The organism is Actinoplanes missouriensis 431 (assembly GCF_000284295.1).
GTDB classification, from domain to species: Bacteria; Actinomycetota; Actinomycetes; order Mycobacteriales; family Micromonosporaceae; genus Actinoplanes; species Actinoplanes missouriensis.
In genome coordinates, this window is record NC_017093.1 from 7512043 (window position 1) to 7569070 (window position 57028).

General features: G+C 70.9%; 55 protein-coding genes (2 of these 55 running past the window's edge). 12 read left to right on the plus strand and 43 right to left on the minus strand.

All coding sequences use genetic code 11. The features are described from left to right. Positions 1-1343, minus strand: the 5' portion of a protein-coding gene (locus AMIS_RS34175; RefSeq protein ID WP_014447037.1) for an FtsK/SpoIIIE family DNA translocase. 1189 nt of this gene lie to the left of the window's left edge; 1343 of the gene's 2532 nt are visible here — the first part of the coding sequence; its start codon is at positions 1341-1343; its stop codon lies beyond the left edge, outside the window. Positions 1344-1429: 86 nt separating this feature from the next. Between AMIS_RS34175 and AMIS_RS34180 the strand changes: the two genes are divergently transcribed. Next, complete coding sequence (locus AMIS_RS34180) at positions 1430-1846, plus strand: YbjN domain-containing protein (protein WP_014447038.1); 417 nt, start codon at positions 1430-1432, stop codon at positions 1844-1846. Positions 1847-1872: 26 nt separating this feature from the next. On the opposite strand, the gene AMIS_RS34185 is transcribed toward AMIS_RS34180, so the two are convergent. The 5 genes from AMIS_RS34185 to AMIS_RS34205 all read right to left on the minus strand — a co-directional run bounded on the left by AMIS_RS34185 (position 1873) and on the right by AMIS_RS34205 (position 7897). After that, positions 1873-3408, minus strand: a complete 1536-nt coding sequence (locus AMIS_RS34185; RefSeq protein ID WP_014447039.1) for a S1 family peptidase — start codon at positions 3406-3408, stop codon at positions 1873-1875. Between the two features lie 88 nt (positions 3409-3496). After that, positions 3497-5185, minus strand: coding sequence for a ribonuclease J (locus AMIS_RS34190; protein WP_014447040.1), 1689 nt, complete (start codon positions 5183-5185; stop codon positions 3497-3499). 14 nt (positions 5186-5199) lie between these two features. Then, entirely contained in the window at positions 5200-6093 is an 894-nt protein-coding gene (gene dapA / locus AMIS_RS34195) for a 4-hydroxy-tetrahydrodipicolinate synthase (protein ID WP_014447041.1), read from the minus strand. Between the two features lie 26 nt (positions 6094-6119). Next, positions 6120-6668: a DUF2752 domain-containing protein gene (locus AMIS_RS34200; protein ID WP_041830240.1), complete on the minus strand. Its 549-nt coding sequence runs from the start codon at positions 6666-6668 to the stop codon at positions 6120-6122. Between the two features lie 5 nt (positions 6669-6673). Then, positions 6674-7897 (minus strand): winged helix-turn-helix domain-containing protein, encoded by a 1224-nt coding sequence (locus tag AMIS_RS34205; protein WP_014447043.1) that lies wholly within the window; start codon positions 7895-7897, stop codon positions 6674-6676. A gap of 40 nt (positions 7898-7937) precedes the next feature. Between AMIS_RS34205 and AMIS_RS34210 the strand changes: the two genes are divergently transcribed. Then, positions 7938-8501, plus strand: coding sequence for a GNAT family N-acetyltransferase (locus tag AMIS_RS34210; protein ID WP_014447044.1), 564 nt, complete (start codon positions 7938-7940; stop codon positions 8499-8501). Here AMIS_RS34210 and AMIS_RS34215 read toward each other — a convergent pair. From AMIS_RS34215 to AMIS_RS34250, 8 genes are all read right to left on the minus strand, one after another. Beyond that, positions 8488-9834: a hypothetical protein gene (locus AMIS_RS34215; protein ID WP_014447045.1), complete on the minus strand. Its 1347-nt coding sequence runs from the start codon at positions 9832-9834 to the stop codon at positions 8488-8490. The two genes, AMIS_RS34210 and AMIS_RS34215, sit on opposite strands and share 14 nt — an antisense overlap. Before the next feature lie 3 nt (positions 9835-9837). Then, positions 9838-11043: an OmpA family protein gene (locus tag AMIS_RS34220; protein ID WP_014447046.1), complete on the minus strand. Its 1206-nt coding sequence runs from the start codon at positions 11041-11043 to the stop codon at positions 9838-9840. Further along, positions 11043-11852 (minus strand): hypothetical protein, encoded by an 810-nt coding sequence (locus AMIS_RS41040; RefSeq protein WP_014447047.1) that lies wholly within the window; start codon positions 11850-11852, stop codon positions 11043-11045. Before AMIS_RS41040 ends, AMIS_RS34220 begins: the two co-directional genes overlap by 1 nt. Before the next feature lie 37 nt (positions 11853-11889). Then, positions 11890-14106 (minus strand): hypothetical protein, encoded by a 2217-nt coding sequence (locus tag AMIS_RS44770; RefSeq protein WP_014447048.1) that lies wholly within the window; start codon positions 14104-14106, stop codon positions 11890-11892. Next, positions 14103-14897 (minus strand): nucleotidyl cyclase domain-containing protein, encoded by a 795-nt coding sequence (locus tag AMIS_RS34235; RefSeq protein WP_014447049.1) that lies wholly within the window; start codon positions 14895-14897, stop codon positions 14103-14105. Before AMIS_RS34235 ends, AMIS_RS44770 begins: the two co-directional genes overlap by 4 nt. A 90-nt stretch (positions 14898-14987) precedes the next feature. Then, a complete protein-coding gene (locus AMIS_RS34240; protein ID WP_014447050.1) occupies positions 14988-15665 on the minus strand; it encodes a Crp/Fnr family transcriptional regulator in 678 nt (225 codons plus the stop codon). Between the two features lie 57 nt (positions 15666-15722). Then, positions 15723-16256, minus strand: coding sequence for a Pycsar system effector family protein (locus tag AMIS_RS41045; protein WP_157435173.1), 534 nt, complete (start codon positions 16254-16256; stop codon positions 15723-15725). A gap of 44 nt (positions 16257-16300) precedes the next feature. After that, positions 16301-17020 carry a Crp/Fnr family transcriptional regulator gene (locus AMIS_RS34250; protein ID WP_014447052.1) on the minus strand — a complete coding sequence of 240 codons (720 nt, stop codon included), beginning with the start codon at positions 17018-17020 and terminating at the stop codon, positions 16301-16303. Positions 17021-17226: 206 nt separating this feature from the next. Here AMIS_RS34250 and AMIS_RS34255 point away from each other — a divergent pair, with 206 nt between their 5' ends. Further along, positions 17227-17616 carry a thiol-disulfide oxidoreductase DCC family protein gene (locus tag AMIS_RS34255; RefSeq protein WP_014447053.1) on the plus strand — a complete coding sequence of 130 codons (390 nt, stop codon included), beginning with the start codon at positions 17227-17229 and terminating at the stop codon, positions 17614-17616. 953 nt (positions 17617-18569) lie between these two features. Here the strand turns inward: AMIS_RS34255 and AMIS_RS34260 are convergent. The 18 genes from AMIS_RS34260 to rimP form a co-directional block, all read right to left on the minus strand. Continuing rightward, positions 18570-19454 carry a hypothetical protein gene (locus AMIS_RS34260; protein WP_014447054.1) on the minus strand — a complete coding sequence of 295 codons (885 nt, stop codon included), beginning with the start codon at positions 19452-19454 and terminating at the stop codon, positions 18570-18572. Further along, positions 19451-19888, minus strand: coding sequence for a hypothetical protein (locus AMIS_RS34265; protein ID WP_041830242.1), 438 nt, complete (start codon positions 19886-19888; stop codon positions 19451-19453). The genes AMIS_RS34260 and AMIS_RS34265 overlap by 4 nt, the downstream gene beginning before the upstream one ends. Positions 19889-19966: 78 nt before the next feature. Beyond that, a complete protein-coding gene (dapB, locus tag AMIS_RS34270; protein ID WP_014447056.1) occupies positions 19967-20725 on the minus strand; it encodes a 4-hydroxy-tetrahydrodipicolinate reductase in 759 nt (252 codons plus the stop codon). A gap of 4 nt (positions 20726-20729) precedes the next feature. Then, complete coding sequence (locus AMIS_RS34275) at positions 20730-21617, minus strand: phosphatase PAP2 family protein (RefSeq protein WP_051042613.1); 888 nt, start codon at positions 21615-21617, stop codon at positions 20730-20732. 93 nt (positions 21618-21710) lie between these two features. Further along, positions 21711-23048: a M16 family metallopeptidase gene (locus AMIS_RS34280; protein WP_014447058.1), complete on the minus strand. Its 1338-nt coding sequence runs from the start codon at positions 23046-23048 to the stop codon at positions 21711-21713. Further along, positions 23049-25388 carry a polyribonucleotide nucleotidyltransferase gene (locus AMIS_RS34285; protein ID WP_014447059.1) on the minus strand — a complete coding sequence of 780 codons (2340 nt, stop codon included), beginning with the start codon at positions 25386-25388 and terminating at the stop codon, positions 23049-23051. Between the two features lie 188 nt (positions 25389-25576). Beyond that, positions 25577-25846, minus strand: coding sequence for a 30S ribosomal protein S15 (gene rpsO / locus AMIS_RS34290; protein ID WP_014447060.1), 270 nt, complete (start codon positions 25844-25846; stop codon positions 25577-25579). A 114-nt stretch (positions 25847-25960) separates the two neighbouring features. Next, positions 25961-26893, minus strand: a complete 933-nt coding sequence (locus AMIS_RS34295; protein WP_014447061.1) for a bifunctional riboflavin kinase/FAD synthetase — start codon at positions 26891-26893, stop codon at positions 25961-25963. Between the two features lie 33 nt (positions 26894-26926). Further along, on the minus strand, positions 26927-27808 hold the full coding sequence (gene truB, locus AMIS_RS34300) for a tRNA pseudouridine(55) synthase TruB (RefSeq protein ID WP_014447062.1): 882 nt from the start codon (positions 27806-27808) through the stop codon (positions 26927-26929). A gap of 62 nt (positions 27809-27870) precedes the next feature. Next, positions 27871-29178 carry an MATE family efflux transporter gene (locus AMIS_RS34305; protein WP_014447063.1) on the minus strand — a complete coding sequence of 436 codons (1308 nt, stop codon included), beginning with the start codon at positions 29176-29178 and terminating at the stop codon, positions 27871-27873. A gap of 445 nt (positions 29179-29623) precedes the next feature. Beyond that, the gene (locus tag AMIS_RS34310; protein ID WP_014447065.1) at positions 29624-30625 is read right to left on the minus strand and encodes a DHH family phosphoesterase; all 1002 of its coding nucleotides are present in this window, start codon (positions 30623-30625) and stop codon (positions 29624-29626) included. Beyond that, a complete protein-coding gene (rbfA, locus tag AMIS_RS34315; protein ID WP_014447066.1) occupies positions 30622-31077 on the minus strand; it encodes a 30S ribosome-binding factor RbfA in 456 nt (151 codons plus the stop codon). Before rbfA ends, AMIS_RS34310 begins: the two co-directional genes overlap by 4 nt. A gap of 71 nt (positions 31078-31148) precedes the next feature. Beyond that, positions 31149-31442, minus strand: coding sequence for a DUF503 domain-containing protein (locus AMIS_RS34320; RefSeq protein WP_014447067.1), 294 nt, complete (start codon positions 31440-31442; stop codon positions 31149-31151). Between the two features lie 33 nt (positions 31443-31475). Further along, positions 31476-32498 carry a TRM11 family SAM-dependent methyltransferase gene (locus AMIS_RS34325; protein WP_041830243.1) on the minus strand — a complete coding sequence of 341 codons (1023 nt, stop codon included), beginning with the start codon at positions 32496-32498 and terminating at the stop codon, positions 31476-31478. 68 nt (positions 32499-32566) lie between these two features. Then, positions 32567-35662, minus strand: coding sequence for a translation initiation factor IF-2 (infB, locus tag AMIS_RS42065; RefSeq protein WP_083888756.1), 3096 nt, complete (start codon positions 35660-35662; stop codon positions 32567-32569). Between the two features lie 107 nt (positions 35663-35769). Further along, positions 35770-36156 carry a YlxR family protein gene (locus AMIS_RS42070; RefSeq protein ID WP_083888852.1) on the minus strand — a complete coding sequence of 129 codons (387 nt, stop codon included), beginning with the start codon at positions 36154-36156 and terminating at the stop codon, positions 35770-35772. Continuing rightward, on the minus strand, positions 36134-37153 hold the full coding sequence (gene nusA / locus AMIS_RS34340) for a transcription termination factor NusA (RefSeq protein WP_014447070.1): 1020 nt from the start codon (positions 37151-37153) through the stop codon (positions 36134-36136). The genes AMIS_RS42070 and nusA overlap by 23 nt, the downstream gene beginning before the upstream one ends. After that, positions 37150-37776: a ribosome maturation factor RimP gene (gene rimP, locus AMIS_RS34345; RefSeq protein ID WP_041830245.1), complete on the minus strand. Its 627-nt coding sequence runs from the start codon at positions 37774-37776 to the stop codon at positions 37150-37152. The genes nusA and rimP overlap by 4 nt, the downstream gene beginning before the upstream one ends. A gap of 194 nt (positions 37777-37970) precedes the next feature. On the opposite strand from rimP, the gene AMIS_RS34350 reads away from it, so the two are divergent. Genes AMIS_RS34350 through AMIS_RS34360 form a run of 3 tightly spaced genes read left to right on the plus strand, consistent with a single transcriptional unit; the run spans position 37971 to position 39595 of the window. Continuing rightward, entirely contained in the window at positions 37971-38438 is a 468-nt protein-coding gene (locus AMIS_RS34350) for a hypothetical protein (RefSeq protein WP_231859153.1), read from the plus strand. 11 nt (positions 38439-38449) lie between these two features. After that, positions 38450-38875 (plus strand): ferritin-like domain-containing protein, encoded by a 426-nt coding sequence (locus AMIS_RS34355; RefSeq protein WP_014447073.1) that lies wholly within the window; start codon positions 38450-38452, stop codon positions 38873-38875. 12 nt (positions 38876-38887) lie between these two features. Next, positions 38888-39595, plus strand: a complete 708-nt coding sequence (locus AMIS_RS34360; protein ID WP_014447074.1) for a hypothetical protein — start codon at positions 38888-38890, stop codon at positions 39593-39595. Positions 39596-39720: 125 nt separating this feature from the next. Here AMIS_RS34360 and AMIS_RS34365 read toward each other — a convergent pair whose 3' ends face one another. Both AMIS_RS34365 and map read right to left on the minus strand, forming a co-directional pair. Continuing rightward, positions 39721-40410 carry a VIT1/CCC1 transporter family protein gene (locus tag AMIS_RS34365; protein WP_014447075.1) on the minus strand — a complete coding sequence of 230 codons (690 nt, stop codon included), beginning with the start codon at positions 40408-40410 and terminating at the stop codon, positions 39721-39723. Next, positions 40407-41264, minus strand: coding sequence for a type I methionyl aminopeptidase (gene map / locus AMIS_RS34370; RefSeq protein WP_014447076.1), 858 nt, complete (start codon positions 41262-41264; stop codon positions 40407-40409). Before map ends, AMIS_RS34365 begins: the two co-directional genes overlap by 4 nt. 68 nt (positions 41265-41332) lie before the next feature. Between map and AMIS_RS34375 the strand changes: the two genes are divergently transcribed. Beyond that, positions 41333-41647, plus strand: a complete 315-nt coding sequence (locus tag AMIS_RS34375) for an STAS domain-containing protein (protein WP_014447077.1) — start codon at positions 41333-41335, stop codon at positions 41645-41647. Here AMIS_RS34375 and AMIS_RS34380 read toward each other — a convergent pair. The 7 genes from AMIS_RS34380 to AMIS_RS34410 form a co-directional block, all read right to left on the minus strand. Beyond that, positions 41616-43895, minus strand: a complete 2280-nt coding sequence (locus tag AMIS_RS34380) for an ATP-binding SpoIIE family protein phosphatase (protein WP_014447078.1) — start codon at positions 43893-43895, stop codon at positions 41616-41618. The genes AMIS_RS34375 and AMIS_RS34380 overlap by 32 nt on opposite strands. Before the next feature lie 69 nt (positions 43896-43964). Continuing rightward, a complete protein-coding gene (locus tag AMIS_RS34385) occupies positions 43965-44699 on the minus strand; it encodes a gamma-glutamyl-gamma-aminobutyrate hydrolase family protein (RefSeq protein WP_014447079.1) in 735 nt (244 codons plus the stop codon). Then, positions 44684-45406, minus strand: a complete 723-nt coding sequence (locus AMIS_RS34390) for a gamma-glutamyl-gamma-aminobutyrate hydrolase family protein (protein ID WP_014447080.1) — start codon at positions 45404-45406, stop codon at positions 44684-44686. Before AMIS_RS34390 ends, AMIS_RS34385 begins: the two co-directional genes overlap by 16 nt. Before the next feature lie 171 nt (positions 45407-45577). Beyond that, positions 45578-46342 (minus strand): 3-oxoacyl-ACP reductase, encoded by a 765-nt coding sequence (locus tag AMIS_RS34395; protein ID WP_041830247.1) that lies wholly within the window; start codon positions 46340-46342, stop codon positions 45578-45580. 2 nt (positions 46343-46344) lie between these two features. Further along, on the minus strand, positions 46345-47700 hold the full coding sequence (locus tag AMIS_RS34400; protein WP_014447082.1) for an aldehyde dehydrogenase family protein: 1356 nt from the start codon (positions 47698-47700) through the stop codon (positions 46345-46347). A 15-nt stretch (positions 47701-47715) separates the two neighbouring features. Beyond that, on the minus strand, positions 47716-49062 hold the full coding sequence (locus tag AMIS_RS34405; RefSeq protein ID WP_041831574.1) for a glutamine synthetase family protein: 1347 nt from the start codon (positions 49060-49062) through the stop codon (positions 47716-47718). Positions 49063-49075: 13 nt separating this feature from the next. Then, positions 49076-50599: an amino acid permease gene (locus tag AMIS_RS34410; RefSeq protein ID WP_014447084.1), complete on the minus strand. Its 1524-nt coding sequence runs from the start codon at positions 50597-50599 to the stop codon at positions 49076-49078. Positions 50600-51357: 758 nt separating this feature from the next. Here AMIS_RS34410 and AMIS_RS34415 point away from each other — a divergent pair. From AMIS_RS34415 to AMIS_RS34435, 5 genes are read left to right on the plus strand one after another with little or no spacing between them, the layout of a single operon-like run. Beyond that, the gene (locus AMIS_RS34415; protein ID WP_014447085.1) at positions 51358-51711 is read left to right on the plus strand and encodes a helix-turn-helix domain-containing protein; all 354 of its coding nucleotides are present in this window, start codon (positions 51358-51360) and stop codon (positions 51709-51711) included. Positions 51712-51738: 27 nt separating this feature from the next. Further along, positions 51739-53025, plus strand: a complete 1287-nt coding sequence (locus AMIS_RS34420) for a sensor histidine kinase (RefSeq protein WP_014447086.1) — start codon at positions 51739-51741, stop codon at positions 53023-53025. Beyond that, positions 53022-53681 carry a response regulator gene (locus AMIS_RS34425; RefSeq protein ID WP_014447087.1) on the plus strand — a complete coding sequence of 220 codons (660 nt, stop codon included), beginning with the start codon at positions 53022-53024 and terminating at the stop codon, positions 53679-53681. Before AMIS_RS34420 ends, AMIS_RS34425 begins: the two co-directional genes overlap by 4 nt. Positions 53682-53731: 50 nt before the next feature. Then, entirely contained in the window at positions 53732-54625 is an 894-nt protein-coding gene (locus tag AMIS_RS34430; protein WP_041830248.1) for an ABC transporter ATP-binding protein, read from the plus strand. Continuing rightward, on the plus strand, positions 54622-55677 hold the full coding sequence (locus AMIS_RS34435; protein ID WP_014447089.1) for an ABC transporter permease: 1056 nt from the start codon (positions 54622-54624) through the stop codon (positions 55675-55677). The genes AMIS_RS34430 and AMIS_RS34435 overlap by 4 nt, the downstream gene beginning before the upstream one ends. A 10-nt stretch (positions 55678-55687) precedes the next feature. Here the strand turns inward: AMIS_RS34435 and AMIS_RS34440 are convergent, their stop codons facing one another. Next, the gene (locus tag AMIS_RS34440) at positions 55688-56284 is read right to left on the minus strand and encodes a TetR/AcrR family transcriptional regulator (protein WP_014447090.1); all 597 of its coding nucleotides are present in this window, start codon (positions 56282-56284) and stop codon (positions 55688-55690) included. Positions 56285-56288: 4 nt separating this feature from the next. After that, positions 56289-57028, minus strand: partial view of a YhgE/Pip family protein gene (locus AMIS_RS34445; protein ID WP_014447091.1) — the 3' end only. 1393 nt of this gene lie beyond the right edge of the window; 740 of the gene's 2133 nt are visible here — the last part of the coding sequence; its start codon lies off the right edge, out of view; the stop codon is at positions 56289-56291.

Below are 57028 nucleotides of genomic sequence, written 5' to 3' on the forward strand. Positions count from 1 at the left end.
CCCGGGATCGGGCTGAGGATCCGCACGTCCGGGGACTTCACCGCGTACGCGATGTTCCGGGACAACTGGGTGATCCGCTCGACCTTGGTGCCCGGACCGATCTCCACTTCGTACCGTGTGACGGTCGGGCCGCGGGTGAAGCCGGTGACCAACGCGTCCACATTGAACTGCTCGAAGACGCCGGTGAGTGCTGCCATGATCTCGTCGTTGGCGCGGCTGCGCGCTTTCGCCGGCGGACCGGCGGCCAGGATGTTCGCCGGCGGCAGGCGGTAGTCGCCGTTGAGCGCGGAGATCTCCAGCTGCTCGGCCCGGGTCGGCGGCATCGGCGAGTGCTCCGGCGGCGGCTTCTTCCGGCCGGCGGCCGGCTGCTTCGGCAGCGGCACCGTGTCGTGCAGGATGATCTCTTCGTCGAAGTCGTCCGGCGGGTCCACCGGGATCGGGACGGCCTCGACCGGATCGGCGAGCGCGGCCTGGCGGCGACGAGGCGACGGGCGGCGCGGCTTGGGGGCGGGCGCCTCGTCCTCCTCCTCGTCGATCACCGCGGCCGGCTGGCGGGGCGCGGCACGGCCGGACACCAGATCGATGACCTGCACGATCCGGTCCGGAATCCGCGCGATCGGCGTCGCGGTGATCACCAGGAAACCGAAGACGAAGAGCAGGACCAGCAACGGTACGGCCACCCAGGCGGTCACCGCGCGTTCCAGCAGGCCACCGATGCCGTAGCCGAGCAGCCCACCGGCCTGGTCCATGGCCAGGTCGTCGGCCGGCCGGCCGGAGACGTGCATGAGCGACGCGGTGGCGATGATGATCGCCGTCCAGCCGACCAGGGTGCGCCCCCGGTGGTCGGGATCGGCGGGCTCGCGCATCAGCCGGATCGCGCCGTAGAAGAGCAGCAGCGGGAAGAGCGCCGACAGGCTGCCCAGGAAGAGCCGGATGGTGTCGGCCAGCCAGGTGCCGACCGGTCCGCCGCTGTTCGCCCAGACCGCCACCGACACCAGGATCGCGAAGCCGAGCAGGAGCAGGCCGGCGCCGTCGCGGCGGTGCTCCGGGTCGATGTTGCGCGCGGTCGCGGCCTGCCGGCCCACCCCGCGGAAGACCCAGCCGACGCTGTGCGCCATCCCCATCCAGAGCGCACCGACGCCGCGGCCGAGGCCGGTCGCCAGGGTGGCGCCCGCCGTGGAGCGCCGGGCGACCGGGCGTTTGCGGGGCGCGGTGGCCTTGCGGGTGGCACCGGTGCGCGCGGCCGGCTTACGAGCCGCCGGTTGACGGGCACGGTTGGTAGCGGCGCCGCGCGGCGTGGACGCGGCGCGACCCCGGCTCGCCGGAGGAGTACGGCCCGCCATGGATGTCACGGTAGCCCGCGCGGGCCATTCCGCCGAGAAGGCGCACCGTGACAGCTTCTCGCTTTCTGGGCGAATAGTCTTATGCCGTGCAGTCTCTCGATAACGACATGATCAAGGCCGCCCTCGACGCGCGCGGCTTCGCGTACTTCGTCGATGCCGACGGCGACATCGCCGGCAACTTCCAGGGCAACCTCATCTACTTCTTCCGCCTCGGGCAGAACAAGGAGATGCTGCAGATCCGGGCGATGATGCAGCACGTCTTCTCGGTCGACGACGTGCCGAAGCTGTACGAGTTCTGCAACGCCTGGAACCGCGACCAGCTGTGGCCCAAGGCGTACGTGCAGGTGACCGACGACGGCCAGGCGATCGTGGTGGGCGAGGTCTCGTCCGACTGGGAACGCGGCGTGACCCCCGAGCAGCTGGACCAGGTGCTGCTCTGCGGCATCGCCACCGGCTGCCGGCTGGGCGAGTCGCTGGGCGAACTGAAAGGGCCCGCCGCGTAAGCGACGGGCCCCCTCACGCACGTACGTCAGGAGACGTTGAAGCCGAGCTGGTAGGCGCCGGTGCCACTGGCCGACACGACCACGTACCGGTAGGTGCCGGAACGGCCTTCGAAGGTGAGTGTCTTGTCCCCGTCACCGTCGGCCCGGGCCACCGTGCGGAACTGCCCGCGGCTGTTCTGCCGCTGCAGCACCAGGTCGAAATCGGCGCCGTCCGGGGCGGCCAGGCAGGCGGTGTGCGTGCCGGCCCGGGCCCGGTAGGCTCCGCCGTCCGGCTGCACCTGGGCAGCCCCGGTACGGGCGATCGAACCCTCGCGCTGGACCGGAAGGGCATCGCAGGCGTTCGTCCCGGCAGCGGGAGGCTCGGCGGCGGGAGGCTCCGCGGCGCCGCCACCACCTCCACCCGAGGTGACAAGCGTCAGGTTGTTCGTCGCCAGGATCTCGTTCAGCGGCTGGAAGAACGTCTCGCCACCCGCCGTGCAGTCACCGGATCCACCCGAGGTCACACCCTGGGCCTGGTCACCGGAGAGCCACGGGCCGCCGGAGTCGCCACCCTCGGCACACACATCGGTACGGGTGAGCCCGGTCACCGCGCCCTCCGGGTACCGGACGGTCTGGTTCTTCGCGAGGATCGTGCCGCAGAACGTGCCGGTGGTGGAACCGGACCGGCAGACGGCCGCGCCGACCGGGGCCTCGGTGTTGCCCGCGACCGGCAGCTCGTTGCCCCGGAAGTCGTTGACCACCGCGCGCGGGGTCCAGTCGCCGTTCACCGCGACGAAGCCCATGTCCGCCTCGCCCGGGAAGACCGACGCCTCCACGGTGCCCTGCGCCTCGTTGTTGAAGCCGGTGGTCCGCGTGCCCTCGGCGCCGCAGTGCCCGGCGGTCACGAAGCCGCCCTTCACCGAGAAACCGATCGAGCAGCGGGCCTGCCCGCCGCCGATGTCGATGAAGTACGGGTCGGCGCCCCGCACGTCGAAGAGCGGCTTCGGCTGCGCCTTGCTGATCTTCACGGTCACCGCGGAGGCCGGCACACCGGCGTCCTCGGCGAGATCCAGCGCCTCCGACTTCGCGCCCGGCTTCGCCACCACGACGACCCTGTTGGTGGCGACGTCGACGTACCAGCCGGTCACGTCGTCCGCGTCACCGACCGCGGCGTCGAGCTTGGTCTTCGCCGCGTCCAGTTCGGCCTCGCTGCGCTTGACCAGCACCGGCACCGCGCCGGCGGCCTTGACCGCGGCGGTCGCCCGAGAGTCGGTGACCGCCACCTTCAGCGTGGTGCCGTCGTCGGCGAGCCAGGCGCCGCCGAAGTCCTCACCGGTCTGCGCCGCGAGCGTCGCCGAGACACCACCGGCCCACTCGGACCGGGCGAGCCGGGTACGCGCCTGGTCCCCGTCGAGGCCCATGTCGCGTTTCATCGCCGCGAGCAGATCCGGGGACACTCCCCCGGCGGTCACGGACGACGCGTCCGGCTCGTTGGTGCCGGCCAGCGACGGCAGTGTGAAGGCCACGGCCGCCCCGGCCGCCACCACTACCGCCGCCGCCACGGCGATCGGTCTGCGCTGCATCTGGAGAACTCCCTCCGCCACGGGTGCCGTGGGGGCGGCACCGGTGACTGGAGGTACGCAACTCAGCCGAGAATGGTTGAAAAACCGGTCAGACTTCCACCACGGTGGGGACGATCATCGGCCGGCGGCGGTACGCGTCGTTCACCCAGCGGCCCACCGTCCGGCGCACCACCTGCTGCAACTGGTGCGGGTCGGTGATGCCGTCCTCGGCGGACCGGTGCAGCGCCGCGGTCAGCAACGGGATCACCGGGCTGAACGCGTCCGGGTCCTCGCTGAAGCCCTTCGCCGAGACGCTCGGCTCGCCGACCACCTTGCCGGTCACCGAGTCGATCACCACGGTGGCCGCGATGAAGCCGCCGTCGCCGAGGATCCGCCGCTCGGTCAGCAGCGACTCGCTGACGTCGCCGACCGCGAGGCCGTCGACGTAGACATACCGGCTCTTCACCCGGCCGACCACGCGGGCGTGGCCCTCGACCAGGTCCACCACGTCGCCGTCCTCGCAGAGCACCACCCGGTCCGGCGCGACGCCGGTCTCGATGCCGAGCTGGGCGTGGGCGCGCAGGTGCCGCCACTCGCCGTGCACCGGCATCAGGTTGCTCGGCCGGACCACGTTGAGCAGGAAGCGCAGCTCGCCGGCGGGCGCGTGCCCGGAGACGTGCACCTTCGCGGTCTCCTTGTGGACCACCGTGGCGCCGGCCCGGGCCAGCTGGTTGATCACCCGGTAGACCGAGGTCTCGTTGCCCGGCACCAGCGAACTGGCGAGCACCACGGTGTCGCCGGACTCGATGGTGATGTGCCGGTGGTCGCCGGTGGACATCCGGCCCAGGGCGCTCATCGGCTCACCCTGCGAACCCGTCGACATGAAGACGATCTCGTCGGGTGGGAGCCGGGTCGCCTCGTCCAGGCCGACCAGCAGGCCGTCCGGGATGCGCAGCAGACCCAGGTCACGGGCGATGCCCATGTTGCGGACCATGGAACGGCCGATCAGGGCGACCTTGCGGTCGTACTCCCAGGCGGCGTCCATCACCTGCTGGACCCGGTGCACGTGCGAGGCGAAGCTGGCCACGATGATCCGGCCGCGGGCCTTGCCGAAGATCGAGGTGAGCACCGCGCCGATCTCGCGCTCCGGGGTCACGAAGCCCGGGACCTCGGCGTTCGTCGAGTCGGAGAGCAGCAGGTCGACACCCTCGGCGCCGAGCCGCGCAAAACCGGCCAGGTCGGTGATCCGGCCGTCCAGCGGGACCTGGTCCATCTTGAAGTCGCCGGTGTGCAGCACCAGGCCGGCCGGGGTGCGGATCGCGACGGCCAGCGCGTCCGGGATCGAGTGGTTCACCGCGAAGAACTCGCACTCGAACGGGCCGAGCCGCTCCCGCTGCCCCTCCCGGACGGTCAGCGTGTACGGATCCAGCCGCCGCTCCGCGAGTTTCGCCTCGATCAGCGCCAGCGTGAACTCGGAGCCGACCAGCGGGATGTCCGGCTTGTGTGCCAGCAGGTACGGCACCGCGCCGATGTGGTCCTCGTGCCCGTGGGTCAGCACGATCGCCTGAATGTCCTCGAGCCGATCGAGGACGGGTGCGAAGTCGGGCAGGATCAAGTCGACGCCCGGCTGCTCGACGTCGGGGAAGAGCACCCCGCAGTCGACGACCAGCAGCTTGCCGTCGTACTCGAAGACCGTCATGTTGCGGCCGATGGCGCCGAGTCCGCCGAGCGGGACGACGCGCAGGGCGCCCTCCGGCAGCGGCGGTGGCGGACCCAGCTCCACGTGAGCTTGACTCATTCGCCTTCTTCCTGTCAGAGCTCGATGCCGGCTGCGGCGGCGTCCTTGCGCAGTTGGATCAGTTCGTCCTCGCCCGCGTCGACCAGCGGCGAGCGGACCGGGCCGGCGGGCAGCCCGGAAGCATTCAGACCGGCCTTGACCAGCATGGTCCCCGGCGAGCGGAAGATTCCGGTGAACAGCGGCAGAGCCTGCCGGTGCCGGGCCAGCGCGGTGGCGTTGTCGCCCCGCTCGAAGGCCTCGATCATCTCCTTGGCGAGCACACCGGTGAAGTGCGTCGACGTGCCGACCAGGCCGACCCCGCCGATGGAGAGCAGCGGCAGCGTGGCCGCGTCGTCGCCGGAGTAGTACGCCAGGTCGGTCCGGGAGAGCACCCAGGACGTGGCGATCAGGTCGCCCTTGGCGTCCTTCACCGCGACGACCCGCTCGTGCTCGGCGATCCGGACCATGGTCTCGGTGGCGATCGCCGTGCCGGCCCGGTGCGGAATGTCATAGACCATGATCGGCAGTCCGGTGGCGTCGGCGACCGCGCGGAAGTGCCGCTCGACGCCGGCCTGCGGCGGCTTGTTGTAGTACGGCGTGACGACCAGCAGGCCGTGAGCGCCCGCTTTCTCCGCGGCGTGGGCCAGCTCGATGGTGTGCGCGGTGTTGTTGGTGCCCACCCCGGCGACCACCGTGGCACGGTCACCGACGGCGTCGATCACGGCCCGCAGCAGCGTCTCTTTCTCCGCGTCGGTCGTGGTCGGCGACTCCCCGGTGGTCCCGCTGATCACGAGAGCGTCGTTGCGCTGCTCGTCGACGAGGTGCGCGGCCAATCGTGCCGCTCCCTCGATGTCCAGGGATCCGTCCGGGGTGAACGGGGTCACCATGGCGGTCAGCAGCCGTCCGAAGGGCCGCGGGTCGTGCGTCATACCTGACAACCTATCGGACGCTGGTGTCACACGTAGAAAGCGGTGAACGGGGCCCAGGGAAGGTTACGCAGGATGCTCCAGACACCCCAGACCGCCATGAATGTGATCATCGCGGCCGGACTGATCGTCAACTGCGGCAACCGGAGATTGAAAAGCCGGCGCCCGGCCCAGGCCACGTAGAGATAGAGCAGGAACGGCACCGCGAAGACGAACATCGCGTGGTGCCGGGCCGCCGCGGGCAGGTCGCCGTGCAACAGGTACCAGGCGGCGCGGGTGCCGCCGCAGCCCGGACAGACGAAGCCGGTCAGGTATTTCAGGATGCAGGTCGGCTCGGCGCCGGCCTCCGACGAGATCGGGTCGCTGACCAGCGTGTAACCCGCCGCGGCACCCATGCAGGCGAGCAGCGCCACCGGGGCGAGCCAGATCGGCGAGCGGACCGCGACCCGCTCCACGAACCGGGTGATCCGGTCCTGCTGGGGCGGCGGATATCGATAGGACACCCACTCCGGCGGGATCGGCGGCCCCTGCACCGGCTCGTCAGCCAGCCACGGCGGCAGGCCGGTCGTACTGCTCATGGCCGTCACGGTACACCCGGCTCGCGTTTCAGAGCCTCGGCGAGCGGCCCGGCCAGATCACCCCGCTCGGGCACACCGATGCTCGTCAGCCCCAGCCAGCCGGCCAGCCGGGCCAGCTCCGCCGCGAGGGCGTCAGCCGTCTCCTCCGGGTCGGCGCCGGGCTCCCGCCAGACCGCCGGGATCTGCAACTCACCGGTCCGCCGCTCGGCCTTCAGATCGACCCGGGCGGCGAACCTGTCGCCGAGGAGGAACGGGAGCACGTAATATCCGTACACCCTCTGGGGTTTGGGAACGTAGATCTCGATGCGGTAGGTCATGTCGAACAGCCGCTCGGTCCGGCCCCGCTCCCAGATCAGCGGATCGAAAGGGCTGACCAGCGTCCGCGCCCGGACCCAGCGCGGCAGGCGGGCGTCGCGATGCAGGTAGGCCTGCGGTTTCCACCCGGCGACCGTGACCGGCAGCAGCGTCCCCTCCGCCACCAGCTCGGCGATCGCCGGCTTGACCACCTTGGCCGGCAGGCGGAAATAGTCCCGCAGCTCCGGCTCGGCGGCGACACCGAGCGTCCTCGCGGAGAGCTCCACCAGGTGCCGGAACGGGTCAGCCGGGGCCGGCGCCTCCAGCACCTCGCGGGGTAGCACCCGCTCGGTCAGGTCGTAACGCCTGGCGAACGAGCTGGTCCGCTCGGCGGCGGTCACCTGGCCGGTGAAGAAGAGCCACTCCAGCGCCTGTTTCACCACCGACCAGTTCCACCCCCAGTGGTCCTTGCTGCGGGGCGCGTCGTGCTCGATCTCGGCGGCCGTGATCGGACCGCGCTCGCGCACCTCGTCGAGCACCCAGGCCACCAGCTCAGGCTGCTCCGCGACGATCCGCCGCATGTTGCCCCAGGCGAACTCGCCGGCCCGCGCCATCCGCCAGCGGAAATAGGGCTGGAGATCGGTGCGGATCAGCGACGCCTCGTGCCCCCAGAACTCGAACAGCTCCCGCGGCCTGCGATAGGCCGCCCGGTCCAGCAGGGCCGCCGGGTAGGGCCCGAGGCGACTGTAGAGCGGCATGAAGTGGGCGCGCTGCAACACGTTCACCGAGTCCATCTGGATCAGGTGCAGGCGCGACAGCACCCGCCGCAGATGACGCATGCCGGCCGCGGCGCCCGGCTGCGGATCGGTGAAACCCTGCGCGGCCAGGGTGATCCGGCGGGCCTGGGCGACGGTGAGCGAATCGGGGACAGCCACGTGAAGCAACTTAGGACAGGGGTGTGACAAAGTTGCGGCCATGGCTCTCGGCTTCGTCCGCCCCGCGCGTCCCGAGGACGCCCCGGAGATCGCCCGCATCCAACTCTCCACCTGGCGTACCGCGTACCGCCGGATGTTCCCGCCGCATGTGCTGGCGAACCTCGACGAGGCGTACCTCGCGCGCGGCTGGACCGAGGCGATCACCGCGCCGCCCTCCGCCCGGCACCGCGTCCTGATCGCCGTCGAGCAGAGCGAGACGTCCAAGACCGTGGTCGGTTTCGCCGCGTCCGGCCCGGCCGACGAGCAGGCCCTCGCGCCCACCGAGAAACCACTGCCGGACGACGTCGCCGCGGTCACCGACCTGCTGATCGAACCCCGCTGGGGCCGGCGCGGTCACGGCAGCCGCCTGCTCGCCGCCATGGTCGACCACTGGCGTTCTGATCAGTTCCGGTCGGCGGTGGCCTGGGCGTACGAGGCCGACGAGGTGATGCGCAAGTTCCTCGGCTCGACCGGCTGGGAACCCGACGGAGCGGCCCGCGCGCTCGACGTGGACGACATGCTCGTACCCCAGGTTCGCCTGCACGTCGCGGTCACGGACGACTAGTCCCGGGCCCTCCTCCTTCCCGCAGCGCCGCGTCGAGTTGCTGGTTCAGCTCGCCGAGCAGGCCGTCCAGCCGCTTCTCGAGCACGATGACCTGGTGCTCGTCGAGCACCCGGCGGCCCTGTTCCAGCACGTAGACGCGCAGGCGGGGGTTGGCGAGCCCGGCGTAGAACTGGGCACCGGCCAGCATGTCGGCGTCCGGTGCTCCGGTGGCGAAGTCCGGCGCGATCGCGCCGGCGCGCTGGTGCCGCTCCCGTTCCTCGGCGATCTGCGCCCATGCCTCGGTGAGGCACCGGCGGGCCGCCGCGGCCGCCTCCTCGGTCGTCGCCTCCAGGTGGTACCAGGCCGCGCTGCACCGGGCGACCTCGGTACGTGCGGCGGCCTCGAGTGTGCCCCGCCGGGCCGTGGCCGACTCCAGACCCCGCCGGGACGCGCGCTCCCGGTCCGCGAACGGATTGTGCGACATCGCCTTCAGCGCGATCGCCGACATCGTCAGGAGCAGCAGCAACGCGACGAGCGGCCACTGCAGGCTGTCGTCGCGGATGCCCTGGCCGCGCAGCCATGCCCAGTATCCGAGGACGCCGGACACCATCAGCACGAAGAACACCGGCAGCGGCCAGCTGGGCCAGGGCAGATCCGTCTCCGATCGGGTCTGGGTGTCCGGCCGCCACACCCGGAACACCCGGTTGAACACGATGCGCCAGCTCAGCGGCCCACGCTCGGGCCGGCGCTCGGCGCGGACCCGGTGCCGGAACCACGGCGAGGCGAGGAGCGTGCCGGAGATGATCAGCGCGATCGCGATGCCCACGCCGGGGACGTAGGAGACCATCGTCTCCCACAGCGAGGGGTTCTCCTCGAGGTCGAGCGCGTCCTGGAACGTGGTCGCGAAGAAGTAGGAATCGTAGAGCGCGCTCGCCAGGATCATCCCCCACACCACAGGGGCGGCGAGCCACCAGGGACGGGAACGACGATCCTCCGGGCCGTCGTGCCGATGGTCGTCCAGTACCTCACGGCGTCGCCGACCGGCCTCGGCCAGCCGCCGCTCGGAGCGCAGCCCGGCGAGCCGCTGCAGCGCGGCACCCGCGTCGTGCCAAGCCCGTACCAGCTGGTCGGCTGCCTCGCGGATGGTGGTGTACGCACTCGCGAGGCTCTCGTCAGCGGCCCGGGTGGCCCGGTTGATCAGCGCAGACTCCGAGTAGGAGAGCTGCTCTGGCTCGTACTTCGCCGGTTCGGCGGCGACCTGACCCAGCAGCGGCAGTGTGCCGCCGGAGCGGCGTGGACAGGGCACCGGCGCGTAGCGGCGGCCGTTCGCGCCGCTGGGAACCACATCGGTCACCGGTCAGCCCTCCACCGTCGTCGCGATGATGTCGACGCGCCGGTCCCGCTGCAGGCACGACTGCTTCTCCGCCGGACACGTCGCGTCCCGCTCGCCTCGGCCGTCGTGCGTCACCCCGGAGATCCCGCTGTCCGTCAGAACCTTCGCGACCGCAGCCGCCCGGTCCTTCGACAGCTGGAGGTTGTGCCGGTCCGTGGCCCGCCGGTCGGCGTGCCCGATCACCTTGACCGCCTGGACCTGTGACGTCCGCATCCGGACGGCCAGCCCTTGCAGCGCGGCCCGGCCCTCCGGCCGGACGACCGCCGAGTCGGTGTCGAACAACAGATCGGTCCGGACACTCGTCACCTCGTCGAGGTCCGGCGCACCGGCGTCCGGCACGAACGGCACGTCCGGATCCGCGGCGAGGCCGTCCGCGCCCGCCTCGCCGGACGACGCGACCGGGAGCGTCGAGACGTCGCAGAGCGCGGCCCCGGCCGTCTCGCACACCCGGCGCCAGAGATCGCCGAGGAAGGAGACGTGCCCAGTAGCCAGCGCGGACTGCCCGGATCCGGCATGCCCGACCCCCGCCATGATCAGGCTGACGCCGGCGAGCCGATCGCCCCAGCCGTCCCGCACCGGACAGGTCGCGATCAGCTTGTCGACGAAGGCCTGCTTGCCGGCGTTGCCGCCGGTCAGGTCGAGGCACCCGGTGGTGCTGAGGCCGTCGGTGCCGACCACCACGGTGCGAGGGCCGGCGTCGGCGTCCTTGACCGCGTCCGCCCCGGTGAAGATCCCGGCGAGCACATCGGTGCCGCCCATTTCCGGCTCGCTCCGGGTCGCCTCGCCGAGCCAGCCCTTGAGGCAGTCGGTGAACTCCGCCCGATCCAGCTCCCGGTTCTTCTCCCGGTTCGCGAACGAGAAAGTCAGCTTCTTCTCCGCGGTCCACCGGACGCTGGAGGAGCTGCCGTCGAACGTACCGATGTAGACGTGATCGCCGCGCTGCACCGCCGCCTCGATCTGTGCGGTCAGCGCGGCGGTGTAGTCGGGGCGTCCGGTGCCGCCCCGCACCGAGGCGCTGACGTCGGCGAGCAATGCGGTCACGCCGCTCTCCGGGCGCTGCCGCTCGGTCATCCGGTCGCAGTCGGGCCCCTCGTCGTCGTCGCAGGCGGCCGCCGTCGTGGCGAGGAGGAGCAGGGCCAGCACCAGCAGCGCCCTTCCGAACCGGGCCATCACGACCGCCCCGCGGTGAGCTCGGCCTCGACGATGTCCCGGACGAACTTCTTGTCCTCCTCGCCGAGCTGGCTGACGAAGGCAGCGGCGGCGGACGCGTACATCTCGGCGAACTCGAACATGCCGAGCTGCTGGTGGTCGAGGGCGGCCTGGCCGAGCACGTCGACCAGATCCTGGCCCTGCTGCCGGCGCTTGGCGGCCAGCAGATCCAGGATCTCCGCGAAATGGCGGTCGGTGAGCTGGGCCGCGGCCACCGTGATCGGGCTGACGCCCAGCTCGGTGAGGACCTTCCGCCAGCGGGTGACGAGGTTCTCCACCATCTCGGCCCGGCGGTTGCCGATCTCGGTCTCCTGGTTCAGGTCGATGCGGCGGAGCGCGTACGGGACCAGATGCTCCCGGACCCGTTCGTCCGGCCGGACCCGGATCTCGGCGACACACCGGATCTGCCCCCGATCGGTGTCGTAGCACCACTCGGCGGCCTCCGCCCGCATCCGCTCCTCGGCCGCGTCGGCGGCGTCCGGGTCGAACTGTCGGCCGATCCGCCAAACGCGCCGCCGCAGCTCGTCGTGCGCGGCCGGGGTGTACTCGACGGACTGCCGGACCAGCTCGCTGTGGTCCATCACCGAGCTGATCCACTCCAGGTCCGCGATCACCTGGAACTCGTAGACGTCTCCTTTGGACAGGACCGGGACGGCGTCGCCCGGAGTGCTGGGCCGGTGCCGCACTTCGGGCAGGGCCGAGCGGTCGGGTCCGGTGTCCGGGCCCGCAAGCCAGGTGCGGAACCGCCTCCACCACGATTGCTGTGCCATGTGAACTACTCCTGAGGGGTCGGAAGCTGACGAGGGGTCAGAGCGAGGTGAGGAGCTCACGGGCGGACCTGCACTCCCGCGCCCACTGGCGCAGGGTGAATCGGGCCCGGCCGTCCAGCGGGGGTTTGAAGATCTCGGCGCACAGCGGGAGGAGCAGTTTCCGCAGTTCCCCGTCGCTGTCCGCGCGGCGCAGCCAGGCGTGCAGGACCCACCAGGCCCGGCGTCCGGTGGTCGGGCCGGCGAGCGCGGCGCGCCACGGCTCGACGAGTGCGTCGGCGCCGCCGCGGTCCGCGGCCATGTCGGCGAGCAACCGCGGCCATTGCGACCGCGGGGCCTCCCCGGCCAGCACCGCGATGAGGATCAGCGAGCGGGCCGCGTGCACCTGGATCCGGTACAGGTCGTCACGCATCCAGGTGAGCAGTTCCTCGCGAATCTCCGCCGGGTGGTTCAGGTACAGGCGCTGCATGGTTCGGGCGATCGATGCGCTGCCGTTCAGGTCGGCGCGAGCAGCGAGGAGGTGGAGGTCGTCGAGCGCCTCGCGGACGAACAACTCGCCGAGCCGGGTCCCGTACGCCCGGGCCGCCGCGTCATGCAACCGGCTGTTCCGGGCGGCACGTGCCCACTCCCGGACCCGGCTCCGGATCGGGCCGAGGAGCCGGTCCTCCTCGGTGGCCGTGTCCACCGCCCACGCGGCGGCCTGCCGCAGGTCGCCCGACTCGGACAGCGCCCACGGGCGGATCAGCTCCCGCCATACCTCGTCGAAGTCGTGCGCGGCCAGCCACCCGGCGACCGAGGCCGCCCGCAGCCGGATGCCGGGCCGCTCCTGGCGGACCAGCCGGTCCAGCCACCGGCGTACCGGTGGGCGGCCCTGGTCGAAGTCGTTCCAGGCCACGTCCAGGATGTCGAACGGCATCCGGACGTCCACGAACCGGACCCGGCGCGGCCGGTCGGCCGGGTCGAACCGGAGCAGGCTCGCCTGGTCCGGGACGCTGAGGATCTCCTCCACGCCGCCGTCGAAGATCACCCGGTCCGGGTCGGCCTCACTGTTCTGCTCCGCCCAGAGGATCTCGTACAGCTGCTGCCCGACGTGGAAGACGTCGGCCAGGGTGTAGCCGACGAAAGCCGCGTACGCGATCTGCACCGCCTGCCGCCGCGGCTCCATCGGCGCCGAGGTGTCCTTCCGGCCGCCTTTGACAAGCGTGAACGCCAGGTCCCGGGCCCGGCCGCGAATCCGCCCGAGCACTGCCGCGAGCGAGCCCTGCTCGCCGTCCCAGCAGGACAGCGCCTGGGCGAGATCGGCCACCGACGCCGGGCGCGGATGGGTCTCCAGCTGCTCCTTGATCTCCGGCAGGTCCAGGGCCCGTTCGATGAAATCCGGGTGACATGCGCCACCACAGACCGTGCACGAGCCCACGCACGCGGACCGGCGGCGTAGCGCGAACCCCAGGTGCCGGCGCAGCACCGACTCCGGGTCCGGCAAGCCGGGCCGGATCTCGTAACGGCTCAGCGACGCACCGCTCGAGCCGGCCTGAGTTCCGATGATCACCAGGTACGCGTTCACGGCCGCGGCGAGCGTCGCGAACGTGTCCAGCAGAGCCGGCGTGACGGTGCCGGGATCGGCGAGCTCCAGCACCACACCCGCGTCCGGGACCAGCAGGTCGTCCTGCCGGGCCAGGTCGACGAGCGACACACCCTTCTCCGGGAAGTGCACACCGTGCACCTCCTGTCCGGCCGCAGCCCTGGCGGCAAGCCGCTCGGCGAGAAAACGCCGCCCGGTGCCGGGCTCGCCGCACTCGTAGACGACCCTTTCGTTCCGCAACGTGGTGACGAACTCCGCGAAATTCGGCACCTGGACGAACGTCTGATCCGCCTCGGTGAGCTGGGCCGCGCTCCGGTGATAGCGCAGGGCGGTGACCTGCCGGCCGTCCGGCAGCTCGATCACCGTCATGGTGGCGTTGTCGCCGACGATGATGCCCTTGCTGTTCTTGATCGCGGTCTTGAAGTCGTGGTCGGACCGGGCCCCCTCGGGCTGCTCGCCCTGGCTGGTCCAGCTCTGGTCCGCCGCGTTCGAAGCAGACCTGTCGCCGCCCGGCGCGGCCTGATGGGAGCCGGCCGACTCGGCTTGGTGGGAGCCGGCCGGCGCGGCCTGACGGGGAGCGACCGGGGGCGCCTGAACAGCCGGTTCGGCGGGCTGCTCGGCCGGTTCCTTCGCCGCCGGCTCGTCCGGCGGCGGCGCGGCCTCCTCGGGATTCATTCCTCGGCCCCGCCCCGGTACTGATGGACCGTGCCGTAGTCGCCGACGATGATGCCGGAGCTGCGCTTGATACGGACTCCACCGGGTGGGGCCGCCGGCTTCGGCTTCGGATCACCGACCGGCGCCCGCCCCGCCTCGTCCGCTGCCGGTGCCCGGACCACCTCGTGAGCGACCTGCGCCCGGACCGCCCCGTCCACATCCGGCGGCTCGAACCCCGGCAGGTACAACCAGGCGATCTGCTCCCGGCCCTCGATCCTCAGCTCCAAGCGCCGGAAATGCCGCGGGTCCAGGCCCAGCGCCCGGTACGGCACCGCCCGCTGATACACCGTGTCGGACACCAGCGCGCAGATCGGCGCGTCCGGCACCGCCGTCATGGCCTCCCGGTTGGCGGGGTGCTCCTGGAGCCGGGCGGCGATCACCAGCGGGTCCCCGCCGCGCGGCACCCCCCGCGCGTCGACCTGGATGTCTCCCGAGTCGAGGCCCAGCCGGAGCCGGAGCTGGTGTTCCTTCGTCTTGTTGCCGTTGTACCGGACCAGCGCGGCCGCCAGCCGGGGCAGAGCCGTGGCGAGCAGCGTCGCTGGGGCGACGCCGGCCGGCGCCACGCTCATCTCGCCGTCGCCGCGGCTGCTGCGGGCCCACTCGCCGGGCTGCCCCGCCGCGGCGATAGCTGCGCCGATCGCCTCCTCGGCCGCGAGTCCGAGTTCCGAGTGCCGTGGGTAGCCTCCGGGGCTGGACCTGACGATGTCCGACGACACGGCAGTGCCGGGCCGGGGAAGAGTTTCCTCGTACATGGAAATTCCTTGATCCTCAGACGATGGAGGTTCAACTCTCAGTAACCAACCCCGACCGACGCCAGCTGATCTTCATCAAATGATGAAGATTTACCGGATGCCCGCGATCTTCTCGATCGCCGCGAGGTTCTTCACCAAGATCGATCGGTGTTCAGTCTCCAAATAGCCCAGACCTGCGAATTTGCGCAGAATCCGGTGTACCGACACGGCCGATGCACCCACACGCATCGCCAGGTCGCCCTGGGTGCACCACACCCGCTCGGGTTCCGGTGAATGTGAATCCACCGCATTTACATAGTCACAGAGAGCAACCGCAACGCGCCCTTCGACGTCCGCCGAGGCGGTTACGAAGCGGTTCTCCGCGGCACGCAGCCGCTCGGTCAGCGAGCGGGCGAGCACCCGGTACGCACGCGGGTGCGAGTCCAGGTACCTGTCGAAGACCTCACCCGCGAGCCGCTGCACCAGCACGCGGCGATACGCCACAGCGGAGGCGGACCGCGGCCGCCGGTCCAGATGGGCGACCTCGCCCAGCAGATCGCCGCGCGTACAGGAGGCGACCCGGTGCTGACCCCCGCCCAGCTTCGACACCATGATCCGGACCTCACCGGAGTGCACCACGAAGACGTGGTTGCCCGGCTCGCCCTGGTGGAGGATGTACACCCCGCCGTTGTAGGCCTCGAACCCGCCGAGCTTGACGAGGTCGCTCCGGTCCAGCGCCGGCAACCGCCCGACGAACGACGTCTGCGGCCAGGGCTCGATGTCGCTCAAGGGACACTCCTCCCGGATGGCTTCGGCACACAGGTGAGGGGACGCCAGAGGGGTACGTCAGAGGGCGACGGCGAGGAAGAGGACGGCGGCGAGCATGCCGAAGACCGTCCCGGCCCGGATCCAGCGGAACTTCAGCACCGCGAGCCGGCTCAGCCAGCACAACTGGCTGACCAGCCCGGCCATGGTGTCCCCGGCCGCCTGTTCCAGGCAGCGGCGGACCCGGTCCGGGTCTCGCAGGCGGTACACGTGTCCGAAATAGGCGATCAACTCCAGGTCCGAGGCGCCCCGGGTCCGCGGGAACAGGGCGAGCGCGAACGCGGCCGCCGCCAGCGCGACGCAGATCAGGCCGGCGGGCACCATCCCGGCCGGCGCGCCGGCCACCGGCCAGGCCCGTTCCAGCGGAACCCCCCAGAGCGCGATCAGGCCGGCCGTCCCGGCGCCCAGGATGGAGAGCCACTGCGCTGCCTTCGCGTCGGCCCGCCGGACCTCCTCCCGAGTCTCCGCGATCAGCCGCCGGGTGAGCCGGACCTCGGCCGAGGCGTCGCTGCGGGTCACCGGCGCGGTCGGCGCGCCCACCATTCCTTGATTCATGCCTTCAGGCTGACGGTCCGCTCGGGTGCGCATCCGGTCGATCGTCACGGTGCCTCTGTCGACATCGACACAGAACGACCGAGCGCGCGCAGCACGTCCGGCTGCAGAACCACGATGAGCCGACGCCCGGTCTGCACGGTCTTGCGGCTGCGGAGCACCCGCATGGTGCGCGCCACCACCTCGCGGGACACACCGACGGAGGAAGCCAGGTCCTGCTGGGAGAGGCCCAGCTCGATGCGGACGGCGCCCCCGGGCTCCGGCTTTCCGGTCCGGTCCATGAGGTCGACCAGGAAGACGATCAAACGGCCGTCACCGTTGCTGGATCCGAACTGCATCCGCTGCCGATCCGACTCCCGCAGACTGTTGGCGAGGTGCCGGGAGATCGCGAGGGCTACCGATGGCTCCTTCACGATGCAGGCGTCGAGGCGGTCGCTGAGGATCACGACCCCGGTCGCCTCGGTGAGCGTCGCGACGGTCGCCATCCGCGGCCGCCCGTCGAGCGCAGACATCTCACCGACGATGTCACCGGGACCGCGGAGCGCCAGCACAGCGGTCCACCCGCGCCGCGAGGTTGCGGTCACCTTCACCCAGCCGTCCTCGATCAGGATCACGTGCCGGGTCGGGTCGCCCTGGTGGAAGAGGGGCGTCCCGGCCGGGTAGGTCTGCCGGACGCCCGCGTCCACCAGCACCTTATAGGCCTCCGGGCTGAGATGCTTCGCGAAGCTGCCCGTGACCGGCTCCGGAAGAGGCAGAGTGACCACCACCGTCCTGAGATCCGTTCCTGCGGTCGCAGTGACACTTTTCTATCGGTCGGGACCGCGCCTCCTCATCCCATGTTCGGTCACGCTGTCGCCCCACAGCATCAGCACCGGTCCCCGATCGGCGCTCCCCGCTGACACTTCGTCATCCTCCGATGGGTCATGCAGCCGACCGCCCCCTGCCACCAGCGTTCCGGAGACACCGGCGGAGAATGACCATCGTGACGACCACACTGCCCACGTTCGTCTTCGACGGCGACTGCTCGTTCTGCTCCCTGTGCGCCGAATTCATCGAGCGCCGCATCCCGACGACCGCCACGGTGATCCCCTGGCAGTTCGCCGACCTGGCGAAACTCGGCCTGACCGTCGAGCAGTGCGAGGCCGCCGTCCAGTGGGTCGGCGCCGACGGCGTCACCGCGGCCGGCCCCGACGCGATAGCCCTCCTGCTGCGCGACGCCGGCCGATTCTGGTCACTGCCCGGATCGGCCCTCACGCTGCGCCCGGTGAGCCGTCTGGCCTGGCCGGCCTACCAGTGGGTGGCAGATCACAGGCACCTCATGCCCGGCGGAACAGCGGCGTGCGCAGTCCGCCCACGCCCATAATTTCCCGGTACGGAAGGACAACTCCCCCAACCGCACCGGACCCGTCCCCGAGAAGCCGCGCGACCATCTGCCGGGTCCAGGCCGTCCGGCGAGTTTCGCTACCGCTGCCCACTCACCCTCGGCGGCTCCCGCCACGGGCTGAGCGCCCTGTTTTTCAGGCGCACGACGACCAGCCACCCAGCGTGTGAAGTTCAGCGCGATCCGCACCCCGGTTCCACACTCAGACCGGATGCGACCCAGTGTGTGAAGGTGGGGCCGGCACGAGAAGCGAATCTCCGACCGCAGTGACAAATCCGATATGTCCGGCGGGCAGCGGCTGTCCAGTTATCGCCGACGCTGTTTCTGTTGTCGTCAGCGGTAGGCCGGCGCTGCCCTGCGGTCGTGGGCACTGAGCCGGTGCCGCGCCAGCACCGGACCGGCACTGGACCGGCGCTGGAGCGGCACTGGACCGGCACTGGCGGCACTGGACCGGCGCCGTGGACCAGCTCGGTGATCAGCTCTGCGGGCCAGCCGGTCCGGCCGGTTCTCAGCGCTGCGGGCCAGCCGGTCCGGCCGGTTCTCAGCGCAGCTCGAGCACGCTGCTGACAGCACTGGTAACCAGCTCACCTCGCCCAGCTGGTTAACAGTGCTGTCGCGCGCCCGTTTTGTCCGCGCTGAGCGCCAGCCGGCATCGGCGTTTCCAAGATCTGCAAGAGGGGACCGTAGGACGGAACTCACGACATCGCGCGCTCATGGCGATGACCGCACACGCAAGCCGATCGCGTGCGTTGGTCGCCGTCGCGGCTCCGCGGGCGCGAGCATGGTCGACCGGGCGCGCCGATCGGTGGCTCTTTGGATGCGTGGGCTACGGCTCCGTGGCGCTTGTCGCCGGTACAACCGGACCGGCGGGGCGACGGAGCCGGGGCGGGAGGGGGCGCCGGGGGCGGCGGCGGGATGCGCCGGCGGGAGGGGCGTCAGGGGTGGTCGGCTGGGGACGGGGTGGTGCGGTTGGGGAGGGTTTCGGGCGTACCCGATGGGGGTTTGCGGGTGCGTAGCCAGTGGATCGGGCGGATGCGTTCCAGGGAGAGGAAGCTCGCCATCGCCACCAGGTGCGGGGCGAAGGAGATCGTGATCGTGGAGAAGGTGACCACGTGGAAGGAGTAGAAGAAGGCCACGACGGCGTTGCGCCAGCGCTGAGGCACCACGAAGACCAGGGGGCTGAGCAGCTCGAACGCGATGATGCCGATCTGGGCGGCGATCAGCAGTCCGGGCACTGAGGCGATCGCGTCGGCCAGGTCGGTGCCTCGGCGGATGATGGCCTGGGCGAGGACCGAGCTGGTGAACCAGTCGAGGCCACCGAAGCGGAGTTTCGCGAACGCGGCCAGAAAATAGGTGCAGATCACCGCGATCTGGGTCACCCGTAGGGCCCAGCCGCCGGCGGATGTCCGGTCCTGATCGCCGTGCCGGGCGGCGCCGGCGGTGGGCAGCGCGGCCAGGGCCACGAGTAGGCCGATCCGGTCGTGGTCGACCTTGCCGTAGGACATCGCGATGATCATCCACTCGAAGTAGAGCAGGAAGACCGCCCAGCCGAGGGCTCGTGGCGCCCGGCCGGTCGCGGCGGCCAGCGACAGGGTCAACAACGTCCAGAAGATGCCCCACACCAGCAGCGGTCCCGGTGTCGGCAGGTGCAGGAGCCGGCCGATCAGCAGGGGCTCGTAGAGCTCGCCCGGGGTGTTCGCGTGCGAGCGCACCCACGGTGTGAAGACCACCAGGTCGAGGGCGACGAAGAGATAGACGAGGGTACGGAAGGAGGCGATGCGACCCTTCGGGACCGGTTCGAAAAGCCAGCGTGTGATCACGGGCGGACCCAATCCGCGATGACCTCGTCGGTCCAGGTGCCGGTCGGACGGCTGTGCTCGACCAGGTGCCAGCGGATCACGATGCGGACCTCGCGCAGCGCCGGGGCGGTCGGGGTGTGCTCGGCGTACGCGTCGGCGACCCGGCTCAGGCGGGACGGGTCGGCCTGGTACGCCGACTGCTGGCCCTCGATCTCGGCACGCCGGATCCCGCTGTTCGCCTCGGTGATCGGCACGACCGCGCCGGTTACGTCAACGCCCTCGACGCGGGTGTCCTTCGCCGCGCCGTTGGGGTCGGGGGCCGTCGAGTACATCCGGAAGGGGCCGAACGGGAAGTCGTCGTCCTGGCCCCAGAAAGTGCCGGCGAGCAGGAGCACGAGCCCGGCGACGGTCGCCAGGACCCGTGCCCGGCGGCCGGTCGTCGTCAGCTCGGTCATCGACGACAACCTAGCCACCTCACGCAATCAGTCCAGCCCGTGATCAGTCCAGCCCGGGTAATCAGTCCAGCCCGGGAATCAGTCCAGCAGGGCGTCGAGTCCGATGGTCAGGCCCGGACGCTGCCGGACCTGGCGGACCGCGAGCAGCACGCCCGGCATGAACGAGGAGCGGTCCAGCGAGTCGTGCCGGATCGTCAGCGTCTCACCGGTGGTGCCGAAGAGCACCTCCTGGTGCGCGACCAGGCCGGCCGCGCGGACCGAGTGGACGCGCACGCCGTCGATGTCGGTGCCGCGGGCGCCGAGCTGCTCCTCCTTCGTCGCGTCCGGCATCGGCGGGCAGTTGGCCGCGGCGCGGGCCTCGGCGATCACCTTGGCGGTGTGCATCGACGTGCCGCTGGGCGCGTCGAGCTTGCGCGGGTGGTGCTGCTCGATGATCTCGGCTGACTCGAAGTACTTCGCGGCGCGGGCGGCGAACTGCATCATCAGCACGGCGCCGATGCCGAAGTTCGGCGCGATCAGCACGCCGACGCCGGGCTTGGCGGCCAGCCAGCCGCGCACCTGCTCCAGCCGGTCCTCGGTGAAACCGGACGTGCCGACGACCACGCTGATGCCCTGCTCGATCGCCCAGCGCAGGTTGTCCATCACCACGTCGGGGTTGGTGAAGTCGACGAGAACCTGAGCGCCCGTGTCGGAGGCGCTGAAGAGCAGATCACCCTGGTCGACCATGGCGACCAGCTCGAGGTCGTCGGCGGCGTCGACCGCCTTGCACACCTCGAGGCCCATGCGGCCCCGGGCACCGAGAACGCCGACACGAATGGGTTCAGGCACGTCTGTCACACCGTCAACTTAACGTACGGCGACGGGCCGCCCACCACCGCTCGGCCAGCCCCACGACCACGAAGACGGCCGCCACGTAGGCCCATCCGACCAGCACGTCGATCACGTAGTGCTCGCCCGTGTAGACGAGCGTGAACGTCATCGCGAGCGGGTAGGCGAGCAGCAGCGGCCACCACTTCTTCGCCACCATCGGCAGGAAGAACGCGACGGCGAGCATGGCCCAGGCGGTGTGCAGCGACGGCATCGCGGCGACCGGGTTCGACTGGGAGACCTGCAGCGCGTTCAGGGTGTTGCCGGCGCCGTGCAGGCCGATCACGTCCCAGCCCTTCGTGGAGATCCGCACGACGGTCTCGGGGAGGTAGCCGTACTTGAAGGCCCACCACGGCGGCGCGGCCGGGTAGAGGAAGTAGGTGATCAGGCCGAACACGCAGAGGGTGATCCAGCGGCGCATGAACCGGCCCCAGGTCGCCCGGTTGCGCATCCAGAGGATCACCGCGATGGTCGGCACGGTCAGGAAGTGCGAGGAGTAGACGATCGTCACGACCGCCAGCCACCACGGGGTGACGTTCGGCTCGTACAGGTGCTGCTGAAGCCAGGTGGTGGGCACCTGGCCGTCCATGAACCAGCCGAACATCCACCGGTCCGCGTCGATCAGCTCGGTGACGTGCGGCTTGAACAGGTCGTCGGCGAAGCTGCGGGACACGTTGTAGATCACCAGCAGCAGCGCGATGGGCAGCCAGTCCCGCAGGAACCGCAGGTGGGTGCGCCACGGCTCGTAGTTGCGCCAGGCGATGGTCGCCAGCCAGAGCCAGCCGAACGCGATCAGCGGGTCGCTGGTCGGCACGCCGACGAAGTAGACCCCGACGGAGAAGACCACCGCCCAGATCAGCATCCCGATGATCCGCCGCTTCCGGAGTTCCGGTGGCGGCGGGGTCGCGGGGGTCTCGGGCGGGGTCTCGAGGGTCGTCACGGGGTCCAAGGGTAACTAGGCCGGAAAGTCGTCCTCGCCGAACGGCCCCACCACGGCCAGCGAACGCTCGCCGGAGAAGAGTTCGGCGGCGACCTTGTTGACCTCGGCCACGGTGACCGCGTCCACCCGGGCGAGCAGCTCGTCGACGCCCATCATGTCGCCGTGGAGCAGCTCCGACTTGGCGAGGCGGCTCATCCGGGAGCCGGTGTCCTCCAGGCCCAGCACGTACGAGCCCTTCACCATGCCCTTGCCGCGGGCCAGTTCCTCGGCGGTGATGCCCTGCTCGGCGACCCGGTCCAGCTCCGTCCGGACGAGGTCGAGCACCTCACCGGCCTTCGCCGGCGCGCAGCCCGCGTAGACACCGACCAGGCCGGCGTCGGCGTGCTGGCTGGCGTACGAGTAGACCGAGTAGGCCAGCCCTCGCTTCTCCCGGATCTCCTGGAAGAGCCGGCTGGACATGCCGCCGCCGAGCACGTTGTTGAGCACACCCAGCGCGAACCGGCGCTCGTCGTGCCGGCCCAGTCCGGGGCCGCCCAGGACGATGTGCGCCTGCTCGGTGTCGCGGTGCACGATCACTTTTTTGCCGCGGGCGACGCGGACCCTACGATCCGAGGGACGGGTCGCCGCGGGCTCGGCCGCGCCGGTGTCCAGCGGGGTGCCGGCGAGAGCCTTGCGGACCAGCTTCACCACCGTGGCATGGTCCAGGTTGCCGGCCGCCGCGATCACGACCTCGGGGGCCGTGTAGCGCTTGCGGTAGAACCGGTTGATCTGGTCCCGGGTCATCGGCGTGATCGACTCCGGCGTTCCGGAGATCAGCCGGCCGAGCGGGTGGTTGCCGAAGATCGCCTCGGCGAAGACGTCGTGCACCTCGTCGCCGGGCTCGTCCTCGTGCATGGCGATCTCTTCGAGGATCACCCCGCGCTCGGTCTCCACGTCGGCCGGCTCCAGCAGCGAGTCGGCGACCGCGTCCACCAGCACGTCCACCGCGAGCGGGAGGTCGGCGTCGAGCACCCGCGCGTAGTAGCAGGTGTACTCCTTCGTGGTGAAGGCGTTCGTCTCGCCGCCCACCGCCTCGATCTCCGCGGAGATCTCCAGCGCGGTGCGCTTGTGGGTCCCCTTGAAGAGCAGGTGCTCCAGGAAGTGCGAGGCGCCGTGCAGCGCTGGCGTCTCGTCCCGGGAACCGATGCCTACCCAGATCCCCAGCGAGGCGCTGCGGGTGGTGGGGATGGCCTCGGTGAGAATGCGCAGGCCACTCGGCAGGATGGTCTTTCTGATGCCGTCCTGGAGAGTGGTGGTCCGGGGGACAACGCGGGCCGGCCTTTCGGCCGGCCCGCGGTTGCTGTTCGCTGTCACTTAGTCGCGGCGCTCGCCACGGTCACCCGACGGGCGCGACCGGCGGCGGCGGGGCTCGCCACCACCCTCACGCGGGCCACGGTCCTCGCGCGGCGCGCGCTCCGGACGGCCACCCTCGGAGTCGGCGGCAGCGGCCGGAGCGGCCGGCGCCTCCTCGCCCTCCGGGCGGACCTTGTCCAGGTAGATCTTGCCGCGCGCGTCGATGTCCGCGATCGAGACCTCGACCTTGTCGCCGACGTTGAGGAAGTCCTCGACCTTCTCGACCCGCTTGCCGTCGCCCACCTTGGAGATGTGCAGCAGGCCGTCGCGGCCCGGCAGCAGCGAGACGAACGCGCCGAACGCGGCCGTCTTCACCACGGTGCCGAGGAACTTGTCGCCGACCTTCGGCAGCGTCGGGTTGGCGATCGCGTTGATCCGCTCGACCGCGGCCTCGGCGGCCGGGCCGTTCGTCGCGCCGACGTAGATCGTGCCGTCGTCCTCGATCGAGATGTCGGCGCCGGTCTCGTCCTGGATCGCGTTGATGGTCTGACCCTTCGGGCCGATCACCATACCGATCTTGTCGACCGGGATCTTCACGCTGGTGACGCGCGGCGCGTACTCGCTCATCTCGGCCGGGGCCTCGATGGCGGCGGTCATCACGCCGAGGATCGTCGCGCGGGCCTCGTGCGCCTGCTGCAGGGCACCGGCCAGCACGTCCGACGGGATGCCGTCGAGCTTGGTGTCGAGCTGCAGCGCGGTGACGAACTCAGCCGTGCCGGCGACCTTGAAGTCCATGTCGCCGAACGCGTCCTCGGCGCCGAGGATGTCGGTGAGCGCGACGTACTGCGTCTTGCCGTCGACCTCGTCCGAGATCAGGCCCATCGCGATGCCGGCGACCGGCGCCTTCAGCGGGACACCCGCGGAGAGCAGGGCCAGCGTCGAGGCGCAGACCGAGCCCATCGAGGTCGAGCCGTTCGAGCCGAGGGCCTCGGAGACCTGGCGGATCGCGTAGGGGAACTCCTCACGCGACGGCAGGACCGGGACCAGCGCCCGCTCGGCCAGCGCGCCGTGGCCGATCTCGCGGCGCTTCGGCGAGCCCACCCGGCCGGTCTCACCGGTCGAGTACGGCGGGAAGTTGTAGTTGTGCATGTAGCGCTTGGTCTTCTCGGGGGCGAGAGTGTCCAGCGCCTGCTCCATGCGCAGCATGTTCAGCGTGGTGACACCCAGGATCTGGGTCTCGCCGCGCTCGAACAGCGCCGAGCCGTGGACCCGCGGCAGCACGCCGACCTGCGCGGTCAGCGGGCGGATGTCACGCGGGCCACGCCCGTCGATGCGGACCTGGTCGCGCAGCACGCGCTGCCGGACCTCGGACTTGGTGATCGAGCGGAAGGCCGCGCTGATCTCCTTCTCCCGGCCCTCGAAGCGCTCGTCGAGCAGCTCGTGCGCCTTCGCCTTGACCAGGTCGAGGGACTCCTCGCGCTCCTGCTTGCCGGCGATCTTCAGAGCCTCGGTGACCTCGGCCCGGACGGCCTCGCCGACGGCGGCGAAGACGTCGTCCTGGTAGTCCAGGAAGACCGGGAACTCGACGGCCGGCTTCGAGGCGATCTCGGCCAGCTCGGACTGCGCGCGGCACAGCTCGCGGATGGCGGGCTTGGCGGCCTCGAGGCCGCTCGCCACGATCTCCTCGGTCGGCGCGGTCGCGCCACCGGCGATCAGCTTGACCGCGTTCGGCGTGGCCTCGGCCTCGACCATCATGATCGCGACATCGCCGTCACCGACGACCCGGCCGGCGACCACCATGTCGAAGGTGGCGCGCTCCAGCTCCTCGATGGTCGGGAAGGCGACCCACTGGCCGTCGATGTGCGCGACCCGGGTCGAGCCGATCGGGCCGCTGAACGGCAGGCCGGACAGCTTCGTCGACAGCGAGGCGCCGTTCATGGCGACCACGTCGTACGGGTGGGAGGGGTCGAGCGCGAGGATGGTCTCGACGACCTGGACCTCGTTGCGCAGGCCCTTCGTGAACGACGGGCGCAGCGGCCGGTCGATCAGGCGGCAGGTGAGGATGGCGTCCTCGCTGGGACGACCCTCCCGGCGGAAGAACGAGCCGGGGATCCGGCCTGCCGCGTACATCCGCTCCTCGACGTCCACGGTCAGCGGGAAGAAGTCGAAGTGCTCCTTCGGCTGCTTGCTCGCGGTCGTGGCGGAGAGGACGGTGGTGTCGCCCAGCTGGACGATCACCGAACCAGCGGCCTGCTTGGCGAGGCGGCCGGTGGAGAAGACAATCTCGCGGGTGCCGAACGATCCGTTGTCGATGACGGCGGTGCGGGATTCGGTGCCGAGAGCGGTGTTCTGCTCTGTCATGAAGTGCGGTACTCCTTCGTCGAGGACCCGGCGGTCAACAGCGCGGTTCAGAAGGCCGGTCTTCGATCGAAGTGCCCAGGACGAGGGCCTGGGAACCACTACCGAGGACCGGTGCTGGGCGGTTAGGCCGCGCGGGTCCGTGGGGTGGAAATCCTTGGGGGCGACCAGCGGCCGCCCCCAAGGTCACGCTATCGGCGCAGGCCGAGACGCTCGATGAGCGTCCGGTAACGCGCGATGTCCTTCTTCTGCACGTAGTTCAGCAGGCGGCGACGCTGACCGACCAGCAGCAGCAGGCCACGCCGGCTGTGGTGGTCGTGCTTGTGCACCTTGAGGTGCTCGGTCAGGTCGGCGATCCGCTTGGTCAGCATCGCGACCTGAACCTCGGGCGAACCGGTGTCGCCGTCCTTGGTCGCGTACTCACCGATGATCTTGTTCTTGGTCTCTTGATCGAGCGCCATATTCTCCGGACTTCTGTGTTGCCGATTGCACGGTTACCCCGCGACCCGCGGCGTCGGGCAGGCAGGCGGGACCGGTGTCGGATATTCCAACGACCATTCCACCCTACCAGCAGGTCACGCGAGCATTACCCGGGTCTGTTCGACGTCCGTCTGGATCTGCGCGATCAACGGCTCGATGCCGTCGTATCTGCGCTGCTCACGGAGGTGCGCGACGAAATCTAGGCTGACCCGCTCACCATACAGGTCACCGGAGAAATCCAGCACGTACGCCTCGACGCGCCGCTCGGTGCCGGAGAACGTGGGATTGGTCCCGATCGACACGCTCGCGGGCCACCGCCCGGCATTCTCCCCGGTGCGGGTGAGCCAGGCGGCGTAGATGCCGTCGGCGGGCACCGCGGCGTACCGATGGACCATCAGGTTCGCGGTGGGGTAGCCCAGCTCCCGGCCGCGCGCGTCACCGCGGACCACCACGCCGGAGAGCCGGTGCGGCCGGCCCAGCGCGGCCGCCGCCGCCCGGACGTCACCGGCGTCCACGCAGCTGCGGATGTAGGTCGAGGAGAAGACCAGCCCGTCCTCGGCGACCAGCGGCGCGTCCTCCACGGTGAATCCGAACGTGCGGCCGAGCGTCTCCAGCATCGTCACGTCGCCGGCCGCCCGGTGACCGAACCGGAAGTTGTCCCCCACCACGACGACCGCCGCGTGCAGCGCCTCGACAAGCACGTCGTGGACGAACTCGTTCGGCTCCTTGTGGGAGAAGGCCGGGGTGAACGGCACCACGCAGAGCGCGTCCACACCGAGCTCCTCGATCAGCTCGGCCTTGCGGACCGGCTCGGTCAGCACCGCCGGGTGCGAGCCGGGGCGGACCACCTCGGCCGGGTGCGGGTCGAAGGTCATCACCACCGACTGCAGGTCGAGGTCGTGCGCCCGCTTCACCGCGTGCCCGATGATCGCCTGGTGCCCGCGGTGCACGCCGTCGAAGACGCCGATCGTCACGACCGACCGCCCCCACCCACCAGGCACCGACTCATAGCCCCGCCAACGCTGCATCGAAGAACTCCCTTCCGGTGACACAGTATCGACTCACGCCGGGGCGAGGACGATCTCCGCCTTGGCCTTGCCGCCACGCTCGCTGACGATCGCGAGGAGCATGCCGTCCGGGTCGAACACCGCGTAGGGGCCCTCGATGCCGGCGGCGGCCAGCGGACCACCGTGCCGCAGCACCTTCGTCTCCTCGGCGGTCGCGACACGCTGCGGGAACGCCCGCCGGGCCGCCTCCGCCATCGGCAGCGACACCACGTCCGGGGCACGCTCCTCGAGCTGCTCCAGGGTGGCCGCGGCGTCCAGGGTCATCTCGCCGACGGCGGTCCGGCGCAGCGCGGTCAGGTGGCCGCCGACACCGAGCGCGGCGCCGAGGTCGCGGGCGATGGCCCGGATGTACGTCCCGGACGAGCAGGTGACGTCGATGTCCACATCGATCACGTCGCCGCTGCGGCGGATGTCCAGGACCTCCAGCCGGGAGATGGTGATCCGCCGGGCCGGCAGCGAGACCTCCTCGCCGTCGCGGACCCGCTTGTAGGACCGGACTCCCTTGATCTTGATGGCGCTGACCGCGCTGGGGACCTGATCGATCTCGCCGAGCTGCGTTCTCAGCGACTCGTTTATCGCATCATCGTCGATATGTCCGGCGGGGGTCTGCGCGGTGATCTCGCCCTCGGCGTCGTCGGTGATCGTGGACTGCCCGAGGCGGATCGTCCCGGCGTAGCTCTTCGACGCGCCGATCACATAGGTGAGCAGCCGGGTCGCCCGGTTCACCCCGATGATCAGCACGCCGGTCGCCATCGGGTCCAGCGTCCCGCCGTGCCCCACCCGCCGGGTCTTCGCCAGCCGCCGGATCCGGGCGACGACGTCGTGCGACGTCATCCCGGCCGGCTTGTCCACCACGATCAGTCCGTCCGTGTTCACCGCAAAACCCTAGCGTCCGGTTCGGGAGCCGGGCGCAGCCCGCCTCCCTCCCCGGCCGGACGCTACCGGGCGGCTCCGAGGACCACCCATCGCGGCGATCGCCAGCGCCAGACGAGCGGCACGAACCGTCCGAAGGTGAACAACCCCAGTCCGGCCCACACCCCGCCGAGGCCAAGGTCGAACGCATAGGCGAGCCAGATGGCGGGCAGGAAACCGAGAACCGCTGACAAGATCGTCACGTTACGCAGGAAGGCCACGTCACCGGCTCCGATGAACACCCCGTCCAGCGCATAGACCACCCCCGCGAACGGCAGCAGCCCCACGAACCACGGCCAGAGGATCATCGCCTGATCGTGGACCGCCGGATCCGGCGTGAAGAAGCCCGGGATCACCCGCGCCCCGGCCGCCGCGAGGGCGGCCAGGACCACCGCCGCGACGCCGCCGGCCACGGTCACCCGGCGGGCCACGTCCCGGGCCTGGTCCGCGTCACCCGCGCCGAGCGCCGCCCCCACCAGGGACTGCGCGGCGATCGCGACCGCGTCCAGGGCCAGCGCGGCGAAGAACCAGAGCTGCAGGCCGATCTGGTGGGCCCCGACCGCGGCGACCCCGAACCGGGACGCCACGGCGGTGGCCGACAGGAAGCACGCCTGGAACGCCGCACCACGGATCAGCAGGTCACGGCCGAGGACCACCTGACGCACGATGATCGACGGGATCGGCCGCAGCGCGCGGGTCTCCCGGACCAGCGCGAACAGGAAGAGCAGGCCGCCGACGGTCTGCGCGGTGACGTTGGCGATCGCCGAGCCGGTCAGCCCGAGCCCCAGCGGATAGACCAGGATCGGGCAGAGCACGGCGGAGAGCACGTTGGCGCCCAGCACGATGCCGAGCGGCCGGCGGGTGTCCTGCACCCCGCGCATCCAGCCGTTGCCGGCCGCGGCCAGCAGCAGGCCCGGCGCGCCGAACGCGGCGATCCGCATCCAGCCGGCGGCGGCGTCGGCGATCTGCTCGTCACCGGCCAGCAGGTGCGCGACCGGACCGGCCCCGATCAGGCCGAGCAGCGCGAGCAGCAGACCGACGCCGAGCGCCAGCCAGGACGCCTGCACTCCCTCGGCGACGGCGGCCGGTCGGTCACCGGCGCCGAACCGGCGGGCGGCACGGCCGGTCGTCCCGTACGCCATCAGGGTGCCGAACCAGGCGGCGACCGACATCACGGTCCCGCCGACCGCGATCGCGGCGAGCTCGACCGAGCCGAGGTGGCCCACGACGGCGGTGTCGACGAGCACGTAGAGCGGCTCGGCGGCGAGCACCACCAGTGCGGGCAGGGCCAGGGCGGCGATCCGCCGGGGTGTCGCGGTGGAGGGCGGGCTCATGGTGGTCCATGATGCCCGCCCGCCGCAGATGTCTTACTGGCGCGTGTCCAGCGAGGCCTGCAGGGCGCGGCGCGCCTGCTCGCGGGCGTCGTCGGCCGGCTTGGGCTGTGGCTTGGGCTTGGCAGCCATGAGAGGAAATCCTTCCACGGTGGGTGTGGGCGCGCCGCGCGGAGCGGGCGCCCGGAATCGGTCGAGCGGGGCGTCACAGAAGGCCGGTCCGGGATCGCCGGACACTGGCGGAGGTGACACCGGCCCGGGCCGGTGGACCCGGGTGGCTCGAGGTCTCACGGAGAGGCGGTGGTGGCGGCCGCGTGAAACCAAATCACCGTTCAGGTCCCAAACTAACGTTCACTCGGCCGGCCGTTGGGCGGATCCCGCCATCCGGGACAACGACGAAGGGGCCCGACCCGTTCGGGTGAGCCCCAGTCAACTGCGCAAACAAACGTCAGTTCAGGAAATCGTCCAGTCGGCGACGCACCGCGTCCACCACGTCACGCACCTCCCCGTAACCGGTGAAACCGGCCGCGAGACGGTGACCGCCACCACCCTGGGAGACCGCCACGCCGCTCACGTCGACGGCGCCCTTGCTCCGGAGCGACACCGCCCACTCCCGTGCGCCGATCTCCTTCACCACCACCGACACGTCCGCCTCGGCCACCGAGCGGACCGGGTCGATCAGCGTGTCCAGCACGTAGGGCGGCTGGGCGAACCGCTCCAGGTCGCTGAGCGTGGCGTAGGTCCACACCATGCCGCGCCCACCGGCCGCCGCGGGGTCCAGGATCGCCCGGCCCAGCACCTCACCGGTCAGCTTCATCGCCCCGAACGGACGGCTGTCGAAGATCCGGCGGGAGATCTCCCCCGGCCGGATCCCGGTGGCGATCAGCCGGGCCGCCAGCTCGTGCACCGCGACGGTGGTCATGTCGAACTTGAACGAGCCGGTGTCGGTCGCCAGCGCCACGTAGAGGCACTCCGCGATCTCCGCGTCCAGCGGCACGCCGAGCCGCTCCAGCAGTTGCTCGGCGACCACCGAGGTGGCCGCGGCCCGCGGATCGACCAGGCGCACCTCGCCGAAACCGGTGTTCGACGCATGGTGGTCCAGCACCACGCTGCGCGGCGCGGCCAGCCGGTCGGCCAGCCCGCCCAGGCGCGACTCGCTCGCCACGTCGAAGATCAGAACCAGGTCCGGGTCCGGCCAGGCGTCCGCCTCCGGCACCAGAAGATCAAGACCCGGCAGCCCCGCGTACGGCTCGGGCACCGTGAAGTCACCCGGAAACGTCGCCCGGATCCGGGTCAGCCCGAGCCGCCGCAGCCCGAGAGCGAAGCCCAGCATGCTGCCCAGCGCGTCCCCGTCCGGGTTCACGTGACAGATCAGCAGGACCTCGTCGTCCGGACCGGCCGAGCGGACCGCCGCAACCGCGGCGGCCCACTGCTCGGCGGACGGACTCACCCCTGATCCTCGCCGGCGCCCACCGGCTCGGACTCGTCGTCGTCGCTCTTGTACGGGTCGGCGTCGCCGGCGTACTTCTTCCCGGCGGCCAGCCGCTGGACCTCCTGGTCCCGATGCCGCGCCTGCTCCAGCAGATCGTCGATCTCCTTCACGTTGTCCAGGACGTTGTCCAGGACGAACGCCAGGCTCGGCGAGTGCCGCAGGCCCAGCGCGTGACCGACCCGGCTGCGCAGCATGCCTTTCGCGCTCTCCAGCGCCGCCGCGGTCGAGGCCTGCTCGGTCACGTCGCCGAGCACCGTGTAGTAGACCGTCGCCTCGCGAAGGTCTCCGGTGAGCCGGGCATCCGTGATCGTCACCATGCCGAGCCGGGGATCCTTGATCTCCCGCACCAGCGAAGCCACCAGTTCACGGACACGCTCCGCGTGCCGCCGTGTCTTGGCCGGATCCGACATCTCGCCCACCTCCGACAATGGTTCCCGCGGGTCAGAATCGCCCCCGCCCTAACTGCTGAAGCCTACCTACGTCAGTCGTCCTCGCCGTACAAGCGTCGCTTCACTGAGAGCAACTCGACCTCGGGGCGGCCGGCCACCTGATGCTCACAGGTGTCGACCACGGCACGGGCCTGTGAGGGTTCGGCCGCCACCGCGGCGACCCCGATCTGGGCCCGGCCGTGCAGGTCGTGGAAACCGACCTCGGCGACGCTCACCTCGTACTTCTTCAGCATCGCGATGATCGGGCGGACGTAGGAGCGCTTCTGCTTCAGCGAACGCGAGTCACCGGGCAGGAGCAGGTCGAAGACTGCGGTCTCGGTATACATCAGCGAGCAGGGTACGCCGGTGATCTGCGCCGGTCAGCCGGTTTTCCGGGCCACCAGGACGTCCCGGTCGATCCCCTGGTCCACCCGGTGCTCCAGCGGCAGGTGCTCGACGATCTCCAGGCCGTTCGCCAGGAGGATGTCCTCGGCGAGCTCCCGCTTGGCGACCTTGGTGTTCCAGGAGAGGCCGATCGCGCCGCCCGGCCGCAGCAGCGGCAGCCAGTGCGGCACCGCCCGCTCCAGCAGGTCCAGGGGCCGCCGGGAGATGCCGCCGCCGTCGTCGTAGCTGCCGTGCGCCACGCCGTACGGCAGGTCGGCCACCAGCACGTCCGCGACGTTGCTGCGGATCAGGCCGTCGAGCTGGGTGGTGTCCGCGTTCAGCACGGTCACCTTCTGCACCGCGCCGGACTTGTGGTCGTCCTTGCTCGGCGCCATCGTCACCTCGAGCCGGCGGGCCGCCCGGCGTCCCTGGCGGCGCATCGGGACCAGCTCGGCGGAGTGTTTGAGGCGCTTGCGCTTGAGCCAGGTCTGCAGGAACAGCTTGTACGCCTCCACGTCCTTCCCGTCGATCTCCACGCCGAGACCGTCGTACCCGTACATGAGGGCCTGGTTGAGTGTGGTGCCGCGCCCGCAGAGCGGGTCCAGGACGGTCAGCCCGCCGTCGAGCATCCGGGTGGCGGAGGCGGAGGCCAGCAGCGTGAGGTTCAGGACGAGCTTGGTGAACTGCTCGTTGGTCTTGCCGGCGTACTTCGGAATGGTGATCAGGTCACTGTCGTACCGGGCCAGCGGCGTGAGCGTGAGCGGGCGCAGCAGGTCGTCGACCTGCTCGAAGAGCGCGTACGCCGACGACAGATTAGAGATGTAGGAAACGTCGGTGACGGTGAGGTCGGCGGTGAAGGTCAGATACTCCACGCCTCCGATCACCGCGACGTCGATCTCGTCGAGGGACGAGGAGAGCACCGGGCCGAAGGCGGCCAGCTCCGCGAGGGACATGCGAGAGGCCTGATCCGCGTAGACGCGGTTGGCGGACGGAGCGAGCAGCAAGGCATACCGGGACATGGCTGCCATTTTGCAGCGACGGCCCCCGGTGCCTGAGCACCGGGGGCCGTTTCACTGATCCGTGAGCGTTACGCCCGCGGCTTCTCGCGCATCTCGAAGGTCTCGATCACGTCGCCGATCTGCGGCGAACCGTAGCCCTGGAGAGTCAGACCACACTCGAAGCCCTCACGGACCTCGGTGGCGTCGTCCTTGAACCGCTTCAGCGAGCTGATCGTGACGTTGTCCGCCACGACCGTGCCCTCGCGGATGATCCGGGCCTTGGCGTTCCGCTTGATCAGGCCGGACCGGACGATACAACCGGCGATGAGACCGATCTTGGACGAGCGGAAGACCTCGCGGATCTCCGCCGTGCCCTGCTCGACCTCTTCGTACTCCGGCTTGAGCAGACCCTTGAGCTCCGCCTCGATCTCCTCGATGGCCTGGTAGATCACGCTGTAGTAGCGGATCTCCACGCCGGCGCGGTCGGCCATCTCCTTGACCTTGTTGGAGGCCCGGACATTGAAGCCGATGATCGTGGCGACCTGGTCCGACGAGGCCGACGCCAGGTTGACGTCGCTCTCGGTGATCGCACCGACGCCGCGGTGGATGACCTTGAGCTGCACCTCTTCGGGGATCTCGATCTTGAACAGCGCGTCCTCGAGAGCCTCGACCGAACCCGAGCCGTCACCCTTGATGACGAGCGTGAGAGTGGCCCGCTCGCCTTCCTTGATGTCGCGCATCATCTCGTCGATCGACTTCGGACGCGTCGAGTTCGCGAAGGTCGCCGCACGGCGGCGAGCCTGCCGCTGCTCGGCGATCTGCCGCACGGTGCGGTCGTCCTCGGCGGCGAGGAACGTGTCACCCGCGCTCGGCACCGAGGTGAGACCGAGCACCAGGACCGGACGGGCCGGACCCGCCTCGGTGACCTGCTTGCCGTTCTCGTCGAGCATGGCGCGGACGCGGCCGTGCGCGCCACCCGCCACGATCGAGTCGCCGGCACGCAGCGTGCCCTTCTGCACCAGGACGGTCGCGACGGCGCCGCGGCCCTTGTCCAGGTGGGCCTCGACCGCGACACCCTGGGCGGGGCCGTCGATCGGGGCGGTCAGCTCGAGCGCCGCGTCGGCGGTCAGCAGGACGGCCTCGAGGAGGTCGTCGATGCCGATGCCGGGCTTGGCCGCCACGTTCACGAACATCGTGTCGCCCTGGTAGTCCTCAGCGAGCAGGCCGTAGTCGGCGAGCTGCTGGCGGACCTTCTCCGGGTTGGCGTCCGGCTTGTCGACCTTGTTCACCGCGACGACGATCGGCACCTCGGCGGCCTTGGCGTGGTTGAGCGCCTCGACCGTCTGCGGCATCACGCCGTCGTCAGCCGCCACCACCAGGATGACGATGTCGGTCACCTGGGCGCCACGGGCACGCATGGCGGTGAACGCCTCGTGACCCGGGGTGTCGATGAAGGTGATCGCACGCTCTTCGCCCTGGTGCGGGACCACGACCTGGTAGGCGCCGATGTGCTGGGTGATGCCACCCGCCTCACCGGCGACCACGTTGGTCTTGCGGATCGCGTCGAGGAGCTTCGTCTTACCGTGGTCGACGTGACCCATGACGGTCACCACCGGCGGCCGGGTGACCAGCCGGTCCTCCGCCACCTCGGCGTCGAGGTCGATGTTGAACTGCGCGAGCAGCTCACGGTCCTCGTCCTCAGGGCTGACGATCACGACGTTGAAGCCCAGGTGCTCACCGAGCAGCAGCAGCGTGTCGTCGGAGACCGACTGGGTAGCGGTCACCATCTCGCCCAGGTTGAACATCTCCTGGACGAGCGAGCCCGGGTTGGCGTTGATCTTGTCGGCGAAGTCGGAGAGCGACGCGCCGCGGGAGAGCCGGATGTCCTGGCCGTTACCGCGGGGCGCGCCCGAGCTCATCTGCGGAGCCGACAGGTTGTCGAACTCTTGACGACGCTGCTTCTTCGACTTGCGGCCACGGGTCGGCCGGCCGCCGGGACGCCCGAAGGCACCCGCCGCGCCACCGCCACGACCGCGGCCACCGCCGCCACCCGGACGTCCGGGAGCACCGGCGCCGACCGGGCCGCCGCCACCGCCACCGGGACCGCCGGGACGGAAGCCACCGCCGCCGCCACCGCCGCCACCGGGACGGAAGCCACCGCCGCCGCCACCGCCGCCACCGGGACGGAAGCCACCACCGGCGCCGCCACCGCCACCGCGGTAACCGCCACCGCCACCGCCGGGGCCACCACGGCCCGCGCCGGGACCACCGGGACGACCAGCGCCACCACCGGGACCGCCACCGGGACGACCCGGACGCTGCGCCGGCATGGACGCGGGGCTGGGCCGGGGCGGCATCGAGGCAGGGCTCGGCCGCGGCGGCATGCCCGGCTGGTTGGGACGCGGCATCGAAGCCGGCGAGGGCCGCTGACCAGCGGCGTTGCCGGAGACACCGAACGGGTTGTTGCCCGGGCCGCGCGCCGGCGGACGGGGAGCGCCACCGGCCGGGCCGGGACGCGGGCCGCCACCGGGGGCACCCGGGTTGTTACGACCGGCCGCGGGCGAACCCGGACGCGGCGGAACCATGCCGGGACCCGGGCGCGGGCCGGAGCCACGCTGTCCGCCGTCGGCCGGCGGCTGCCGGCGCTCGGCGTCCCGGGCGGTGCGCGCGGCCTGAGCAGCCTGCGCCGCCTTGACGGCGGCCTCCTGCTCGGCCTTCAACGCCGAGGCGCGGGCCTCAGCGGCCGCCACCTCGATGTCGTGTGCGCTGGCCGGCTTGGCGACCGGACCGGGCGTCGGGCCCGGACGGCCGGGCACCGGCTTCGGCCGGGCGAACTGCCCGGGCGAGGGAGCCGGCGAAGTCGGGGCGGCGCTGGGCGCACCACCCTGCGGCGGGCCGGGACGACGGGGCGGCTGAGGCCGGCCCATCGGCGGGCCCGGGCGCGGGGCCGAGGTGGCACCCGGCGCGCTGGACGCGGAGGGACTGGGCGCCGGAGCGGAGGGTGCCGACGATGCGGCGGATCCACCACTCTCGAAGGCGCCACGAAGCCGCCGGGCCACCGGGGCCTCGACGGTGCTGGACGCGGATTTGACGAACTCGCCCATGTCCTTCAACTTGGCGAGAACGGTCTTGCTGTCGACCCCGAGCTCTTTGGCGAGCTCGTGAACGCGGGCCTTGCCTGGCACTGCACTCCTCACTTCGAGGTCGTGCGAGCAGTACCCGCACAGACCTCACTCGTGCACTAGAAGCCTGGTCATTTCAGGGACTTCATCGTGTGCTCATCTGAGTCGTCCTACCTTGCTGGGTCGTGACGAGGCGCTGACGCCTCGTCATCGGTGGGTCCGTGCGGCACGGAGACCGAACGGATGTGCTCGGCAAGCAACTCGGTGTCAGCAACACCGGTGAGACGTAGCGCACGCCCGAAGGCGCGACGCCGCTCTGCCTGCGCGAAGCAGGCCGGGTCGGGATGCAGATGCGCTCCCCGGCCCGACAGTCGGCGGCTCGGATCGGGCAGGAGCCGGAGATCAACCCCGGATCCAGCCGCGACGAACCGCAGCAATGATGCGGCCGGCGCGCGATTACGACAGCCGACGCAGGTTCGCGTCGGGCCGACCGGTACCAAGTCTACCCCTCGATCGCGGCGAACGCGTATCCGGTCAGTTCCCCGCCTCTGCCGCATCACGCTCCGAGACTCCGGCAGGCTCGTTGTCCGGCCGGATGTCGATGCGCCATCCGGTCAGCCGGGCGGCCAGCCGGGCGTTCTGTCCTTCCCGGCCGATGGCCAGGGAGAGCTGGAAGTCCGGCACGGTCACCCGGGCCGTCCGGGTGGCCGCGTCGACCACCTCGACCCGCAGCGCCTTGGCCGGCGAGAGCGCGTTGCCGACGAACTGTGCCGGATCCTCCGACCAGTCGATGATGTCGATCTTCTCGCCGTTCAGCTCGCTCATCACGGCCCGGACCCGCTGGCCCATCGGCCCGATGCACGCGCCCTTGGCGTTCACGCCGGAGACCGTGGACCGCACCGCGATCTTGGTGCGATGGCCGGCCTCCCGGGCGATCGCGGCGATCTCGACGGTCCCGTCGGCGATCTCCGGCACCTCCAGGGCGAACAGCTTCTTCACCAGCGCCGGGTGGGACCGGGACAGGGTGATCTGCGGGCCGCGGAAGCCCTTCGCCACGTGCACCACGATGCAGCGGATGCGGGAGCCGTGCTGGTACGGGCTTTCGCCGGGCACCTGCTCGGACTGCGGCAGTACCGCCTCCAGCTTGCCCAGGTCGACGATCACGATGCCCTTCTCGGCACGGGCCGCGTCGGCCTGCACCACACCGGTGACCAGGTCGCCGTCGCGCCCCGCGTACTCACCGAAGTGCTGCTCGTCGGTCGCCTCCCGGAGGCGCTGCAGGATGACCTGCTTCGCGGTCATCGCGGCGATCCGGCCGAAGTCGTGCGGAGTGTCGTCCCACTCACGCACCACCGTGCCGTCCGGGTCCAGCTCCTGAGCCAGCACGGAGGCCACGCCGCTCTTGCGGTCGATCTCCACCCGGGCGTGGCTCTCCGCGCCCTCGGTGTGCCGGTACGCGGTGAGCAGCGCGGTCTCGATGGCCGCCAGAATCGTGTCGAACGGGATCTCCCGCTCGCGCTCCAGGGCGCGCAGCGCCGCGAGGTCGATGTTCACTCCTCGCCCTCCCCTTCGTCTTCCTCGTCGTCATCGCCGAGATCGGTATCGTCGAACTCGGCTTCGTCCATCCGCTTGAACTCGATCTGGACCTTTCCGGCCCCGAGATCGGTCCAGGCAAGTTCGCGGGTCGCGGAGTCCACGTCCAGCGTCACGCCGGTGTCATCCGTCGAGATCACCCGGCCGATCAGGCCGTTCACCGCGACCAGGCGGCCGGTGTTGCGGCGCCAGTGGCGGGGCTCGGTCAGCGGCCGGTCCACACCCGGCGAGCCGACCTCCAGCTGGTACTCCCCGGCGAGCAGCTCGCCGCCGGACTCCTCCGCCGCGTCGAGCGCGTCGGAGATCGCCCGGGACACGACGGCCACGTCGTCCAGGCTGATCCCGCCGTCGGTGTCCACCAGCACGCGCACCACGTGCCGGCGACCGGCGCGGGACACGTTCACGTCCTCCAGGTCGTAACCGGCGGCGGTGACCACCGGCTCGATCACCTCGCGGACCCGGGCACGGGCCGCGGTCAGATCGACGCGGGGGACCGAAGGGGTGCGGGGCTCGGCATCCGGCCGGGTACGGCTACTGCCGGGGCGCCCACCGGGCCGGGCCCCGGCGCGACCACGCTGCGTCATCGGGCTCGACCTCTCGTTAGCTTTGCGCTGGAACGACTATATGCCGCCGGGCAGCATTCGGCCCCGCGGCTGACGCTGAGCGTAACCCGCCCGCGTCCCGGGCGGAGCGCCGCCGCACCGATTCCATCCCATCCGCAGGTCAGCGGCCCGTGCCGGACGCCCTTCGGGTGATGGTGTTGACTGGCCCGGTGCGGATGAGCGATTCGGGACACACACGCCGACGGATACTGACCGCGACCGGCGCGATCGTGGCGGCCACCACGCTGGCCGGCTGTGGCCTCTTCGACGACGAGCCGGAGCCCGCGCCGGCCCCGGACCCGCTGCAGCCGGTCCTGGACGAGGCGCTGGCTCTGACCTCAGCCTACGACCGGGCGATCCAGGCGCAGGCCGATCTGCGCGAACGGCTGACCCCGCTCGCCGAGGACCACCGGGCGCACGCCGCCGAACTCGCCCGGCTGATCGGCGCGACCCTCCCGTCCGGCGCCGCCGCCGCACCGTCGGCCGCCGGGCCCGCCGCGCAGTCCCTCGCCCAGCTGCGCGATCAAGAGCTGGCGGCGCAGGAGACGGCGGTGGCCGCCTGCCTGGCCGCGCCGGCGGAACGCGCCGCGCTCGTCGGTTCGATCGCCGCCTGCCGGGCCACCCACGCGAGCGCGCTGCGCTGAAGGGACTCCTCATGAACGAGCAACTCACCGCCGCGCTCGCCGCCGAGGAGGCCGCGATCTACGCCTACGGCCTGATCGGTGTCCACCTCGCCCAGGAGAGCGAGGTGAAGGCCGCCCGGGACTCCGAGCAGGTGCACCGGCAGCGCCGCGACTACCTGGTCAGCCAGCTCGAGAGCCTGAAGGCCAGCGCCGCGCCCGCGCCGGCCGGTTACCGGCTCCCGTTCGAGGTCACCAACCGCCGCAGCGCGCTCAAGCTGGCCGTCCACGTCGAGGACGGGGTGGCCCAGGCCTGGCGGGCGGTGCTGCCGGTCACCCAGAGCGCCCAGCGCAAGGCCGCGCTGTCGGCTATGACCGACTCGGCACTTCGTGCGACAACGTGGCGCAAGGAATCCGGCACCAACCCCCTCACCATGGCTTTTCCGGGACGCCCCAGCTGACAGAATGGCGGGGTGATCGGCGAGCTCGACACCACATCGGTCCGCGGGGCGCTCGCGATCCGTCTGCGTGACGTCATCCAGCACCGATGGGCCGCCGAGGTGCAGGCCATCGGGGTCCGCGGCTCGGTCGCGCACGGCGACGACGCCGAGTCCAGCGACGTGAACATGGTGGTCGTCACCTACCGGCCGCGGACCGGCCCGAAACCGGCCCGCCGCAAGGTGGACGGCGTCCCGGTCGAGCTGTCCGTGGTCACCGCCGAGGACGGCCTCGGCCAGGCCCGGCAGCTCACCGCCCGCTGGCCGTTGCTCGCCGACGGTTTCCTCACCACGCTGCCGCTCTTCGACCCGGACGAGTGGTTCATCGACCAGCGTGACGCCCACCTGACCCTGCTCTCCGAGGCCCGGCCGGTCGAGTTCACCCGCCTGGCCCGGGACAACTGGGCGCTCGCCAGCAACGCGCACGCCCGCGCGGTCCGGCTCACCCAGTGGTACGACACGGACACCGCGCTGGTCCTGATGGCCGATGCGCGCATCCACGCCGCGATGGTCACCGGCCTGCTGACCCGCACCCATTTCCGCAACGACGCCGACGCCGTGAAACGCACCGGCGTGGCGATGGCGGACATGCAGGAGCTGGACGCGATCCTGAAATATCAGGCGGAGGAGCTGACCGCCCGCGGCCGCCCGGTCGACGGCACGCTGGGCGAGCTCTTCGACTGAGAGGGCGTCCGCGAGCCCGACCCGGCACCGGTAGCCGTAGTCCGCGCAACGGCCGTGCCCACCCACCGGGTCGCGCGGCTTCACGGGGACGGGTCGGATTCGCGGGACGGCCACACCCGTACCCCTTAGGTTCCTAAAGCAACACCGATCAGGAACGTCGCGGCGGCCGCGGCGCCGCCCAGCAGCAGCTGCCGGAGACCGCCGCGCCACCAGGGCCGGGCCGTCAGCCGCGCCACCACCGCGCCGGTGATGAACAGCCCGATGCCACCCACCGTCAGCGCGGCCCCGAGCGAGTCGTGACCGAGCAGCAGGGTGATCAGCGGGATCAGGGCGCCCACCGCGAAACAGACGAACGAGGACGCGGCGGCGGTCCAGGGGCTCGGCAGCTCGTCCGGCACCACGCCCAGCTCCTCCTGGGCGTGCACCCGCAGCGCCTGGTCCGGGTTGTCCTTCAGCACGTCGGCGACCTGGCGGGCCAGCGGCTCCGGGAGACCGCGGGCGGTCCAGGCCTCGACCAGCTCCTGGGCCTCACCCTCCGGGTTGACACGCAGCTCGTGCCGTTCCTTCTCCAGTTCCGCGGCGACCTGCTCGTTCTGGGTCCGGACGCTCGTGTACTCCCCGATCGCCATCGAGATCGCGCCGGCGGCCAGACCGGCGACCCCGGTGAGGATCAGCGTGTGCCGGCCCGAGCCGGCACCGCCTACGCCGGCGATCAGGGCGATGTTGGTGACCAGGCCGTCCATCGCGCCGAACGTCGCGGCGCGCAGCCAGCCACCGGAGACGTCGGCGTGATGGTGCTCGACCGGCCGGGTCACGGCAGGGTGAGGATCTCGTAGCCGTCCTCGGTCACGACAAGGGTGTGCTCGAACTGGGCCGTCCACTTGCGGTCCTTGGTGACGACCGTCCAGCCGTCCTTCCAGATCTCGTACTCATGGGTGCCCAGGGTGATCATCGGCTCGATGGTGAAGGTCATGCCGACCTCCATGACGGTGTCCAGCCGCGGGTTGTCGTAGTGCGGCACGTAGAGCCCGGAGTGGAACGTCTCACCGATGCCGTGACCGGTGAAGTCGCGGACCACGCCGTACCCGAAGCGGCGGGCGTAGGCCTCGATGACCCGGCCGATCGCGTTGATCGGGCGGCCCGGCGCGACCGCGCGGATGCCGCGCATCATCGCCTCCTCGGTGCGCTCCACGAGCAGCCGGGCCTCGTCGCTCACCTCGCCCACGCAGAACGTGGCGTCGGTGTCGCCGTGCACGCCGTCGAGGTACGCCGTGACATCGACGTTGATGATGTCGCCGTCCTCGAGCACCGTCGAGTCCGGGATGCCGTGGCAGATCACCTCGTTGAGTGACGTGCAGCAGGATTTCGGGAAACCCTTGTAACCGAGGGTCGACGGGTACGCCCCGTGGTCGAGGATGAACTCGTGCACCACGCGGTCGATCTCGTCGGTGGTGACGCCGGGTTTGCAGTGCTCGCCGGCGAGCTGGGTGGCCTGCGCCGCGATCCGGCCGGCGACCCGCATCTTCTCGATCGTCTCCGGTGTCTGCACATGGGATCCGCGCCACTCACGGGGCTTCTTCTTCCCCACGTACTCAGGGCGGACGATCTGTGCCGGGACCGATCGCCACGGCGACTGCTTCCCCGGCTGGAGAGGGGCACGTACGGACATGCACACAGCCTATCCGCCTGCCAGCCCCGTTCTTGCCGCCCTCGGACCCCTGTGGAAACCTGGATCCCGTGGATCAAGACTTCTCGGTGATCGGGGTGGTCGACGGCGACCACGTCACCGTCACGGTGACCGGCGAGGTCGACATGGCGACGGCCGACGCGATGTTCGACGCCGCGTTGCCGGGCACGGCAGCGGCCACCGTGGACCTGCGTGCCGTCACGTTCTTCGACTCCGCGGCCATCCACGCCCTGATCCGGATCGCCGAGCACTACCAGGACGCGCTGGTGGTCCTGCCGTCGTCCCGGGTGCTGCGGGTGCTGGAGATCTCCGGGCTGGGCGACCAGCCGTGGCTCAAGCAGGACGCAGCGGACGCCGGAGAGTGACCGCGGTCCCCTCCGGGGATCGATGCACGGAGAGTTCGGTCAGCGCCCCGATCAGCGCCAGCCCGCGCCCGCGGAAACCGGGTTCGGTGGCCGGCCGCCAGCGGCCGGTGTCCCGGATCGTCACCAGCACCGCGTCACCGGTCAGCGAGGCCTCCACCACGATCACCGGCTCGGCCGGGTCGAGCGGGTGCTCGATCGCGTTGGCCGCCGCCTCGGAGACCGCCACCACCAGGTCGAACGCGTCGTCGTCCGGCACCGCGTGTGCGGCCAGGAAGTCCTCCAGCCGGCGGCGCAGCACGGTGAGCCGGTCCGCCGCGGCGGGCAGCCGCAGGACGAACTCGCGGTGTTCGGTCGCCTCCAGCGCGATCAGTGCGATGTCGTCCCGGCGGTCGTGCCGGGACGCCTTGCCGAGCAGCTGGTCGAGCAGGTCCTCGACGTGCTCGGTGGGCTGGGCCGCGTCCACGGTGAGTTCCGCCAGCCCGCTGTCGATGCCCTGGTGCCGGTCCTCGACCAGGCCGTCGGTGTAGAGCAGGAGCCGGCTGCCGGGCGGCAGCTGATGTTCCCGGGTGGGATAGGTCACGCTGCCCAGGGCGCCGATCGGCGGTCCCATCGCGGCGGCGTAGAGGAAATCGCCGGGCTCGCCGCCCGCCACCACGATCGGTGACGGATGTCCGGCCGAGGAGAACCGCAATCTCCGGGTACGGGGGTCGAACGCCACACAGATCACGGTGGCGAACTGACGGCGGCCGAGGGTGTCCACGAGCCGGTTCAGCCGGGTCAGCGCCGCGCCGCAGTCGAAGCCCTCGAGAACGTAGGCGCGCAGCGCGTTGCGCAACTGGCCCATGCCGGCGGCCGCCTGCACGCCCTTGCCGACCACGTCGCCGATGACCAGGAACAGCTCGCCGTCCGGAGCGGCGATCACGTCGTACCAGTCGCCGCCGACCCGGGCCTCGCTGCTGCCCGGCACGTACCGGCTCGCCACGATCGCGCCCGGCACCCGCGGCAGCGATGGCGGCAGCAGGCTGTGCTGCAGCGTGCTGGCGATCCGGTGCTCGGTCTCGTAGAGCCGGGCGTTCGCCAGCCGCAGCCCGATCAGCCGGGCCAGCTGGATCAGCACCGCGGGCTCGGCGGGTCCGCCGGCGCCGTCCCAGACCCGCAGCTCGCCCAGCGGCGGCCCGGCGGCGTCCGGCAGCGGCAGCACCACGTCGGGTTCGGCCGCCGGCGCGGCGCCGCCGTCCTGTTCGGCCCGCGCGTCCGGCGCGGTCACCACCACCCGGCCGGCCGAGGTCATCGCGAGCACGTGCCGGGCCGCGACGTCGAGCACCTCGGCGGTGGTCGGCACCGCGTTCAGCGCCGCCGCCACGTCGACCAGCCCGCGCAGCCGGGAGACGTGCTCGCGCAGCACGGCGGTGTCGTCGGCGACCGGGGTTCGGCCGGACCGGTCCCGCAGCGCCCCGGCGATCTGCGCCGCCGCCGCGTCGAAGAAGTCCCGGTACTCGTCGTCCAGGGCGAGGAACCGGCTGCGCCCGAGGACGAGCGCGCCCCCGGCGACCGGCAGCACCAGCGCGTCGCCGGCCGCGGACGGCGGCGGATCGGTCACCTCGGCCAGCGGCACCCGGCCGGGCAGCCCGCTCTCGATCACCGCACGGATCGCCGGGTGCGGGTCCGGCTCGTCCAGCCGCAGCACGGCGAACGGCACGTCGTCCTCATCGCCGGTGAGCGTCGCGACCGCCTCGGCGGCGAGCGTGCGCTGGTCCGGCGCGGCGGTCAGCCGCCTGCCCAGGGCGGCGAGGGTACGGCTGCGCCGCTCCCTGCGCACCCGCCGGGTGGTGTCGGTGACGACGCAGAGCACCCCGCGCGGCTCGCCCCGGCTGTCCCGGATCGGGTCGTAGGAGACGTCGAAGTACGTCATCTCCGGGAACCCGTAGCGCTCGGACAGGAACGGGTGGTCGGGCGCGTAGAACGCCCGGTCGCTCGTGATCACCCGGTCGAGCAGCCGGCGTCGCTCGTCCCAGCTCTCCGGCCACACCTCGGCGGCCGGTCGCCCGAGGCTGCCGGGGTGCTTGTCGCCGAGGGTCATCAGGTACGCGTCGTTGTAGAGCGTCGCGTACCGCGGCCCCCAGCAGATCATCATCTGGGCCCGGGAGGCGAGCATCGTGACGACCGCGCCGACCAGCTCCTCCGGCCAGGTCGCCGGCTCCCCGGCCGGGGAGCCGGACCAGTCCAGGGCGGACATCCGCGCGCCCATCTCACCGCCTCGCTCGAAGGCGAGACGTAACCGGCTCCGCAGGCCACCCAACACAGACCTCCCCGACATCTATGCCGGAATGATCGCACCCACCGATGCGGCCTGGGCGAGCGCGGTGAACGCCCGCAGGTCCGAGGTGCGCTCCGGGTGCCACTGCACGCCCAGCGCGAAGGTCCGCCCCGGGTGTTCCAGGATCTCCACCACCCGGTCGTCCGGGCACCAGCCCACCGGCACGAACTCACCCGGATCGGCGACCGCCTGATGGTGGAACGAGTTGACGGTCAGGCAGCGGCCGAAGAGCTGATGCGCGCGGCTGCTCTCGTCGACGACCACGTCGTGCCGCCCGTAGTCGGAGGCGCCGGCGGCGAGCGGGTCGGTGCCCGCCGCGGCCCGGTGCCGCTCGTGCCCGACCAGGTCCGGCAGGTGCTGGTGCAGTGAGCCGCCGGTGGCGACCGCCATCACCTGCATGCCCCGGCAGACGCCCAGCACGGGCAGATCGGCCTCGAGCGCTGCGCGCATCAGCATCAGCTCGGAGGCGTCCCGGACCTCGTCGACCTCGGTGGCCGGGTGCCGGTCGGCCTCCCAGGCGACCGGATCGATGTCGCCGCCACCGGTGAAGACGATGCCGTCGAGCGATTCCAGCACGTCGACGCCGGGCTCGTCCGGGGTGATCAGCACGGCCCGGCCGCCGGTGGCGTGCACCGCCCTGACGTAGGTCATCGGGAGCATCGCGGCCATCAACTCGTTACGCTGGTACTGGATGTGCTGAGCGTATGAGGTGAGGCCGATCAGCGGTCTGCGCATGCGGTGCTGTTCTCCTTCATCCCGACTCGTGCCGCGTCCACCAATGAGCCGAACAGGCGCTGGTCCCGGCGGTATTCCGGATGCCATTGAACGCCGAGGACGAATCGCCTGTCCGGGTGTTCCACCGACTCGGGCAGACCGTCGTCCGCCCAGCCGGTGACGGTCAGCGACCCCGGGTCGGCGACACCCTGGTGATGGAAGCAGTGGATCGTCCGGTCCTCGCCCATCAGGTCCGCGATCCGGCTGCCGGGGGCGAACGCCGCCTCGTGCTCGCCGTAGACCCCCGGGCCGGGCCGGTGCCGCTCGTGGCCGAGCAGATCCGGCAGGTGCTGGTGCAGCGATCCGCCGGCCGCCACGGTGAGCAGCTGCATCCCCCGGCAGACGCCGAGGATCGGCAGATCGGCGTCGAGCGCGGCGCGCAGCAGCACCAGCTCACCGGCGTCCCGGTCGGCCCGCACCTCGGTGAGCGGCTCGCACGCGGCGCCGTACAGGGCGGGGTCGACGTCCGGCCCGCCGGCCAGCAGCAGCCCGTCGAGCGCCCGGAGGACGCCGGCGTCCCGGTCGTCCGGCGGCAGCACGACCGCCCGGCCACCGGCGAGCGTGACGGCCTCGACGTAGTCGTGCGGCACCAGGGTGGAGGGAAGGTTCTGCCAGACGCCCCAGGTGGCCGGGACCACATAGGACGTTATGCCGATGATCGGACGCATCGCACCACCGTAATCACAGGCGCGCGGCGCCGGAGAACCGGCGCCGCGTCACGGGGCCCCTCTGTCCCACCGACACGGGGATCGACCCGTGCGGGCGGGGATTCGACCCCTCACACCTTGTTGAACTGGGCGTTTGAGGAGTCCTTCCCCACCGTGGCGGGTCTCGAAACATCACAGCGGAGTCACATACGCCCCGGTGATCCCGCCGTCCACCACGAACTGGCTCGCGGTCATGAACGACGCGTCGTCACTCGCCAGGAACGCGACGGCGGCCGCGATCTCCTCCGGTTCCGCGAACCGGCCCATCGGGACGTGCACGAGACGCCGGGCGGCCCGGTCCGGATCCTTCGCGAACAGGTCCATCAGCAGCGGGGTGGCGACCGGGCCGGGGCAGAGCGCGTTGATCCGGATGCCCTCGCGGGCGAACTGGACACCGAGTTCCCTGGTCATCGCGAGCACGCCGCCCTTACTGGCGGTGTAGGCGATCTGCGAGGTGGCGGCGCCGAGCAGCGCCACGAACGACGCGGTGTTGATGATCGAGCCCTTGCCCTGACGCTGCATGTGCGGGATCGCGTACTTGCAGCAGAAGAAGACGCTCGTGGTGTTGACCTTGAGGACGCGCTCCCACGCGTCCAGGCCGGTGACCAGGATCGAGTCGTCGTCGGGCGGCGAGATGCCGGCGTTGTTGAACGCGATGTCGACCCGGCCGTGGCGCTCCACCACCCCGTCGAACAGCGCCTTGACCTGTTGCTCGTCGCTGACGTCGCAGGCGACGAACTCGCCGCCGACCTCGTCCGCCACGGATTTGCCGGATTCCTCGGAGATGTCGACCGCGACGACGCGGGCGCCCTCGGCGGCGAACCGCCGGGCCGTCGCCAGTCCGATACCGCTGCCGGCGCCGGTGATCACGGCGATCCGGTCCTGCAAACGCTCCACTGTCACTCTCCCATAGCCAGGAACACGTTCTTCACATCGGTGAACGACAGCAGCGCGTCCGGGCCCAGCTCACGGCCCAGACCGGACTGCTTCATCCCGCCGAACGGCGTCCAGTACCGCACCGAGGAGTTGCTGTTGACGCTCAGCGCGCCGGTCTCCACGGCTCGCGACATCCGCAGCGCGCGGCCGACGTCCCGGGTCCAGATCGAGCCGGACAGGCCGTACTCGGTGTCGTTGGCGAGCCGCACCGCCTCGGCCTCGTCGCGGAACGGCAGCACGCTCAGCACCGGGCCGAAGATCTCCTCGCGCCAGTGCCGGTCCCGCTCGGAGCCGGCCAGCAGGACGGTCGGCGGGAACCACCAGCCGTCCGTGAAGTCGGCGGTGCCGCGAAATGCCACATCGGCGCCGTCCAGATAGGAGGCGACGACGTCCCGCTGACCGGAAGAGATCAGCGGGCCCATCTCCGACATGTCGCTCGACGGGTCCAATACCCGGAATTTCTTGACGGCCGGCTCCAGCAGCGCCAGGAACCTGTCATAGACCGACGCCTCGACCAGGAGCCGCGACCGGGCACAACAGTCCTGGCCCGCGTTGTCGAAGACCGCGCCGGGCGCCGCCGCCGCCGCCGCCTCCAGGTCAGCGTCCGCGAAGACGATGTTGGAGCTCTTGCCACCGAGTTCCAGGGTCACGCGTTTCACCTGGTCGGCGCAGCCCGCCATGATCGATTTACCGACCTCGGTCGACCCGGTGAAACACACCTTGCGGACCGCCGGGTGCGTGACGAACCGCTGGCCCACCACGCTGCCCTTGCCCGGCAGCACCTGGAAGACGTCCTCCGGCAGGCCGGCCTCGCACGCCAGTTCGCCGAGGCGGATCGCGGTGAGCGGGGTCAGCTCGGCGGGCTTGAGCACCACGGTGTTCCCGGCCGCCAGCGCCGGCGCGAAACCCCAGCCCGCGATCGGCATCGGGAAGTTCCACGGCACGATGATCCCGACCACGCCGAGCGGCTCGTGGAACGTCACGTCGATGCCGCCGGGAACCGGTATCTGCCGTCCGGAGAGCCGCTCCGGGGCGCCCGCGTAGTAGTTCAGGACGTCCCGGACGTTGCCCGCCTCCCAGCGCGCGTTGCCGATCGTGTGTCCCGCGTTGCGTACCTCCAGTTGCGCGAGCTCTTCGATGTGCTCGTCCACCACCGCCGCGAAGCGGCGCAGCAGCCGCGCCCGATCACCGGGCGCGAGGTCACGCCAGGCCGGGAACGCTTTCTGCGCACGTCCGATCGCCGCGTCGGTCGCGGCCGCATCCAGCGACGGTACGGTCGTGAGCACCGCCCCGGTCGACGGGTTGATCACCTCTGTCACGTGCTGATCATCCCTTCAGAGACGCTCGAACCCACGGCGCAACTCCCAGTCGGTGACCGCCGCGTCGTAAGCGGCCAGTTCGACCCTCGCCATGTTCGCGTAGTGGGCGACCACATCGCTGCCGAACGCCGATCCGGCGATTCCGCTCTCGGCCCACAGCAAAGCCGCGTCCCGGAGCGTCCCCGGCACTCGTGTCGCATCCGCATCGTGATACGCATTCCCGACGAATTCGTCCTCCAGTGACAGTTCGTTCTCGATGCCGTGCAACGCCCCCGCGACCAGGGCCGCGATCGCCAGGTACGGGTTGACGTCCCCGCCCGGCACCCGGTTCTCCACCCGCATCCCCTGCCCGTGCCCGGCGATCCGCAGCGCACAGGTCCGGTTGTCGACACCCCACCGGATCGCGGTCGGCGCGAACGACCCCGGCTGGTACCGCTTGTACGAGTTGATGTTCGGCGCGAAGAGCAGGCTGAACTCCCGCATCGTGGCGAGCAGCCCGGCCAGCACCCGCTGCCCGGTCACGCTCAGGTGCGCCGGTCCGTCCCCGAGCATCGCGGACTGCCCGTCCTCGCCCCGTAACGAGAAGTGGATGTGGCAGGAGTTGCCCTCCCGTTCGTTCGGCTTCGCCATGAAGGTGAGCGCCATGCCCTCCTGCGCGGCGATCTCCTTGGCCCCGTTCTTGTAGATCACGTGCCCGTCGGCGGCGGTCAGCGCGTCCGCGTACCGGAAGGCGATCTCGTGCTGACCGAAGTTGCACTCCCCCTTCGCGCTCTCCGGCACCAGGCCCGCGCCGTACATCTCGTTGCGGATCCGGCGCAGCAGCGGCTCCACCCGGGCGGTGCCGAGCAGGGAGTAGTCCACGTTGTACTGGTTCGCCGGGGTCAGGTCCCGGTAGTTCTTCGTGAACGCCTCCTCGTAGCTGTCCCGGTAGAGGACGAACTCGAGCTCGGTGCCCGCGTACGCGGTCAGCCCGTGCGCCGCCAGCCGGTCCAGCTGGCGGCGCAGGATCTGCCGGGGTGACGGCGCGACCGGCTCCCCCGCCGTGTCGAACAGGTCGGCGAGCACCAACGCGGTGCCGGGCTGCCACGGGACGCGGCGCAGCGTGCGGAAATCCGGCCGCATCACGAAGTCGCCGTAGCCGGTGGACCAGGAGGACATCTCGTACCCGTCGACCGTGTTCATGTCCACGTCGACGGCGAGCAGGTAGTTGCACCCCTCACTGCCGCCGGACACCACCTCGTCCATGAAGTAGCGCCCGTGCAGCCGCTTGCCCTGCAATCGTCCCTGCATGTCGGTCAGACCCAGCAGCACCGTGTCGATGCTGCCGTTGGCGACCGAGACGTCGAGCTCCTCGAGATCCATGTCCGTCATCCCATCAGTCGATCTGCTCGCCGTGATGTGCTTTCTCGATCAGGTTCTGCTTCGGCCCGGTGAACCACTTGCGGGCGCTCGCGAACCACCAGATCGTGGCCGCCCCGAGGACCACTGCCACCGCGACGATCGTGTAGTTGAAGTTCGACGCGCTGATCGGGCTCGCGGTCGGCAGCACGAAGAGAACGCAGATGACACCTACCCAGACGATCGCGATCCAGCCGACCGGAGCGCTCCACTTTCCGAGATTCCAGGGGCCGGCCTCGAACTCGGCGCCGAGACGGCGGCGCAGCAGGACCGGTCCGACGTAGGCGATGTACAGCCCGATCACCGCGATCGAGGTGGCCGCCAGGTACGCCGTGGTGTTCCAGAGCGACGGGAGCACCAGCAGGATCGAGAGGCTCACGCAGAGCCAGATCGAGTTGGTCGGCGTACCGGTGCGGGTGTTGACCTTCTTCCAGATCCGGGAACCGGGGATGGCGTCGTCCCGGGCGAACGCGTACGACATCCGGGAGTTCGCGGTGACCGAGGCCATGCCGCAGAACCACTGCGCCACCATGCAGATGAACAGCAGGAACGTGCCGAGGTCGTGGCCTACGGCGTCGATGAAGATCTGTGCGGGCGGCAGGCCGAGATCGCTCGTCCGGGCGCCCTCGTAGTCCTGGATGGACCAGGTGATCGCGAAGAGCAGCACGAAGCCGGCCAGCACCGAGACCACCACGGACATCACGATGCCCCGCGGCGCGGCCCGGGCGGCGTCGTGCGTCTCCTCCGCCACGTGCGCCGAGGCGTCGTAACCGGTGTAGGTGTACTGCGCCATCAGCAGACCGATCAGCACGGCGTAGACGCCCGCCCCGGCGAACGTGAAGCCGGTGGCGTTCTGCACCTCGAAGAACACCTCGGAGATCGGCTTGTGCTGGTCCGGCACGATCGCCAGGATGCCGACGATGACCGCCACGCCGACCAGGTGCCACCAGGCGCTCACGTCGGAGAGCACCCGCACCAGGTTCACGCCGAACGTGTTCAGCAGGCCGTGCACGACGATGATGAGCAGGAAGATCAGGAAAGTCCGGCCGGTGGTCACCTCCATGTCGAAGGTGAGACTCAGGAACGCCGACGTGGTGATCGCCGCGCCGAAGTCGATGGCCGCGGTCACCGCGACCTCGCCGAGGAAGTTGAACCAGCCGATGAACCAGGCCCAGGCGGCCTTGTTCCGTTTGGCGAGCGCGGCGGCCCACCAGTAGAGGGCGCCGGCGGTCGGATAGGCCGAGCAGACCTCGGCCATCGCCAGCGCCACGAAGGTCACCATGATGCCGACGAACAGCCAGCCCAGGGTGATGGCGATCGGACCGCCCGCGGCCATGGCGATCCCGTACGAGGTGATCGCTCCGGCCAGGATGGAAATGATCGAGAAGGAGACGGCGAAGTTGGAGAAGCCCGAGAGCCGGCGGTGCAGCTCCTGCTTGTAACCGAGTTGTGCGAGTCGTTCCTCGTCGGAGGTGGGGGCGATTCTTGGATCAGCGCTCATCTGAGTGCTCCCTTGCCCGGTGTGACCTGGACCACGCTTGCCGTGATGATCTCGCCGTCGTGTTACGGGCGTCAATGACAAGGGTTAATTGATCGCTTCCGGCTGTGCCGAAACGGTCCACAAAGGGCGGCGGCGCTCTTGCGGAGAGGCGGCGGCGCTCTTGCTGGGGAGCGGCGGCGCTCTTGCTGGGGAGCGGCGGCGCTCTTGCTGGGGGCCGGCGGCGCAGGGCGGGCGCTTGCGCGTGGGGGGCGCGCCGAAGAGAGAGGTGACCGCGCCCCGCACCGCCGCGAAGGTGGGCCGTCCGAGCGGCCCGCGCTTGCCCCTCAAGGCTCGCACCGCCCCCGTCCGCGGGCAACGCGATTACTCCGGAAGGCATCGACCGACTACAGCATAATCGCTGGTCAGACAGACCTTTTCCGAAAAAATCTACAGCGGCGAGTCTAGAAATCCGGGCCGGAGAGGATTACATTCGGGTGGTCGGTCACGGCCGACGGAGCCGGTCGAAAGGCCGGTGAGCAACTGGCACAGTCGCTGAGTTGGAGGAGGAGGACGAGATACCGCAGCAACGCGTAATCGCAACGTCCCCGGCCCGACAAGAGGTGATCGCAGCCGATGCCCATCACTCCGGCCGACCGCTAGCGGCACGCAGCAGGTCGACCACATGCGCCGACAATGATCGGCACAAGAATTGAAAAGCCAGGGCCCCGGTTACCCGCCGGGGCCCTGGACCACGTCGGAGAGGCCCCGGATGGGAGCGCATGACCTCGTCGAGCGATGAACCGGCGTTCACCATGGGCCGGGCCGCCGAGCTGATCGGCGTGACCCCGGCCTTTCTGCGCAGCCTGGACGAGACCGGGCTGATCGCGGCGGGACGCTCCTCCGGGGGCCACCGTCGGTACTCACGGCATCAGCTCGACCTCGCGGCCCGCGTTCGCCGGCTGCTGGACGAGGGTTTCCCGCTCGCCGCCGCCTGCCGGATCGTCACCCTCGAGGACCGTCTGGCGGCCGCGCACCGGCGGATCGCCGAGCTCGGCGGCACGCCGGGACCGGACGAGGACGCCACCATCCCCACCCAGACCCGCCGCCGCCGGTTGACCCCCTCAGTGAACTGACAGCCTCATCCATGCGATGGTCACCCCATGCCATCGTGGAACATCGAAGAGTGGCGTAGGCCAGGCCCGACGCCCGCGCAGCGGAAAGCAGATCTGTGGATCGGCATCGGCGTCGCGGCGGTCGCGGTGCTCAACCTGTTCCTCTCCCGCAGCGTCGGCATGCTGCACACCGACGACGCTCCGGCCCGAGCCGAGCAGATCGCCTGGGCGGTCGCCACCACGCTGCCGCTGGCCTGGCGGCGGCAGCGGCCGGACGCGGTCGCACTGATCATGTCGGCGCTCTTCATCGGCGGCCAGGTCCGCGGCGCCCAGGAGCAGCAGGTCACGACGTACGCGCTGTACGCCGCGATCTACACGCTCGGTGCGTGGGGACCGGTCCGGCGCCGGGCCCGGACGCTCCGGCTCGGCATCATCGCGGCGATGTTCGGCTGGCTCACCGTCGCCTTCCTGACGCAGTGGGACGAGATCCACGGCGAGTCGTTCGAGGGCGCCTCCGGCGAGCTGCCGGTGCTCTGGTCGCTGGTCTTCAACAACTACTTCGTCAACGTCATCTTCTTCGGCTCGGTCTACCTGGTCGGCGACGCCGCCTGGCAGGCCGCGCGCCGGCTCAACACGGTCGAGTCGCAGGCCGCCGAGCTGCGCGCCGCGCAGGCCGCCGAGGCCGAGCGGGCGGTGATCCGCGAGCGGGTGCGGATCGCCCGGGAACTGCACGACGTGGTCGCCCACCACGTGTCGGTGATGGGCATCCAGGCGTCGGCGTGCCGGCGGGCGCTGGACAAGGATCCGGCGCGGGCGCGGACCGCGCTCACCGCGATCGAGGAGGGCGCCCGGACCGCGGTGGACGAGCTGCGCCGGATGCTCGGCGCGCTGCGCGCCTCGGGCGCCACCGCGGAGGCGGCCACCAGCGGCGTCGACCGGATCCCGCAGATCGCGGAGAGCGCGCGGGAAGCCGGCCTGACCGTTCACTCGGCGGTCTTCGGTGACCCCGTGCCGCTGCCGGACTCGGTGTCGCAGACCGCGTACCGGATCGTCCAGGAGGCGGTCACCAACGCGCTGAAGCACGCGCACGCCCGCACGCTCGACATCCGGGTCCGCTACCTGAGCGGCCTGGTGGAGGTGGACGTGACAGACGACGGGCGGGGCACGTCCGACAAGCCAGAGAAATCCGGGGGGATGGGAATCATCGGCATGCGGGAACGCGTCGCGGTGCACGACGGAGAGCTGGAGAGCGGTCCACGGCCGGGCGGCGGATACCGGGTCCGGGCCCGCCTGCCCTTCACGCCCGTGCTGAGCATGGCGGGAGAGTCGCGGTGACGATCAGGGTCCTGCTGGCGGACGACCACGCGCTGGTCCGCACCGGCTTCCGGGTCATCCTGGAGATGGAGGACGACATCACCGTCGTCGGCGAGGCGTCGGACGGCGCGCAGGCCACCGACCTGGCCCTGAGCCTGCGGCCGGACGTCGTGCTGATGGACGTCGAGATGCCCGGCGTGGACGGCCTGGAGGCGACCCGCCGGATCGCCGCGGCCGGCGGCCCGTCGGTGCTGATCCTCACCACGTTCGACCGCGACGACTACCTGTTCGCGGCGCTGCAGGCCGGTGCCAGCGGGTTCCTGCTGAAGAACGGCACACCGGAGGCGCTGACCGAGGCGGTACGCGTGATAGCCGCCGGCGACGCGCTGCTCGCCCCCGCCGTGACCCGCCGGGTGATCGCCGGCTTCACCGCGCCCCGCCAGCGCACGCCCGAGCCGGTGGTCCGCCTGGACGAGCTGACACCGCGCGAGCACGAGGTGCTGGTGCTGCTCGCCGGCGGCGCCACCAACGCCGAGATCGCGACCGGGCTGCGGCTCGGGGAGACCACCGTGAAGACGCACGTGAGCCGGGTGCTGATGAAACTCGGCGCGCGGGATCGGACGCAGGCCGTGGTCCTGGCGTACGAGCTCGGGGTGGTGCGTCCTTCGCAGGGATGACGTTCTCGCGCCGGACGACATCGAGGTCGGCGGCCCCTAGCGTTTACCGCATGACCACCGTCCTCAACGTCGATGCCGTCAACCGGTCCTTCGGCGACCGGCAGGTCCTCAAGGACGTGTCCTTCGCCGTCGACGCCGGCCGCCTGACCGGCTTCGTCGGCGCGAACGGCGCCGGCAAGACCACCACGATGCGGATCATCCTGGGCGTGCTCGGCGCCGAGTCCGGGACGACCACCTGGCGCGGCGCCCCGATCACCCGTGAGGTGCGGCAGCGCTTCGGCTACATGCCGGAGGAACGCGGCCTCTACCCGAAGATGTCCGTCGCCGAGCAGATCGTCTACCTGGGCCGGCTGCACGGGATGAGCACGGCCGACGCGAAGGCCAGCACCGCCGCGCTGCTGGACCGGCTGGAGCTCGCGCCGCGCGCCGGGGATCTGGTCGAGAAGCTGTCGCTCGGCAACCAGCAGCGGGTGCAGATCGCCGCCGCCCTGGTACACGACCCGGAGCTGCTCGTCCTCGACGAGCCGTTCTCCGGCCTGGACCCGCTCGCCGCGGACAACGTCGTCGCGGTGCTGCGCGAGCGGGCCGCGGCCGGCGCCGCGGTGCTCTTCTCCAGTCACCAGCTGGACCTGGTGGAACGGCTCTGCGACGACCTGGTGATCATCGCGGACGGCACGATCCGGGCCGCCGGGAGCCGCGCCTACCTGCGTGACCAGTACGCCCAGCCGCGTTACTCGATCGAGGTGGGCGCCGACGCGGGCTGGCTGCGCGATGTGCCCGGCGTGACCCTGGTCGAGCTGGACGGGCCGCGGGCCGTCGTCGACCTGGCGCCGGAGACCGACGACCAGGCGATCCTCCGCGCCGCCCTGGACCGGGGGCCGGTGCACGCGTTCGGCCCGGTCCGCCCCTCCCTCGCCGAGATCTTCCGAGAGGTGATCCAGTGACCACGTTCGAGGCCACCCGGCTCGTCGCCGGCCGCGAGCTCCGGACCAAGCTGCGCGACAAGGCGTTCCTCTACAGCACCGCGTTCTTCCTGGTCGTCGTGCTCGCCTCGATCATCCTGCCGACGATGATCAGCGGCGGGCCGACGAAGGTGGCGGTGGCCGAGCCCGCCGCCACGGCACCGCTGCGCCAGGCCGAGTTCGAGGTCGTCGAGGTCCCGGACACGGCTGCCGCCGAGAAGCTGCTGCGCGACGGCGAGGTCGAGGCCGCGGTGGTCCCCGGCCCCGAGGTGCTCGCCATGGACGACCCGCCGAACGACGTGGTCAGCGCGCTCAGCGTCGCCCCGCCGGTGCGTCTGCTCGACCCGGGTGACATCGACCCGTTCCTGATGGTCCTGATCCCGACGATCCTCGCGATGCTGTTCTTCCTCACCTCGTACACGTACGGGCTGCAGATCGCCCAGAGCGTGATCGAGGAGAAGCAGACCCGGATCGTCGAGATCCTGGTGTCGAGCGTGCCGGTCCGGGCGCTGCTGGCCGGCAAGGTGGCCGCGATGACACTGCTCGCGTTCGGCCAGATAGCCCTGCTCGCTGTCGTCGCGTTCGTCGGCATGAGCGTCACCGACGTCGACACCGGCGTGGTGGACGCCCTCGGCCCGACACTCGCCTGGTTCCTGCCGTTCTTCGTGCTCGGCTTCCTGATGCTGGCGACGGTCTGGGCCGGGGTGGGCGCGCTCGCCTCCCGGCAGGAGGAGATCACCAGCACCTCGTCGCCGGTGCAGATGGCGGTGCTGATCCCGTTCTTCGCGGTGCTGTTCCTCCAGGACAACGCGAGTGCGCAGCAGATCCTGTCGTACATCCCGTTCTCGTCGCCGATCGCGATGCCGATCCGGCTCTTCAAGGGCGACGCGGCGGCCTGGGAGCCCCTGGTGTCCCTGCTGATCCTGGCGGTGACCGCGCTGCTGCTGCTGGCCGCCGGCTCGCGGATCTACCAGGGCTCGCTGATGCGCACCCGGCAGAAGACCACGATCGCCACCGCCTGGAAGAACGCCTAGGCGACAGGGCTCAGGCGACCCGGCGGACGATCGCCAGCAGCGACTCCTCCACGTCGGCGATGTCGCGGTCGGGCTGGAACACCAGCCAGTCCACCGCGACCACCAGCCCGACACCGAAGAGCGCCGCCGACGCCACCCGCACGTCCAGCTCGGCGGGCAGGTCGCCGGAGTCGACGCCGGACCGCACGGTCTCGGCGATCACTCCGATGGCCTGCTCGCGGAGCAGGATCAGGGTCTGCTGCCACTCCCGGTTGGTCCGCCACATCTCGGAGAGCAGCAGCTGGGCGAAGGCCCGGTAACGCCGGATGTACTCCAGCTGGGCACGGATCAGGGCGCGGACCGCGTCCCGGGGCGGCAGCCCGTCGACCGCGGCCCGGAACTCGTCGGTGAGCAGCCCGACGCCGTGCCGGAGCAGCTCCTCGAAGAGCTCGGTCTTCGACTTGAAGTTGTAGTAGACGGTCCCCTTGGCGACGCCCGCCCGCAGCGCGATGTCGTCCACCGTGGTCGCCGAGAAACCCTGTTCGGCGATGAGCTCCACGGCCGCCTCGAAGAGCCGCTGACGGGTGTCCTCCCGCCGGCGGCTCCGTCCGTCCGTCTGCACGCCCACGACCCTAGAGCACCAGTTCCGGGTGCAGGTCCGCGGCACGCATCCGGCGCTGCCGTCCGGCCAGGACCACGGTGAGCAGTGTCGCCACCAGACCGAACCCGGCGAGGATCAGCGCGGCGTGCGTGACGGTCGCGCTCGAACCGCCGTCGATGGCGTGACGCATCGACTCCACCACGTACGTCATCGGCAGCAGCGGATGGACCGCCTGGAAGAAGCCGGGTGACGTCTGCACCGGGTAGGTGCCGCCGGACGAGGTCAGCTGGAGCATCAGCAGGACCAGGGCGGCGACCCGGCCGACCGGCCCGAGCGCGGCGCCGAGCAGCTGGATGATCGCCGCGAAGACGGCCGCCGTGCCGAGCATCAGCCCGAACGTGGTGACCGGGTGGACCGGGGAGAGGCCGAGACCGAACCGGACCACCAGATACAGCAGGGTGGCCTGGACTCCGCCGATCGCCACGCCGGGCAGCAGGCCGGCCAGCGCGACCCGGTGCGGCGGCGCCCCGGACGCCAGGTAGCGCCGGTTCAGCGGCCGCAGCAGCATGTAATTGATCATCGCGCCGACCCAGAGCGCGAGCGCCAGGAAGTAGGGCGCGAAGCCCACGCCGTAGGTGGCGGCCGGGTGCCGGACCACGCGGTCCAGGGAGACCGGGTCGGCGAGGACCCCGGCCCGCTCGGACGTGTCGGTGTACGCCGGGATCTTGCCGGCGCCGTCGGTGAGCCCGTCGGCGAGCCGGTCGGCCCCGC

Excerpts from the sequence above, each read along its gene's own strand:
- AMIS_RS34185 (WP_014447039.1), bottom strand. The coding sequence starts at position 3,408 with ATGCAGCGCAGACCGATCGCCGTGGCGGCGGCGGTAGTGGTGGCGGCC.
- AMIS_RS34190 (WP_014447040.1), bottom strand. The coding sequence starts at position 5,185 with ATGAGTCAAGCTCACGTGGAGCTGGGTCCGCCACCGCCGCTGCCGGAG.
- dapA (WP_014447041.1), bottom strand. The coding sequence starts at position 6,093 with ATGACGCACGACCCGCGGCCCTTCGGACGGCTGCTGACCGCCATGGTG.
- AMIS_RS34200 (WP_041830240.1), bottom strand. The coding sequence starts at position 6,668 with ATGAGCAGTACGACCGGCCTGCCGCCGTGGCTGGCTGACGAGCCGGTG.
- AMIS_RS34210 (WP_014447044.1), top strand. The coding sequence starts at position 7,938 with ATGGCTCTCGGCTTCGTCCGCCCCGCGCGTCCCGAGGACGCCCCGGAG.
- AMIS_RS34220 (WP_014447046.1), bottom strand. The coding sequence starts at position 11,043 with ATGGCCCGGTTCGGAAGGGCGCTGCTGGTGCTGGCCCTGCTCCTCCTC.
- AMIS_RS41040 (WP_014447047.1), bottom strand. The coding sequence starts at position 11,852 with ATGGCACAGCAATCGTGGTGGAGGCGGTTCCGCACCTGGCTTGCGGGC.
- AMIS_RS44770 (WP_014447048.1), bottom strand. The coding sequence starts at position 14,106 with ATGAATCCCGAGGAGGCCGCGCCGCCGCCGGACGAGCCGGCGGCGAAG.
- AMIS_RS34235 (WP_014447049.1), bottom strand. The coding sequence starts at position 14,897 with ATGTACGAGGAAACTCTTCCCCGGCCCGGCACTGCCGTGTCGTCGGAC.
- AMIS_RS41045 (WP_157435173.1), bottom strand. The coding sequence starts at position 16,256 with ATGAATCAAGGAATGGTGGGCGCGCCGACCGCGCCGGTGACCCGCAGC.
- AMIS_RS34255 (WP_014447053.1), top strand. The coding sequence starts at position 17,227 with ATGACCATCGTGACGACCACACTGCCCACGTTCGTCTTCGACGGCGAC.
- AMIS_RS34265 (WP_041830242.1), bottom strand. The coding sequence starts at position 19,888 with ATGACCGAGCTGACGACGACCGGCCGCCGGGCACGGGTCCTGGCGACC.
- AMIS_RS34275 (WP_051042613.1), bottom strand. The coding sequence starts at position 21,617 with ATGCTGATCTGGGCGGTGGTCTTCTCCGTCGGGGTCTACTTCGTCGGC.
- AMIS_RS34285 (WP_014447059.1), bottom strand. The coding sequence starts at position 25,388 with ATGACAGAGCAGAACACCGCTCTCGGCACCGAATCCCGCACCGCCGTC.
- rpsO (WP_014447060.1), bottom strand. The coding sequence starts at position 25,846 with ATGGCGCTCGATCAAGAGACCAAGAACAAGATCATCGGTGAGTACGCG.
- AMIS_RS34295 (WP_014447061.1), bottom strand. The coding sequence starts at position 26,893 with ATGCAGCGTTGGCGGGGCTATGAGTCGGTGCCTGGTGGGTGGGGGCGG.
- AMIS_RS34305 (WP_014447063.1), bottom strand. The coding sequence starts at position 29,178 with ATGAGCCCGCCCTCCACCGCGACACCCCGGCGGATCGCCGCCCTGGCC.
- rbfA (WP_014447066.1), bottom strand. The coding sequence starts at position 31,077 with ATGTCGGATCCGGCCAAGACACGGCGGCACGCGGAGCGTGTCCGTGAA.
- AMIS_RS34320 (WP_014447067.1), bottom strand. The coding sequence starts at position 31,442 with ATGTATACCGAGACCGCAGTCTTCGACCTGCTCCTGCCCGGTGACTCG.
- AMIS_RS34325 (WP_041830243.1), bottom strand. The coding sequence starts at position 32,498 with ATGTCCCGGTATGCCTTGCTGCTCGCTCCGTCCGCCAACCGCGTCTAC.
- AMIS_RS42070 (WP_083888852.1), bottom strand. The coding sequence starts at position 36,156 with ATGCGGCAGAGGCGGGGAACTGACCGGATACGCGTTCGCCGCGATCGA.
- rimP (WP_041830245.1), bottom strand. The coding sequence starts at position 37,776 with ATGACGCAGCGTGGTCGCGCCGGGGCCCGGCCCGGTGGGCGCCCCGGC.
- AMIS_RS34350 (WP_231859153.1), top strand. The coding sequence starts at position 37,971 with ATGAGCGATTCGGGACACACACGCCGACGGATACTGACCGCGACCGGC.
- AMIS_RS34355 (WP_014447073.1), top strand. The coding sequence starts at position 38,450 with ATGAACGAGCAACTCACCGCCGCGCTCGCCGCCGAGGAGGCCGCGATC.
- map (WP_014447076.1), bottom strand. The coding sequence starts at position 41,264 with ATGTCCGTACGTGCCCCTCTCCAGCCGGGGAAGCAGTCGCCGTGGCGA.
- AMIS_RS34380 (WP_014447078.1), bottom strand. The coding sequence starts at position 43,895 with ATGGGCGCGCGGATGTCCGCCCTGGACTGGTCCGGCTCCCCGGCCGGG.
- AMIS_RS34385 (WP_014447079.1), bottom strand. The coding sequence starts at position 44,699 with ATGCGCAGACCGCTGATCGGCCTCACCTCATACGCTCAGCACATCCAG.
- AMIS_RS34390 (WP_014447080.1), bottom strand. The coding sequence starts at position 45,406 with ATGCGTCCGATCATCGGCATAACGTCCTATGTGGTCCCGGCCACCTGG.
- AMIS_RS34405 (WP_041831574.1), bottom strand. The coding sequence starts at position 49,062 with ATGGATCTCGAGGAGCTCGACGTCTCGGTCGCCAACGGCAGCATCGAC.
- AMIS_RS34410 (WP_014447084.1), bottom strand. The coding sequence starts at position 50,599 with ATGAGCGCTGATCCAAGAATCGCCCCCACCTCCGACGAGGAACGACTC.
- AMIS_RS34415 (WP_014447085.1), top strand. The coding sequence starts at position 51,358 with ATGACCTCGTCGAGCGATGAACCGGCGTTCACCATGGGCCGGGCCGCC.
- AMIS_RS34420 (WP_014447086.1), top strand. The coding sequence starts at position 51,739 with ATGCCATCGTGGAACATCGAAGAGTGGCGTAGGCCAGGCCCGACGCCC.
- AMIS_RS34430 (WP_041830248.1), top strand. The coding sequence starts at position 53,732 with ATGACCACCGTCCTCAACGTCGATGCCGTCAACCGGTCCTTCGGCGAC.